Source organism: Mycobacterium sp. GA-1285, from assembly GCF_001499905.1.
Lineage (GTDB): Bacteria > Actinomycetota > Actinomycetes > Mycobacteriales > Mycobacteriaceae > Mycobacterium.
This window is the reverse complement of the sequence record NZ_LQIS01000005.1, coordinates 115344-155813: the sequence shown is the minus strand read 5'-3', so window position 1 is coordinate 155813 and position 40470 is coordinate 115344. Positions and strand designations below refer to the sequence as shown.

Here is a 40470-nt window from a genome sequence, read left to right as displayed (position 1 = left end):
GGGTGTGATGTGCCGGTGAGGGCGGCCTCGTATTCGGCGGGTGGGACGTAGCCGAGGGCTTCGTGCAGTCGTTTTCCACCCGCGCCCACGTCCCGACCGCATCCGCACCTCGGGCGCTGCTCGCCGCCGCCGCCAGCTCATCGAACATGTGATCGACCATATCGAACCGGGACGTCGACACACAGCCGTGACAACCCATCTGAGGATGAATCCCAACTTGGGGATAACCCGACGGGGCCAGACGCTTGTGAATAACGCGCCGGCCGAGGCGAAGGCTTGCCCGATCGGCGCCGGCACGTTGAAGTAGGGGTGCCGACGACGAAAGGACGTACAGTGACAGACCCGCGCCGAGACAACGTGCTGATCGTTCACTGGCACGACCTCGGCCGCTATCTCGGCGCGTACGATCACCGCGACGTGTCGAGTCCGCGTCTCGATGAATTCGCTGCCGAAAGCATTCTGTTCACCCGCGCGCACGCGACTGCGCCGCTCTGCTCCCCATCACGAGGGTCGTTGTTCACCGGTCGCTACCCCCATAGCAATGGTCTCGTCGGCCTCGCCCACCATGGCTGGGAGTATCGCGCGGGTGTTCGGACGCTGCCACAGATCATGTCCGAATCTGGTTGGTATACCGCCTTGTTCGGAATGCAACACGAAACCTCGTATCCGGCGAAGCTCGGTTTCGACGAGTTCGACGTCTCGAATTCATACTGTGAATACGTCGTCGAACAGGCGACGCGGTGGCTCAGCGATCCGCCCGAGAAGCCATTCCTGTTGACGGCGGGATTCTTCGAGACACATCGCCCGTATCCGCGCGACAGGTACGAACCGGCCGATGCCGCAGGTGTCGCCGTCCCCGAATTCCTGCCCGACACCGCGGAGGTCCGGCAGGACCTCGCCGAGTTCTACGGATCGATCGCGGTGGCCGATGCGGCGGTCGGCCGTCTGCTCGACACCCTTTCGGCGACCGGTCTCGACCGCACCACATGGGTAGTGTTCACGACCGACCACGGCCCCGCACTTCCCCGCGCCAAATCGACGTTGTACGACGCGGGCACGGGCATCGCGATGATCTTGCGGCCACCGCGCGGCGCGAACATCGCACCGAAGGTCTACGACGAGTTGTTCAGCGGTGTGGACCTGCTTCCCACGCTGCTCGAACTCCTCGGTGTCGAGGTACCAGCCGACGTGGAGGGGCTCTCCCACAAGGTCGGCCTGCTGGCCGCCCCGGACAAGCCGGTACGCACCGAGGTGTACACGACGAAGACCTACCACGACTCCTTCGACCCGATCCGCGCGGTCCGCACCAAGGCATACAGCTACATCGAGAACTACGCGTCGCGCCCTTTGTTGGAACTGCCGTGGGACATCGCCGACAGTGCGCCCGGCCGCCTCGTCGCGCCCCTCTCGCGGGCGCAGCGACCGCAGCGAGAGCTCTACGACCTGCGCGCCGATCCCAACGAGTCGAACAACCTTCTGGCCCAGGGTGGTTCGGAGGCAGAATCCATCGCCGACGATCTCGCGCTGCTCCTCAACGAATGGCGCGTCAAGACCAACGACGTGATCCCGTCGGAGTTCGCGGGGACCCGGATATCGGAGCGGTACACCGAAACGTATCTGCGTATTCGGGGCCCATTACCGAGCCGCTCCGCGATCGCGGCCGAACGCGGCGTCACAGACGACCACAGTTGACCGATGATTTCGCTCACCATGATCGAAATATCATGTGGTGCCGAACTATTACCGTGTGAGTAAGCTGCTCGCATGTCAGCCCCGACGGCCTATCTCGTCCTGGCCTCTCAGCGCAGCGGCAGCACGCTTCTCGTGGAGTCCTTGCGCGCGACGGGTGTCGCCGGGGAACCCGGCGAGTTCTTTCAATACCTGCCGAGCACCAGCCAGTCGCCACAACCCAGGCAGTGGTTCGAGGGTGTGACCGACGAGTCGATCCTGCGTCTGCTCGACCCGCTCGACGAGGGCAAGCCCGACCTCGCCCCGCCGGAGATTTGGCGCGATTACATCCGCACCGTCGGCCGTACCCCCAATGGGATCTGGGGCGGCAAGCTGATGTGGAATCAGACGCAGCTGCTGCTTGAGCGGGCCAGCGGGCTGCCCGGCCGCTCCGGCACCGGCCTGTTGTCGGCCATCCGCGACGTCATCGGTAGCGACCCGTTCCTCATCCATGTCTTCCGCCCTGACGTTGTGTCCCAGGCGGTCTCGTTCTGGAGGGCCGTGCAGACCCGGGTATGGCGTGGCCGGCCCGACCCAACCCGCGATGCCCGCGCCGAATACCACGCGGGCGCGATCGCCCACGTCGTGACGATGTTGCGGGCCCAGGAGGAAGCGTGGCGCAACTGGTTCGCCGAGGAAGGCGTCGCGCCGATGGAAGTGCCGTATCCAGTGTTGTGGCGCAACCTTTCTCATATCGTCGGTGACATCCTCGAGGCGCTCGGACAGGACCGACACCTTGCCCCGGAACCGGTCCTCGAACGGCAGGCCGATCAGCGCTCGGACGACTGGGTCGACCGGTACCGCGCGGACGCCGAAAAAGAAGGACTTCCCACATGACCCCCGGGCCTTCAGCGTTCAGTCCACCTGAGCCACCACGAAAATACGTCGGAACGGGAAGAGCGTCACACCGTCCTCCCGCTTCGGATACGCCGAGGCCAGCAGCGGGTGCAACTCTGTGCGGAACTCGTCCCACTCGGCCTCGGTGAGCCTACTGCGTACCGGCCTAAGTGCGGTTTCCGTGATCCAGTCCAGCACCGGCTTCTCACCGGTCAACACGTGCACATAAGTCGTCTCCCATGCGTCGACCGTGCAACCGGCATCGGCGAGCAGGTCTGCGTACTCGATCGGCTCCTTCACCGGTGACTCCCGAAGCGCGGAGTCCTGCAGCGGTTTCAACCATCGTTCTCGCCGTGTGAGGTCTCGTACCAGGCGATGTGACGGCGCCTCGAAGTTGCCCGGTACCTGCATCGCGATCCACGACCGCGCCGGCAACTGCGCGACCCACCTCACCAGTATCTGCGCATGGTCGGGTATCCAATGCAGAACGGCGTTGCTGATCGCCACGTCGGTGTCGGGTTTCGGCACCCAGTCCCGGACGTCACCGACCGTCGCGTCGATTCCCCGTTTCCGGGCGGCCTGCACCATTTCTGGAGAGCTGTCCAACGCCTCTATGAACGCCTGCGGCCAACGCTGCGCCAACGCGGCGGTCAGATTGCCCGGCCCGCAACCCAGATCGGCGACCCGTCGCGGCGCGTCGGCGCCGACCCGCGACAACAACTCGAGATAAGGGCGCCCACGCTCGTCGGCGAACTTCAAATAGGCGTCGGGGTTCCACATCCTGACAGTTTGACACCGCCGGATCGAGTTACGATGCCGACGTGAGCCCATCGGACGCCGACCCGGTCGATCCGCCTATTCCCGTTCCCGACATTCCCGGCGCAGACGCCAGCGGCGGACTGCCCCGGCGCGCCGACCTCACGCTGCGCCAGCGGTTCATCGTCGACTCCTCGGCCGTGGCCGATCTCGCGCTGCGCACCGCGATCGCGTCGCTTCTCGCGACGACGATGTTGCCGGCCCTGGCCGGCGGCTTACGCCGGTCACAGTCACGCGCTGAACGCGAACAGCTGCAGTTCTACGCCGAATTGGCCTCGGCGAAGGATCCCGTGCAGTCGTTTCCGGCGCCCACTTCGCCACCCCGGGTGGCGTCGCGAGCAGCGAACCCGCTGGCCGAGTGGATCGCGAAGGGGCAGGTCCAGAACATCCGTTTCGACAGCGGTTTCGAAGCGATCAACCCCGCCTTGCGCGAACAGTGCCGCGGATTCGAACGCAACAACGTCGTACACGCCCAGCACTGGCGACACGATGACGGGCCGCATCCGACGCTGTGCCTGATCCACGGGTTCATGGGTTCGCCGTATCTGTTCAACGGCCTGTTCTTCTCACTGCCGTGGTTCTTCCGGTCGGGTTACGACGTCCTCTTGTACACCATGCCCTTTCACGGTCCCCGTGCTGAAAAGGGTTCGCCTTTCAGCGGCTACGGGTTCTTCGCCAACGGATTCTCGGGCTTCGCCGAGGCGATGGCACAGGCGGTGCACGATTTCCGCTCGGTCGTCGACTATCTGGAGTTCACCGGCGTCGATCGCATCGCGCTGACCGGGATGTCGCTCGGGGGATACACCTCAGCGCTGATCGCAGCCATCGACAACCGGATCCAGGCCGTGATCCCCAACGTTCCTGTGGTGGCGCCCGACCGGACGGTGGACGAATGGTTTCCCGCGAACAAGGTGGTCGGGCTGCGGAACCTGCTGACGGGCACCGACGCCGAACTGATGGGCGCCGCCACCCTGTTCTCCTCGCCGCTGAACTACGCACCGCTGGTGCCGAAGAACCGGCGATTGATCATCACGGGTCTCGGTGACCGGTTGGCGCCCCCGGAACAGGCTGAGATGCTCTGGGAGCACTGGGACCGCTGCGCGTTCCACTGGTTCCCCGGCAACCACATCCTGCACGTCAGCCAGCCGGACTACCTGCGCAGGATGACCCGCTTCATGCGGGATTTCATGTTCGACTGAGCTCGGTCTGATGTCCCGCCGGCCAGTCGATCCGCGCCAGCAGATCGACGGCGACAGGCCTACCCACGACGTTCAGTCGACCAACCGCCTTGGGATCCAACGCCGTCAGCAACGGCCGCTGAACGCCACGATGCGGTCTCAGACCGGACACCGGCGCCGCGCGCACCGCCTCCGACGTCCGGAACGCGCACGCCGCCGCGACAGTCGGGTGCGCCACCCAACCACTGAACTCGATGGCGGTCCACGTCTCCGACGACTGCGACCACACCTCGTCGAGGCGCTCACCCAGCCGCTCGTCGACCGGAATCCCGTAGGCCGACACGAATCCGCCTTCGTCGTGGACACCGCGCCACTTCTCGCGGCCCTTTCCGATCAACGGCGCGTCGGTGTCATTGACGGGTACCGCGTCGAGGCCCGCCTCCCGCAGGTGATCGGCGAGTCGCCGGCCCGCGATCTCGGCGGTTTCGCGCAGCGGCAGTTCCGGCGAACGGGCCTGCAGGGCAGTGAGATTCGTCGTGGCATCGAGGGTCAAGCTGATCCACGTGGTACGAACACCGTCCAGATCACGGTTGGTCACGCGAACCTCGCTGCGGACGCCGAACCGCTCGACATAGCCGGTCACCAAGGGCAGCGGCACACCGCAACCCGACGGGTCGTCGACCCGCAACACCACGGTGGCCCGCTTCGGATCCTGCGCCGTCGGCTTCGAGTGGTTGCGCCGAAACACCGCCAACCGCCGGCCGAGCATGTTCGTCACGAACTGGCCCCGCCACCACGCGAACACCACGACCACCACGGCGACCGCGATCCCGAAGATCCACCAATCCGTGGTCGTCTCCCACGGGTACGCCATCGCCGCCAGGACGACGGCCAACGACGCCAACGCAATTCGAACGGTCACGATGCCTCCGCTTCGTTGTCTGGGTTCCTTCGCCGATGCACCGCAACCGCGGCCGTGACGGCGGCGATCAGCGCCAGCACACCCGTTCCCGCGAAGGCGACCACCTTCGGCGTATCGTCGGGCGCGGCGGGCCGCGGCGGTGCGGCGACGGTCTGGGGTTCGGGGTCCCCGTGAGGGGCGACGGCCGCCGTCATGTCCCATGTCAGGGCGGCGACGGGATCGACGAGTCCGGCGCCGGTCAGGTTCGACGGCGCTCGCGCCGCCCCCTGCGCGCCGGCCGTGAGCCGATCCCTGACCTGTTCGGCGGTCAGATCGGGAAACCGACTGCGCACCAAGGCCGCGACGCCGGACACGTAAGCCGCCGCGAAACTCGAGCCGTTGAGCGGATACAGTTGGCCCCGGTCGTCGAGCAGCCCGTTGGCGAGGCCGCCGTCGTCGCCGTTGCCCACCGAGACGATGTCCTGCCCGGGTGCGGCTATCCCCACCCATGGCCCCGCCATCGTGAAATCCGATGGCTGCCCGGCGATGTCGAGCGAACCGACCGAAAGCACGTAGGGCTGCCAGGACGACGGTATCGACACCGACGTCGCCCCGGCCCAGTTGCGAGGGTCCTCCGGGCGGCTGGGATCCGACAACGGGTTCGACGGGCATGCCGACCCCGGGTTCAACCCCGCCTTGTTGTTGCCTGCGGCAGCGACGATCACCGCGTCCTTGTCCACGGCGGCGTACCGCAGGGCCGCACCGAGTTCCCTCTGGTCGACGTCCTCAGTGGCGGGCAGACAGGTGACGGCGGAGATGTTGATGACCCTCGCGCCCAGGTCCGCCGCACGGACAACCGCACGGGCCAGGGTCGCCACGTCGAGCGCGACGCGTGCCGTCGCCGGATTCCCACCGGTCTCGCGCGGGGAGAACCGCGACGACGTCGACCGGATCGCGAGCACGCGCGCACCGGGCGCCACCCCGGAGAACCCATCGGCCCCCGGCTGGCCCGCGATCAGCCCGGCCACCAGCGTTCCGTGGCCGTCGCAATCGCTCAGTCCATCGGTCGACTCGACGAAATCTCCGCCGGCGTCCACGTTCGGCAGTCGGGGCCCGGGCCTGACGCCGGTGTCGATGACCGCCACGACCTGTCCGTCCCCGCGGCTGTACTCCCACGCGCCCTCGACGTTGAGCAGCTTCTGGTTGGCACTGGGCGCGCCCGGGTCGGTACCGGGCAACACACCCGCGCTGACACACGGTCCGCGTTGCGACTGGGCCTGGACGGGCCCGGCCGCACCCGACGGAGGTGGCACCGCCGGATCCAGCTGAGGTGGTGTCATCGCCTGTGCGAGCGGAGAACTCACACCTACGACGGTCACCGCCGCCGCGGCCGCGACCACAGCACGCAACCGGTCGCGGATCACCGACGCCTCATCGGTCAAGCACCCAGGCGAACAGCCCGACGAGATAGGCCAGCACCGGGATCAGCGACGCGTCGATGCCGGACGCCAGGAACCCGACCAGGCGACGCATGGGCAGCGAGTAGGTGTCCGGCGAGGCGACCCGCGGGAACGCCGCGACGATCACCCACACCACCGTCAAACCGGCGAGCGCCACGAGCGCCCACCACGCCGCGGTGATGCGGTCGTCGACGCTGAACACGACCAGCAAGCAGACCGCAAGCAGGAACGGCTGGCTCAGCAACCACGCCTTGCACGGAGCGGAATCCCACACGCGGGCCCGCAGCACCGACCCGAGCGCCACCGCGGCCACGACGTACCACACCCACGGCGAAACACCCTGTGGCGCAGCCAGTGTCAACGCTCCTGCGGTGGACAGCAGCACGCCGCCCGCGATGAAGCCGGTCTGGTGCGAATCGCTAATCCGAACCCGGCGCGGCAGATCGGCCAGCACCTTCATCGGGTGCGGCGCCGGGGTCGGGTCGCCGGGAGCCGGAATGACCGGCATCGGCAGCCGCGCCCACAATGCCGACAACTGCGCCGCCTGGACCGTGACCACCAGCGCGAGCACCACAAGCACGGATCCGACGACGATGTGGTTCAGATGCCAGATTGTCGCGGCACCCGCGGTGAGCAGTGCACCGCCGCCTACGGCGGTGGCGGCCGTGAACACCGCGATGGCCCGTTGGGCGACGACGATGCTGACGATCGACCAGGCGGTCACGCCCGCGGCGGCGAGCAGCACGTGTGACGGCCCGAAGTTGCCGGGCACTCCGAGCGCGAGAGCCACAGCGATGGGCACAAGAGCCACCACGGCCAATGCCGTGCCGAGCCGCGGCGAGCGGCCCCATGTGAGCAGCGCGGCCAGCACCGTGAGCGCCGCGGCGCCGCTGGCCACGGCGAGACCGGCGAAGCCGCCGATGATTTCGTTGTGCACGACGGCAAAAGCAGTGACAATCACAATGAGCGCGATCACCGCCGCCGCTGCGCCGCGCGCGATATGCGCCGCACCCCACGGCTTCTCGCGGGCAGCCGAGAAGATGACTGCTGCGTCACCGATGTCCTCGACTATCCGCGGCGCCGCCGGCCCCGCCGGAAGCGGTTGCAGCGCCAGAAGATCCCCGTCGACGACACCGACGGTGTTCAACGTGGCATCGAGACTGAACGGCGCACCTCCGACCGGGGCGAGCGACAACACAACTGGCGTTGCGTCGCCGTACTCCTCGTCGGCGGGCATCGCCATCCGCCGCACGGCGGGCAGGATCTCCCGCAGGGGGAGTTCGGTAGGCAACGCCATGTCGGTGACGCGACCGCCCGCCTCGCCAGCGGCGAGCACCGCCACGCGAGCGATCGGCATCGCCCGGGACGCGACCGGGTCCGCCAAAGACGCTGTCGCGCCGCTCAAACTGTCTGCCATTGGTGTTCCGTTCTCTGGTCGGAGTCGAAGTCTCGGGTCAGTTTCAGGTCGGGGAACCACGCCCCGTCGGGCAGCGTTGCGGTAAGCCGCTCGACCGCGGTGGCGATGGCCATCGGCGTGCCGGGCGTGAATGTCGAGACCCATTCGCCGTCGAACGCCCTCGTCGGGGAGACGAGCACCCTGCCCTCCCGGGTGTCGACGACGCTGACGCCGACATCGCTGCTGACGCGATGGCCGTCCCGGTGGTCGCCGGCCACGATCTCCACATAGCTGCGGTTCGTCCCGTAGGCCGCCTCGACGACTGCGCGTGCGCTCGGCGGGATGCCGAGGAACTCGGTGACGTCGTCCAGCGTCGCGCCGTTGCGCAGCTGTTCGTCCGCGCGCGCCCCGATGCGCGCGGGAATGGCGAACTCGTCGAACTCGGCCGGCCGGCGCCCCGACAGACCGGCGGTCAGGATGGGAACCAATGCCTGCGGGTGGTCGACCTCCAACGCGGTGAGCGTGACGAGGCCGCCGCCACGCAGCGCGACGACAGTGTGGTCGTCGCAGCGCGCGACGTGCCCGCGCAGCATGTTGCCAGCCCCCCGCACGAACCGGAGTTCGAGCCATCGCCTGGGTCGGCATGTCGTCGTGACCCATCGCCGGACACGGGGTTCGACGACACCGGCCACCGTCATCACGCCCATCTCGACCAGTTCGGCCGACACCCTGGCCTCGAAGGCCGCCCGCTCGGCGTGGTCGCCGTAGGGCGGGGTGATGGCCAGCACCCAGGGGTAATTTCCCGCCCCCGATGCATCGGCGACGAACCAGGCCTGCTCCGCTGTCAGCTCGACTGCATTAGCTGCCACCGTCGGTCAGCCACCCCATTTGGCGCCTTCGGCCTGGTCCCGGGCGCTCATCGTCATGGTGTTCTGCTCGTGGGTGGCGGCCATCGCGCGGTATGCGCGTACGAGTTCCTCGAGGGCCAGGTTCCACTGCGCCTGCCACGCCTGGTAGGTCGTTCCGGTGTCGCCCTGCCAAGCCCCGGCCAAAGCCGCTTGCTCACTGGCGATGTCGGCGCCAACGGCATGCAGTGCGCCCGCATAGCCGGCCATCTCGCCCGCGTGGGCCAGCATCGCCGGGTAGTTGTACATGATCTGAGACATCAGGTTCTCCCTCTGGGTCTAGGTCAGTTCGAAGTTCAGATACCGGTGTAGGTGCTGGCCGCCGCGGCATCCTGGGCGACGTAGGTGCCCGCCGCGTCGCCTAGGTTGACCTGTGCGATGTCGAGCAGCGCGTTGATTTTCGCGGAGACTTCGAGGAAGCGTGCGTGCGCGGCCTGGAAGGCGGCCGAGGATTCGCCCATGTGGAATGCCTGTGCCGACTGCGCGGCCTGCTCGGCCTGTGCCATGGTGCTGCGCATCAGCGCGGCCTTCGCCGAGAACGCAGCCTCGGATGACACGATTTGGGGGATGTGAGCGTCCAGGAGGCTCATGGATGTTCCTTTCGGATTGTGGTTCGGTGGAATGGATTTCGGTCAACTCGGTTCAGTCGTTTTCTCCCCCCTTGTGATCCCAGTCGCTGGGCAGCATGGGCTCGGTGGGTCCGCCGCCGAAGGAGTCACCGGCGAGTTCGGTCAACCCGCTGGCCTGTTCGGCTTCCGGCTTGCTCGCTGCACCGGTGAAACCTACTTCGCCTGCACCCTTTTCCGATGCGGCGACATGCGGACGCCGTACCGTTTCGCGGGGTGGAGCCACGTCTTCCGGCTCGTCGGGCTCGTAGTCCATATAGGCATCGGCGTACTGGCGTTGATGGACCGGTTGCGGCCGCCTGCGGCGGGCCTTTCGCTTGGCCAACGACGATGCGGCGGCAGCGGCAGCGGCCGACGCAGCGATGTCCGATGCGGGCGCCTTCACACCCGTGCCCTCGCGGAACGTCGGGGAGACACCGTCTTCGGGGTCCGGCCCGGCGACCGCGTACGGGACCACCGCAGCAGCAGCGGGTGCTGGGACAGCGCCAGCGGGCGCTGCGCCCGCAGCAACCGACGCCGCGGGAGCGGCCGGAGCCGCCGGCACCGTCGGCGCCACGGTCGCGATCGGCGGAAGCGATTCCGCGCGCGGCTCGGCGACAGGCCGCAGAGGGGCGGGCGCGGGGGCAGGCGTGGGCTCGGGTGCGGCGACCGGAACGGGCTGCGGCGTCTGCGACTGGACGATGAGCCCGATCAACAACGGCAGCCAAATCGGGGAGCTCAAAAGCAACGACCACGTCGTCCATCCGAGCGGCTGCGTGATCGCCTGGTAGAGAACGAACAACAGCACCAGTCCCGACGACGGGTTGAAGAGCCACCCGAGGAAGTTGTTCAGGAAGTTGCTGAGGGAATCCAGGATGCTGCCGAAGAACTGGCGCGCAAGGTTCAAGATCCCTTCGAAGAAGTCCTCGAAGAACCTCATGATGTCGCGCAACAGGTCCGCGATCGAGTCGGCGATGTTTCGTGCGCCACCTGAGTCGGCGGCGGTGGCCAGCGCCGCGGCCTGTTGCACATCGGCGGCGGCAGAGCCCGCCTCACCCACGCCAGGCTTCAACACGAAGGGGGCGGGCGGCGTGATCGGCGTCGCCGCCACGGCGGCACCCGACACCGCCTGATAGGTGCTCATCGTGGTCGCCGCCTGAATCCACATCCGCACGTAGTCGGCTTCGTTCAACGCGATAGGAATCGTGTTGATACCCAGGAAATTCGTGGCGATCAACACCGCGTGGGTGGATTTGTTGAGCGCCAACTCGGCCAGCGTCGGCATGGTCGCCAGAGCCGTGGTGTACGCGGCCGCGGCGGTACCGTGCTGCGCCGCGGCGGCCGCGCTGTTCGCGCTGGCCTGAGCCAGCCATGCAAGGTACGGCGTATGCGCAGCCGCATACTGGGCTGCGCTCGGCCCCTCCCAGGCGCCGCCCTGCACCGATCCCAGCACGGCGGTCAATTCGGCTGCAGCAGCGGAGTACTCGGCTGCCAGCGATTGCCACGCCCCCGCCGCCGCCAACAGTGAACCCGGACCGGGTCCGCTGCTCAGCATGGCCGAGTGCACCTCCGGCGGAAGCGCCATCCAGATGGGAGCCGTCACGGTCAGCTACCGGCAACCAGATAACTCGCCGCGGCGGCAGCGTCACCCGTGGCATAGCTCGTACCGGACTGACCGACGCCTACCCCGGCGCGACCCAACTCTTCGACGCCAAGAGCAGCGATTGAATTGTGTTGTGCGCCATGAGCACTCAAGCTGATAGCCGTCTGGATCGACACCGCATCGGCGGCCGGCGGTATCACGGCGGTTACTGCCGGTGCGACGGCGGCGTGCGCCGCCGCCAGCCGGGCCGTCAACGCTTCGACCGCGGAAGCCGCCGCGGCAAGTCCTTCGGGAACGACGCGAAGAGTCATCAGTTGAACTCCCTTCCACTGTTGCTGTTGTTGCCAGTGCGGCCTGCCACCGCGTCTGTGAACGGATTGACGAGTTGCAGGAACGTGGGGGCATCTCCATCGTCGAGCAGCATGGCCCGGCCCGCAGGCAGACGGCGGAACCGGTGCCCCCGAATCTTGCCGCTGTCCTGCGGGTTGCCCGAAAGCATGAGGATCACCGCTTGCAGTTCGTTGAGCCGGCGCAGCAGGGGCGCGGTCATCAGGGCGTGCGCCGAACCGGTCGCCCGTGCGGTCACCATGACGCGCAGGCCTAACTCGCTTGCCTGCGAGAGCAATCCGATGATGCCGGTCCACGGCCGCTGGCCGACGAACGGCCCACTGGCCGCGGGCGCGTCCGGGATCTGGTCGACGTCGTCGATGATCAGGTAGTGGCTGTGGCCGTCTTCGCCCGGCCGGTAGTTCCACCTGCTCAGCTCCTGCGGAGACAGGCCGGCAGGCGGGCGGCGCTTCTCGAGCAGGGCGGTCAGCCCGAGCATCGCCGGGGTGATCCGGTCGATGTTCGGGGTGTACTCGTTGTCCGGGAAAAGCGGCTCGTCGACCAGATGCAGACGCCGATCGATCACCGTGAACGCGACGCGGTCCGGGGTGGAGTTCTCCCGGATGGTGCGAATCACGTGACGCAGCAGCGTCGTCTTGCCCGACTTGGCGTCGCCGAACACCATCAACAACGGGTTCTGGTCGAACGCCATCGCCACGGACGCGAGGTCCTCCTCGCGCTGGCCGATGACCACCCGCTCCGGCGCCGGATACAGCGGGGCGACGGCGCCGGGCGCGAGATCGTTCGGCAACAACCGCACCGGCGGCGCGGTGACACCAAGATGGCGGGCGTTTATCACGCTGATGTCGCGTAGCGCCGGCTCGGCGAACAGGAAGTGCTCGGCGGCCATGGTCAGGCCGCGACCGGGCTGGTCGGCCGGCACCGCTTCGGCGGGCCGGCGCAGCGCACCGGTGACCCGCACATTGCTGTCGCGCGGATCCGACAGCTTCAGTTCGAGGCGCTGGCCCAGACCGTCGCGCATGGCCAACGGAACCTCGAGCCAGTTCGGTGTCGTGATGACGACATGGATGCCGTAGGACATACCGGTGTTCACCAGCTCGGTGACCTTCGACAGCAACGGGTTGCGGGTGTTGAAGGTGTCGGTGTTGTCCCGGCTGAACGCGTAGAGGTTGTCGATGACCAGGAAAGTCTCGCCGTACTCGTCCCGCTGGCCGTTACCCGAGTGCCCCCGCGCCTGGCGGGCACGAAGCAACTGCTCGAGCTCACCGAAGGTGCGCCGGATGCGTTCGGGTTCCAGCGGTGAGGCGACGCTGCCGACATGGGCCAGGTCTTCAAGCGGCCGCAGCTGACCACCGCCGTAATCCAGGCAGTAGAACGTCACATCGCGCGGCGAGTGCAGAGCCGCCGCGGACAGAATGAACGTCTGCAGCGCCGTGGTCTTGCCCGACTTAGGCCCACCGTGGATCAGCAGATTGGCCCCGGCGGACCTGGCGTCGAAAATCAACGGATCGCGCCGCATAGCGAACGGACGGTCGATCTCGCCGAGCGGCCAACGCCATTCGCGCTCGGCCACGTCGGCGCGGGCCAGCAGGTCGTCCAGCGGGATCGGGTCGTCCAGCGGGGGCAGCCACAGCGGCGGCGCCTTCGGACCGTAGTGGGCAAGCTGGTCGCCGATGGTCGCGACGAGCTTGCGCGGCGGGCGCTCCTCGTGAGCGGCGGGGTCGGCGACGACGACCGTATCGGCAGGCGGTTCGACGTAGCCCGCGGTGAACGGCTGTGGCACCGGGACGGACTGCACCACAACGGATCTCTCCGCACGCGGAGGATCGTAGATACCGTCGACGTAGGTGCTGCGGAACTTGACCGGCATCGCGCCCGGCGCGGGTACCAAAAATCCCTCGCCCTTGTGCTCGGGTCCGGCCTCGATGTGGAACGCGTCCTCCACGCCGATGATCTGGCGGCTGATGGCCGGGCTGGCCACCTTGAGCCCGATGCGGTAGGAGGTGTTCTTGTCGATGTCCTTGATCCGGCCGATATCCAGCGTCTGCGACGCGAACAAGATGTGGATGCGGAACGAACGGCCCTTGCGCGCAACGTAGTCGAAAAGGTCGGCGTACTCGGGATGATCGGCAAGCATCAGCGAGAACTCGTCGGCGACGACGAGCAGCGTCGGTAGCGGCGGAAGGTCGTAGGCCGCCGCGTTCGACGAGGAACGGTAAGCCTCGTACTCGAGCACCGAGTTAAACGCGCTGCCCTGCACCCGGCGGCCGGCCTCCATCAGCAGTTGCTCGCGTCGTGCCACCTCGCCGCGCAGCGTATCGGCGAACCGGTCGGCCAGCGAACGCTTTTCGGCCATGTTGGAGATGACCGCGACCACCTGCGGGAAGTCCCGGAAGATGTCGGCTCCGGCCTCACCCTTGAAGTCGGCGTAGATCACGATCAACCGGTCGGCGGAGTGAGTCGTCAACAGGGACAACAGGATCGACATCAATGTCTGCGACTTGCCCGAGCCGGTCATGCCGATCATCAGCCCGTGCGGACCCATGCCGCCTTCGGCTTCGTCCTTGAGGTCGAAGATCAGCGGCTCTCCGGTGGCGGTGACGCCGATCGGCACCCGCAGTTCGTCGGCGCGCGCCCGCGGCGCCCACAGGCTCGCCACGTCCAGAGCCGCGGCGTCCGGAATGCCGAGCAGCGTGGAGAAGGTGGCGACCCCGGTGCTCCCGGTACGCGCGTGGCTCGGGTTCGAATCCCACTTCGACAGCCGGCGGGCGATGTGCCGCGCCGTCGCGACGTCCAACCGGTCGGCGGCGTCGACGTAGGGCTGCCATCCTCCGGACTGCCAGCGCTGCAACTTTCCGCCGCTCAACTGCAGGATCGGTCGCTCCGGATCGGGATACTGCTCGCGGTGCGGGGGCTCGGCGACGCGCTGCACCAGCGTCACACCGGCCAACCCGCCGCGCGGGACCAGCGCGGTGGTGTCCACGTCAGGATCATCGACCACGATCAGCAGGTGCTTGACCTCGGCGTCGTCGTCTTCACCGAACGGTGACCGGTCGTCGAGCGCGGGGGCGAGCTGCGAGCGCAGTTCACCGACGTCGCCCGCCAGGTAGCGGGCGGGGCCGGCCCCGTCGACCGCCCCCGGAATGTCGTTGTGCGGCAGCCACTTGAGCCATGACCAGTCGTCGCTCTCGATGTCGGGGGCCAGCAGTGCGACACCGAGCACGGCGGGGTCGTGCCAGGTGACGGCCTGCGTGATCCAGGCGCGGAGCGCCGCCCTCACCTCGTCGGGTTCGCCGAGCACTGTGATCCGCGAAACCTTGCCGAGATCGATACCGGTCGGCACGGCCCGCACTGTCCGCTGCACGTCGAGTAGGGCGCGTAACGCGCTGTGCGACACCGGTTCCAGGTCTACCTCGTCGGCGCTGTCCTTCACCCGCAGCGAGGCGTTCAGCGGAGCGTCGTGCAGGCCCGTGCGCACCACCAGGAAGTCGGGATCGTGCGGATCGCGCTCCCACTGCCTGCGAGTGCCTGGCACGTCGATGAGCAGCCCCGGATCCGGATGCGACCACTCCAACGCCGCACGCTGCTCGGCGGCATGCGCGCGTACGTTGTCCCGGACCACCGACAGATAGCGCAGATAGTCGGCCCGCTCGGCGTCGACCTCCTCGGTGCGCATCTTGTTGTCGGTGCCGCGGTAAAGAGCGGTCGCGGCCAGCAGCAAGACGAACGGGAAGAACAACGTCGTCGGGGAGATCAGCCGCATTCCGGTGGCCACCAGCGCCACGATCATGCCGACGATCAGGATGACGATCAGGAACGGCAGCACCCGCCGCAGCAGTGACGGCGGAATCACGCGCGGCAGCTCCGGCGGCGGTTCGATCGTGATGGTGCCCTTGCGCGTCGACGGCACCGGGATGCGGCGACGCGCCTCGAAAATGAGCCGACTCATTACGGCGTCTCCCTCACGATGGCGGGGCGGGGGTCGGCGGGCAGGGCGTCATGGGCCAGCAACGCGTCACCGCGCGACAGCGTCGGACCGGGCGCGAATTGGCTCAACATCGACCATGGGATTGGCAGGGCGGGCGGGGTGAGACCCAATGCTGAGATGGCATTCTCGTCACCGTCGGTGTCGAGGCCGTAGCGGACCCCGACATCGCTCACCCAGAAGGATGCGCCGCCGACGGGTGAGGTCGACGCACCTCCACCGTCCTGCCCGACCGTCTGGACCAGGTAGCCGCGCCCAGGGCTCAGCACAACGTTGTTCGCGGTGGTTCCCGAGCCCGCTCCGACCAGCTGCACGGGGCGCAGGCGATCCGAAACCGGCAACGTGACACCGGAACGCAGGTGAAGAGTCGCGCTCGTGGCATCGGCCGGTCGCTTCCACTGGGCACACGTCAACGGCGCGTCCACGGCGTCGACGAGCGAAACCGGTTCGGCGGGATAGGATTCCGTGTCGATGATGTCCGCGACGGGCAGACGGGCGATGTCGTCGACGCCCAGCCGCGGCGGCTGGTCGAGTCCGTAGGAGTTCGCGTTACGCATGATCGCGGCGATGACCGGTGAAATCGGTTGCAGCCCTTCGCTGAGCACCGCATAGTGACGCAGTGTGTTGTCGGTGGCGAAGGCCGTGACCACCGCGCCGACCGGCGCAGGCGCCGGCAGCGGGTATCGCGGCGGTTCCCCGGCGCCCGGGATGACGGGCGGGAACAACGCGGGAGCTTCGGGCACCGCGTTGAACAAGCCCGGGGCGATGGGGCGAGCCTCGGCACCCGAGGTACCCAGACCGAGTGCACTGGTGACCGCGCGGTCGTTCATGTCGATCGCACTGCGGCGCCCGTTCCACAACAGCCAGGTGCCTGCGTTGGGACCGCTCGGGTTGGAAACCAGGATGGCCTTGTCACCGGGCAGCTGCGCCGCGCGCTCGCCCCCGTCGATCAGCGGACCGGCGATCATCGTGACACCGGCGGCCGGTCCCGAAACCCCGTCGCACACCGTCCACTCGGCGTCGCGGGTGGTGTTCTGCACCATGCGTTCGGGTGCGCCCGGGATGCCGATCAGATTGCCGCGGGGGAACTGGTCGATCTCGCTGGTCTTGACCTGCGACGGGTTGTCCGGCCGGCCCGCGATCAGGCGCGCGGACGTCAGGTTCAGCACCGGATGCAGCTGCTCACCGAGGCGGACGTAGAGCGCGGAGGTGGTGCGGTCGGCCAGTATCGCGTCGTTGCCCGCGACGCCACCGGGCCGTATCAGCGAGAACACGAAACACCCTGCCATGACGGTGATCAGCACCAGCGCCCCGACGAGCACCGAGCGGGTCTGGGTGCGGAGCGGATCGACGAGCATGCGGGTGTCGTGCAGCGCGACACCGGATGCGATGCGCCGCATGATGAATCGCCATCCGGTGACCTGATGCCGGGTGACGAATCCGCGACGGTACACGACCCGGTCGGGATTCTCGTTGGCCGGCGTGCGCGAGGCGAACGCCCGGCGATCCGAATTGTCCGGAGTGCTCATTGCGGCACCGTCAGCCCGAGGCCACGCAGCAGCGGAATGGCGGATTTGGTGACGTCTTCATCGGTAATGGTCATCAGTTCGTCATCGGTGAAGTCTTCACTATCGGAGTGATCGAGTCGGTACTCGCGCTCCTCCTCGGAACGCTCGACCAAGTTGCGCACGAAACGTCCGTTGCCGGCGATGTCGAGATTGCGCCTCTCCACACCGGTGACGTCCGGCGTCGTCGCCGCTGCCAACTGACCGAACAAGGATTCCATGTGGGCGAGCGCCGCCGGTTCGAAGACGCTGTCGCGCTTCTCGGCCATCCGGACTGCGATCTCGACCAGTTCGTGCGGTGTGTACGAAGGGAATTCGATGCTGCGGGTGAAGCGGGACCGCAACCCCTCGTTGGTGTCGAGGAACGCGTCGAGATCCTTGCGGTACCCGGCGACGATGACGACTAGTCGCTCGCGGTCGTTCTCCATGCGCGCCAGCAGCGTGTCGATCGCGACCAACCCGAAATCATTCTTCGCACCGGTCGACACCAGCGCGTAAGCCTCGTCGAGGAACAACACACCGTCGAGCGCGCTGTCGATGATCGCGTTGGTCTTGGCCTCGGTCTCGCCGATGTGCTGGCCGATCAGGTCGGCCCGGTGGACCTCGCGGACCGTCTCCTTCTTCAGAATGCCCAGACCGCAATAGATCTTGGCGACGACGCGCGCGATCGTCGTCTTACCGGTACCGGGCGGACCCGCGAACACCAGGTGGTTGGTGCGCTGCGCCACGGTCAGGCCGCGCTCCTGGCGGCGGATCGCCATCGCCACCGAACTCTTCAGCCGCGCGACCTGATACTTGACCTCTTCGAGCCCGATGAACTCGGCGAGTTCGGCCTCGGCCTCGATCAGCAGGTGCGCCTTGCGCTCCTTTGCGCCGGGGTCGACGAACTCGGACTCGCTCGGTTCGGTGGCGGGATCCCACGGATCGGAGCGGCCCTCGATGCGCGCCGCGGTGGTCGGCACGATGCCGTACGAGGTGTCCGTCAGCGCGATCTCGACCTGTTCGTTCTCCGGGTTGGCGGCGTAAAGCTCGGCGAGCACGTCGGCCGCGTCGAGCTCCTCACCCTGCGCGCGTAGGCACAGCGCCTTGACCAGCGTGCCGTCCACCGTCGCGACATCGACTGGCCCCGAAGCGTCTTCGAGGTACGACAGCGCGGGCGCGTACATGCCGAGGCGGGCGAGCGACGTGCCGAGCGCGACGCGCGCCGCATGTGCGTACGTCTCGTCCAGACGCGTGTCGTTGACGATCGGAGTGATCAGCCGGACCACGTCCGACCAGCGCTCGGCGCGGTAGTACATCGCGATCCGCACCCACCTGGCGTCCAGCCAGCTGGGGCGCCGCGTGACCAGCGGCTCGACGAGTTCGTCCGCGCCGGCGTAGTCGCCGGCATCGCAGAGCGTGACGGCGTAGGCCAGCTGGAAGTCGTCGGGTGTCGACGCCGAGAACTTGAGGTAGAGCCCGCTGTCGTAGCTGAAGGCCAGGTCGCCTTCGGTGAGTTGCACGTGGCGCTGCAGCACCCCCGCTGTGGCGACGGTCTGCCAGATGGCCTCGAGCACCCTGGCGCTGGTGTCCCCCGCCGCGGCCAAGCCCGTCCATGCATCGCACTGTTCGCGGGCGATTCGGGTGAGTTCGGCGAAACCGGAGCGGGCAGCGGCCGCGTCCGGCGGACGGCGACGGTCGTGCACCGACAACCCGAGGGCCCGGCAACACGTCGCGAACCGACTCACTACATCGTGGTCGACGCGCGAAGTCGCAGCAAAATCGGTCTGTAGCGGCACGCGCCGTGATCTCCCCGTAGTTATGGCAGGCTAACTTTACCGGCAGAAGTTAGCATTGACTAAGCTAACTTGTACAGACGTTCGGGGTCCGCTCAGCGGCTCGGCACCGCGAACTGACTACACCAGCGGGCGACCGGTGCGCACCCGCCAGTCGAGATCTTTGAGCAGCACGTTGAACGGGAACTGCCGGACGAACCGCGGCATCGCGTTGTTGATGCGGCCCACCACGCCCATAACCCGGTTGAACCGTCGTTGTTTGACCGCGTCCCACGGCAACCCCATCTCGTCACGGAACCGCTGGGGCAGAAAGCCGGTCGTGATGAAGAGGTTGATCGCGTCGGTGCGCTTCTGCAGCCAACCGGGAGCCTTGAGGTTGCCGATACGGCCCGCCGCGATGGGCCACAGGTATTCACGGACCGCGGCGTCGATGTGGACCTTGTCGAGCGACTGCTGCCAGTACTCGTCGAAGGCCTTGCGGTCGGCGGGCCACATCTCCGCGGGAACCTGCAGCGTGGTGCCCAGCGCCGCGCCGTCGCGGTAGTGGCGGTCGGCGGATTCGTCGTCCATCTCACCGACGAAGATCCGGTACACGTCGACAAAGCCCTTGTACAGGCAGGCCGCCACCCACAACTGCAGGTTCTTGTCGAACGCGTTGTACTCGACCGGACTATCCGGCAACGAGTACACCTCGGCGTGCGACCGGTTGACCGCACGCCGGTACGTGGCCTTCTGCTCGTCGGTGCCGGCGAGCGCGACGGCGAGGTAGGTGAACGTCGTCCGCGCCCGCTTGATGGGGTGGCGGTCCGCGCGGCCGCTCTCGACGCGGCTGTCCTTGACGCCGTATCCGACTCCCGGCCGCGAGAGTTCCATGATCACGTTGGCCGCTCCCGACAGCAGGCCGATCCCGAGCATCGCGTCCTCGGGTGCGACGTTGCGACGCAGCTTGTGCCCGGGTAATGGCGCGTCGTTGACCGGTCTTCCGACGTGGTCGATCGGCTGGGAAACCATCGGCGGACCCCTATCGCAAATGTGAGAACACGTGTTTCCTGATATTGCCCGCGCCCGGTGCCGGGTGTCAAGATGACGGTCATGGCACAGGTCCGCCCCTACCGCGGCGTCGACGCGGCTCAACGCCTCGCGCAGCGCCGGCTGCGGCTGCTCGACGCCGGACTCCAGTTGCTCGGCGCCGATGCGGACGATCTCGCCGAGTTGACCGTGCGGGCGATCTGCGCAACGGCCGGCCTGGGTGTCCGCTACTTCTACGAGACGTTCCACGACAAGGACGACTTCGCCGCCCAGGTCTACGACTGGGTGATCGCCGATATCGCGGCGACGACCCAGGCCGCGGTCGCCGCCGCGCCGCCCCGCGAGCAGCCCCGTGCGGCCATGGCGAACATCGTGCACACCATCGCCGTAGATCCTCGCGTTGGTCGCCTGGTGTTCAGCGTTCAGGTGTCGAATACGGTGATACTGCGCAAACGCGCGGAGTCCACGGCCCTGTTCGCACAGTTGTTGTTGCAGCACGCCGGCGCGGCCGTCGCACGCGACAACCAACTCGACGAAGCGACGGCACATTTCGCGGTCGGAGGAGTGGGCCAGACGATCAGCGCCTGGCTGGCGGGCCACCTCGATCTCGACGCCGACCAACTCGTCGATCGGCTCGCGGCGAACATCAACGCGGTCTCCGGACTGCCGACGAACGAAGCCTGACCCCGCTCAGGCGGTCACCCTCGGACGGCGGTCCGCGGCCGTCCTCGGTGTTGCCTTCGCGTCGCTCTCGCCGAATTCCTTCGTCCAGCACGCGAATTCAAGAGTGATGCCGTCCGGGTCGAGGAAATAGAACGACCTGACGTAAACACCGGGGTGCACCGTCGGCGAAACCTGGGCCTCGCTGTCGTCGTGATTGAGCACCGGGCCGACGCGCACGCCCTTGGCCTTGAGGCGCTGTCGATACTCGTCGAACTTCTCGGCCGGCACGTGAAACGCCAGATGGTTCATCGTGCTGACGGCGCTGACGATGTCCCCGATTCCCGGAATGGCCTCGGGCGAGGAGACGCCGGGAACCCGGTCCGGCGCGTCGGCGAACCAGAAGAACGCGACGCAGTCGCCATTACCGGCGTCGAAAAAGAAGTGCTGCCCCATGCCTCCCGGCAGATCGAGCGACTTGATCAACGGCATACCGAGGACGTTGGTGTAGAAGTCGACGGTTTTCGCCATATCCGAGCACACCAGCGCAACGTGGTTGATGCCGCCGAGCTCGAACTCGGTGTTGGGATTGTCGGGCCTGATCACCGGGCGCCTCCTAGCGCGAATCTCTGGCCAGAAACGCAAATCGAATTTAGCATCAGGGACGATCACGAGCAATGACGAACGGACCGGCACCGCTATGACGATCGTCCCGCTGCAGACCAGGCCGATCATCAAGATCGTCGAACAGCCTGTAGCCCTTGATTTTTGGCCCGACAGGGCACGGCTCGAATGACCAGAACACCGTCGACCACCGCAACACCGGGAGTCTCCCGCGAGTTCGTCGGCCTCGATTCCCCCACGGCCCGGCGGGCCGGCGCGGGCGGACATCCGTGCCAGGGGATCTATCACCGCGGGGTCGGTCGCAAACCGAAGGTTGCGATGATCGCCACCCATTACCAGATCGACTTCTCCGAGCACTATCTCGCCGACTACATGGCCACCCGCGGTATCGGCTTCCTGGGCTGGAACACCCGCTATCGCGGGTTCGAGAGCAGCTTCCTGCTCGACCATGCGCTCGTCGACATCGGCGTCGGAGTACGGTGGCTTCGCGAGGTACAGGGTGTGGAAACCATTGTCCTACTGGGTAATTCCGGCGGCGGTTCGCTGATGGCCGCGTACCAGGCGCAAGCCGTCGACCCGCATGTGACTCCGCTTCCGGGGATGCGTCCAGCTGCGGGGCTGATCGACCTGCCGGCCGCCGACGGCTACGTCTCGACCGCAGCGCATCCCGGCCGCCCCGATGTGCTCACCGCCTGGATGGACGCGGCGGTTGTCGACGAGTTAGACGCGGTGACAAGCGATCCGGAGCTCGATTTGTTCGACGAGCGCAACGGTCCGCCGTTCTCGGTTGAGTTCGTCGAGCGGTACCGGGCCGCGCAGGTCGCACGAAACCACGCGATCACGGACTGGGCCGAGGCCGAACTCGAGCATGTGCGGGCGGCCGGTTTCTCCGACCGCCCCTTCACGGTGCTGCGGACATGGGCGGACCCGCGCATGGTCGATCCCGCCCTGGAACCGACGAAGCGCCCCGCAAACATGTGCTATGCCGGAGTACCGGTGCAGGCCAACAGATCTGCCCGCGGTATCGCTGCGGCCTGCACTTTGCGTAATTGGATCGGCATGTGGAGCCTGCGATATGCCCAAACCCGCGCCGAGCCGCACCTCAAGCGGATCACCTGCCCGGCGCTGGTGATCAACGCCGAAGCGGACACCGGCGTGTTCCCGTCCGACGCCCGGCACATCTTCGACGCGCTGGCCAGCACGGACAAAACACGGTGCTCGATCGACACCGACCACTACTTCACCACCCCCGGCGCGCGAAGCGAACAGGCCGATACCATCGCCAAGTGGATCGCGAAGCGGTGGCGTTAGCCGCCGACCCGTCTCGCGGGGGCTCACCGCTGAGGGTCCTCGCGCATTTCGCTCCCGGTTCGAAGGCCATCGATTTCGTTGCACCGCAGTCTGATTGGCTCGATATTCGCTACTGCGCGGAAGACGACGACACCACCTTCTACCGCGAGCTCCCCGAGGCCGACGTGATCTGGCATGTGCTGCGGCCGCTATCCGGTGACGACCTCGCCGAAGCACGTCGTTGCCTGCTGGTGCACAAGATGGGCGCCGGGGTCAACACCATCGACGTGACGACCGCGACCGCCCGTGGTATCGCGGTCGCCAACATGCCGGGAGCCAATGCCCCGTCGGTCGCCGAAGGCACAGTGCTGCTGATGCTGGCCGCCCTGCGCCGGCTGACCGAACTCGACGAGGCCACCCGCCAGGGCCGGGGCTGGCCATCCGACCCGAGCCTGGGCGAGACGGTGCGAGACATCGGTGGCTGCACGGTGGGTTTGGTCGGCTTCGGCAACGTCGCCACGAGGGTCGAGCGCATTGTGCGGGCGATGGATGCCGAGGTTTTGCACACCAGTACGCGCGACGACGGCCATCCCGGCTGGCGTGCGCTGCCCGACCTGCTGGCCGCCAGCGACATCGTCTCGCTACATCTTCCGCTGACCGACGCGACGGCGGGCATGATCGATGCCACGGCGCTGAGCCGAATGCGGCCCGGCGCGGTGCTGGTCAACACCAGCCGCGGCCCCATCGTCGACGAGCCCGCCCTCGTGGCCGCACTGCGCTCTGGGAGGTTGGCGGCTGCGGGACTCGACGTCTTCGCGACCGAGCCCGTCGCAGCCGACAACCCGCTGCTCCGGCTCGACAACGTGGTGCTCACCCCACACGTCACGTGGTACACCGCCGACACGATGCGGAGGTATCTGGAGCACGGGCTGGACAACTGCCGCCGGCTGTGGGACGGCCGTGAACTGGTCAACGTCGTGAACGGTATCGTGTCTCCCAACCGACCGGTTAATAGGGACAGTCCGTCACAGTGAGGTGCAGGTATGCCCATCGCAATCAGTCCTGAGCACAACGACCTGGCCGACTCGGTGCGGTCTTTCGTCGCTCGGGTGGCGCCCTCCGAGGTGCTGCACGACGCGCTGGAGACACCGGTCCCGAATCCGCCGCCCTACTGGAAGGGCGCGGCCGAGCAAGGTCTGCAGGGTGTTCACCTTTCCGAAGACGTTGGCGGACAAGGGTTCGGCGTGCTCGAGCTGGCCATCGTCATCGCCGAGTTCGGCTACGGTGCGGTGCCGGGGCCCTTCGTGCCGTCGGCCATCGCCAGCGCGCTGATCGCCGCACACGACCCCAACGCCCCGCAGCTGGCCGACCTGGCCTCCGGCACGACGATCGCGGCCTACGCCATCGACTCGAGCCTGACCGCCACCCGACACGGCGAAGACGATGCCGCGGGACTGGTCATCCGCGGAGAGGTGCGCGCGGTGCCCGCCGCCGCGCAGGCGTCGCTGCTCGTGCTACCGGTCGCCATCGAGAGCGGCGAAGAGTGGGTGATCCTGGACGCCGATCAGTTGGAGATCGAACCGGTCAAGAGCCTCGATCCGCTGCGGCCGGTGGCGCATGTGCGCGCGAACGCCGTCGAGGTGGGCGACGACCGGGTGCTGAGCAACCTGAGCCGGCCGCTGGCTCGCGCGCTGATCTCGACCCTGCTGTCCGCAGAGTGCATCGGCGTGGCGCGGTGGGCCACAGACACTGCCGCGGCGTACGCCAAAATCCGCGAGCAGTTCGGCAGGCCCATCGGCCAGTTCCAGGCCATCAAGCACAAGTGCGCTTCGATGATCGCCGACACCGAGAGGGCTACCGCCGCGGTGTGGGATGCGGCCCGCGCCATCGACGAGTTCACCGCGCACGTGACGAGCGGACAAGATCACGAAACCGGCTCTGCCGACGCCGCTTTCGAGTTCGCCGCGGCCGTGGCCGCCACACTGGCACCCGAGGCCGCCCAGCACTGCGCTCAGGACTGCATTCAGGTGCACGGCGGCATCGGCTTCACCTGGGAGCACGACACCAACGTCTATTACCGGCGTGCGCTGGTGCTGGCGGCCGGTTTCGGCAGACACGCCGACTACCCGCAGCAGGTCGTCGACGTCGCGACCAGCACGGGGATGCGCAAGCTCAACATCGACCTCGATCCGGAGACCGAGAAGCTGCGTGACGAGATCCGCGCGGAAGTGGCTGCGCTGAAAGCCATTCCACGCGAAGAGCGCAAAGTCGCGATCGCGGAGGGCGGCTGGGTTCAACCGCATCTGCCCAAACCGTGGGGACGCGCGGCCGGCCCCGTCGAGCAGATCATCATCGCCCAGGAATTCGACACCGGCCGGGTCAAACGCCCGCAGATGGGCATCGCGGCGTGGATCATCCCCTCCATCGTCGCGTTCGGCACGGACGAACAGCAACAGCGTTTCCTGCCGCCGACGTTCCGCGGCGAAATGATCTGGTGTCAGCTGTTTTCCGAGCCCGGTGCGGGCTCGGACCTGGCCAGCCTGACGACCAAGGCCACCAAGGTCGACGGCGGTTGGCGGATCACCGGCCAGAAGATCTGGACCACCGGCGCGCAGTACTCACAATGGGGCGCGCTGCTGGCGCGCACCGATCCGAACGCACCGAAACACAACGGCATCACATACTTTCTGCTCGACATGGCCAGCGAGGGCGTCGAGGTCAAGCCGCTGCGCGAGCTGACCGGCAACGCGATGTTCAACACCGTGTTCATCGACGACGTGTTCGTGCCCGACGACCTCGTGCTCGGCGAGGTGAACCGCGGCTGGGAGGTCAGCCGGAACACGCTCACGAACGAACGGGTTTCGATCGGCAGCAGCGAGCCGCCGTTCTTGGCCAGTTTGGCCGACTTCATCACGTTCCTCCAGGAGGGGCAGTTCGATCAGATCGAGCAGAACCATGCGGGCAGGCTGATCGCGGAAGGACATGCCGCCAAGGTGCTCAACATGCGCTCGACGTTGCTCACGCTCGCCGGCGCCGACCCGATGCCGGCCGCGGCGATCTCCAAACTGCTGTCGATGAAGACCGGCCAGGGCTACGCGGAGTTCGCGGTGTCGTCGTTCGGCACCGACGGCGCCATCGGGGATTCGGAGCAGGAGCCTGGCCGCTGGGGGGAATACCTGCTGGGCAGCAGGGCCACCACGATCTATGGCGGCACGACCGAGGTGCAGCTCAACATCATCGCCGAACGTCTGCTGGGACTGCCGCGCGATCCGTAAAGGCGCGTGCCGAAGCGGCGTAGCCTGAGATCTGCGGATGCCTGTCCGTGTTCGTCAACAATCCCGATGACCGTTTCAATGACCGCACCGGCGGCAACATTTCTGTTATGACCAACGACGTCGAGAAACGCTGGGACCGACCAAAAGAGTTCCGGGCCGCTGCCACCTACACGGCGGTGGTGGTCGCGGTCGCCGCCCTCGCCTTCATCATCTACGCAGTCGTTTCGAAGACGTCGGTCGTCGCCGCCTCGACGGTGCCCGCAATCCTGTTCCTCGGAGGGGTGGGCGCGTTCGTCAGGACCTATCGCTTGTGGAAGGCGCAGGGCACCTGGGTGCAGTGGCAGGGTGCCGGCTGGTTCCTGCTGCTGCTGATGCTGCTCTGCCTGTCGATCCCCGGCGCGGCGGCAATGGGCGATTAGGACACGATCGCAAACACGTCACGACCCACCGATTCTGCGCGAGCGCCATCGACTCTGCTGGAGAGCCGGGCACTATTCCGACTTGTTGGCTTCCGCCTTCTCTTCTGACTTCTTCTCGCCGCCCGCGCCGTTCCCGCCGCCTCCGTCTCCGTCGACGTCCATCTCCCGCAGCTCCCGCTTCAAAATCTTGCCCGTCGGATTGCGCGGCAATTCGTCGAGGAAGATCACCTCGCGCGGCACCTTGTAGCGCGCCAGGTGCTCGCGGACATATTTCTTGATGTCGTCCTCACCGATCGAGGCGCCGTCGGCCTTGACGACGAAGGCCCGCAACCGGTGACCCCATTCCTTGTCCTCGACGCCCACCGCGGTGGCCTCCACGACCTCCGGATGTCCGCTGATGAGGTCCTCCACCTCGGCCGGGAACACGTTCTCACCGCCGGACACGATCATCTCGTCGTCCCGGCCGCTGACGTAGAGCAGGCCGTTCTCGTCGAAATAGCCGACGTCGCCCGAGGACATCAGCCCGTCGACGATCTGCTTGTGGCCGCCGCCGGTGTAGCCCTCGAACGGGAAGAAGTTGCCGACGAAGATTCGCCCGACCTCCCCCTGGGGCAGTTCGTTGCCGTCGTCGTCGAGGATCTTGACCTTCACGCCCTTCACCACCGGTCCGACGGTGGCCGGGTTCTTCTCCAGATCCTGTGGCCGCGCAATGGTGGCGAACGCGATCTCGGTCGATCCGTACAGGTTGTAGATGACGGGACCGAGCATCTTGAGCGCCCGTTGGGCCATTTCCGCGCCCAGCTGCGAGCCCGATACGAACACGATCCGCAACGACGAGAGATCGGGCTTGCGATCCATGTCGTCGAGCGCATCGAGCATGCGCGACAACATCACCGGCACGACCACGACCGCGGTCACCTTGTGCTTCTCGATGTCCTCGAGCACCTTCGCGGCCTTGAACCGCCTGCGCAGCAGCAGCGTCGTGCCCAACATCATCGCGATCGTCGCGTGCAGGAAGCCCAAAGCGTGGAACATCGGCGCCGGAAGCGCCGTGACCTCGCCACCCTTGAACGGCACATGCGACAGCACACCACCGATGGGAGCCAGGGTGGGCGGCGTACTTCTGTTGGCGCCCTTGGGTGTTCCCGTCGTTCCACTGGTCAGGATGATCACCGACGAGTGCTTGGTCGCCTTGGGCGCGGGCTTACCCGAGTGACGGGAGACGAAGTCCTCGAGCGTCTCGTCGGTGCTGTTCGACGGCTCGTCCTTATCGGGGTTCACGCCGAGCGCGCGCAGCCTGCCGAGCGGCGGATCGGCCTTGGACACGGCCTGGCAGTACTCGTCGTCGTAGATGATCAACTTGGCGCCCTCGCGTTCGGACACCTCCTTGACCTGGGGCCCCGAGAACTCACTGTTGAGCAGGATGATCCGCGCGCCGGTGCGGGCCGCGCCGTACAACGCGACGAGGAACCATCGGTGATTGCGGGCCAGGATCGCGACCCCGTCACCGCCCTTGACGCCCCTCTCCAGCAGGCCGTTGGCCACCGAGTGCGCGGCGTCGTCGAGCTCGGCGAAGGTCATCTCGCCGAAGTCGTCGATGATCGCGGTGCGATTAGGTGTGCGGCGGGCGTTCAGGGCCGGGATCATCCCGAACTCACCCCATCGCCGGATGTCGGCGAGCATCCCGGCGACATTCTGCGGTGGTTCGATCTTGAACGCGCCCGCTCCGAACATCTTGGCGGCGTAGTGGAGCTCGGCCGACCCGCGTTCGACCAGTTGTTGAGCCTTGGCGAACGCTTGCAACGGGAGCTCGGAGAGTCTGGCCATGACCCCACCATATGTGACCCGCGTCGCAGCGCGGCCGGGAAACTAGCATGACGCTATGGCCGCACCTCGGTATCTGGAGGTCGAGGGCCACCGGGTGCCCATCAGCCACCCCGACAAGGTCGTCTTCCCCGATATCGGTATCACCAAGTCGGACCTGATGCACTACTACCTCAGCGTCGCCGACGGCGCCCTGCGCGGTGTGCGCGACCGGCCGATGATCCTCAAGCGGTTCGTCAAGGGCATCACCGAGGAGGCGGTGTTCCAGAAGCGCGCGCCGAAGAATCGGCCGGACTTCGTCGACGTCGCCGAGCTGAAGTACGCATCCGGGACGTCGGCGGCCGAGGCGGTGCTGCGCGATGCGGCCGGCCTGGTCTGGGCGGTCAACCTCGGGTGTGTCGATCTCAACCCCCATCCAATTCGGGCGGATGACCTGGCGCACCCCGACGAGCTGCGCGTGGACCTCGACCCGATGCCGGGTGTCGAGTGGGCGCAGATCATCGACGTCGCGATGGTCGCACGCGAGGTGCTCGAAGACCACGGGTTGACGGCATGGCCGAAGACCTCGGGATCGCGGGGCTTCCACATCTATGCCCGGATCCGGCGGCGGTGGCCGTTCAAATTCGTCCGGCTCGCCGCACAGGCGGTGGCCCGCGAAGTCGAACGCCGCGCACCCGAGATCGCCACTGCGCGCTGGTGGAAGGAAGAACGCGAGGGCGTGTTCGTCGATTTCAACCAGAACGCGTTCGACCGCACCGTCGCCTCCGCCTACTCGGTCCGCGCGACGCCTGACGCCAGGGTGTCGATGCCGCTGCTGTGGAATGAGGTGCCCGGATGCCGGCCGGACGCGTTCACGATCACGACGGTGCCGCAACGATTCGCCGAACTCGGCGACCCCTGGGAGGGCATCGACGATTCGGCGGGATCGCTGGACGCGGTGCTGGACCTCGCCGACCGGCTCGGCCCTGCAGAGAAGGCGCCGCGCGGGGCGAAACGTTCGAACGCAGGAACCGGCCGTCGAGTCTCATCGAAGCCGCTCATCGAGATCGCCCGCACGAAGACCAAGGATGAGGCGATGACAGCGTTGGAGGAATGGCGCCGACGGCACCCGTCCGCGGCCGAAAAGCTTGAGCCGGCAGATATTTTGGTCGACGGTATGCGCGGCCCCAGTTCGATCTGGTATCGCATCCGGATCAACCTGCAACACGTGCCCGAAGACGAGCGGCCCGCACAGGAGCAGCTGCTCGCCGACTACAGCCCGTGGGAGAACTATTCGGGACCCCAGTGGATGCGGCGCGGCTGAATTTGCTGGCGAACGCAAAATCTGCTTCTTACCAAAGTATTAGCCGTCGTTGGCGCTTGCCTTAATCTCGCGGCTTAAGTTGGGCTTTGTCGACGAAGCTGACTGATCGAGGAGGCGGTGATGTACGGGAATCCGACATTCGACTGCGCCGGGGCCCAGCTTCATGCGGTGTGTCGCCAATTGGCGACGGTGGTGACCGTCGAGGGCATCATCGACGATCACAACATCGAACGGATCACCGCGTTCTCGCGCCGATTCGTCTTGGCCGAGAAGCCGTTCATCCTTGATTTGAGCGGAGTGAGTTCGTGCGCAGAGCAACTCATTTCGTTGATGTACGACATCGATGAGTGCTGCTACCACGCCGAAGTGGATTGGGCCGTCATCGCCAGTGACGAGGTGCAACGCGTACTGCACGGTTCCGGTGTGAGCGTCCCGGTAGCCGGATCGGTGCCCGGTGCGCTTCATCAGTTCGCGGAGAGCATCGAGAAACGACGCCGGCTGCTGCCGCTGTTGACCCAGAAGACCGCATAGCGGAAGGCGACCAGGTGCTACTCGATATTCGTTGGCTCGGTTACCTGCTTGGCCGTCGGCATCCGGCGGCCAAGCAGACCGGCCACGCCTACTGAACCGGCCGTACCCTCGACCGGCGTCGGTCCTCGACACGCGATGCGGTGGATCGTCGACGGGATGAATGTGATCGGTTCGCGTCCCGATGGCTGGTGGCGTGACCGTCATCGCGCCATGGTGACCCTCGTCGAGCGACTGGAAGCCTGGCGCCCCGGCGATGACGACGTCACGGTCGTGTTCGAACGCCCACCCCAACCACCGATCGAATCCTCGACCGTCACCGTCGCATACGCCCAGCGCCCGGCGCCCAACTCCGCCGACGACGAGATCGTTCGTCTGGTTCGCGCCGACGACCGGCCGGACGACATTCGTGTGGCCACATCCGATCGCACGCTCGCCGAGCGGGTCCGTGCCGCCGGCGCGTCCGTCGTGCCTGCGGAACGAATGCGCGACCTCATCGATCCGCGGTGACGCCTTCGGCCCGCCAGTCGGGTGATCGGCCCAGGTGAGTCAGCACCCGATCGAGGTCGCTCGCGCCCTCGTGCGCCGCGACCGCGTGCGCGAACGGTGAGTTGTCCATGTCCCGGATCTCGCCGTCGGGCACCGCCAACGCCAATGGCAGCACCGCGGCAGTCACATCAGCCGGCAGCACGAACGGCGCGTCGATGCTGCGGGCGACGTCCCACCCGTGCACGACATAGTCGACGAAATGGAAACCGATCGCCATCGCACCCGGAACGGCGGCGTCCTGGCCGAACTCCGGCAACGTGAACGTCGCCTCCAGCACACCGTCGGCGGCGAAGGCCTCCAGTACCTCTGCGGCCGCCGCGGCGTATGCGCCGCCGGGGTCGACTCGGACCGCGCCGGCGACGGTGGCGGGCGCCCACACCGCGAGATCGGCGCCGGCGCCCCTGGCGGCAGCGGCAAAACCCTTGTGCTGCACGGTCATATGGGTCAGCAGCTCGGCGAGGTCCCACCCCGCACACGGAGTCGGACGATCGAGGTCGTCAACGGTCACCCGGGGAGACGGTTTCGACGCTTGCCGTGACCGCGATGCGGTGGAACGGCCGTGGATCGTTAATAGTATGCATACGCATACGATACATGTCTGCTTATTATTGGTCAACGCTTAATATCGCTCCATGCCCCCGAAGCCGCGACGACGGGACCTCGCGGCGATGCTCGCCCCGCTGCTGCGAAGGTTGATCGCCCTGGAAACCCCGGTGCTCGCTGAGCACGGCATTTCGATGTGGGGTTACAGCGTGCTGTCAGCGCTCGACGCATCTCCGGTACGCACCCAGGCCGCGCTCGCCGAGGCCATCGGCGCCGACAAGACCCGGATCATCCCCACGCTCGACGAACTACAGGACAGGGGCTACATCGAGCGGAAGCCCGATCCGGCCGATCGACGCGTGCGACTGCTCGCGATCACAGAAGCCGGCCGCGCATTGAAAGACTCGGTGCAGGCGGAGATCCAGCGCGGCGAGGAGCGGTGGCTTTCGGCGCTGTCGCCCGCCGACCGGCGGGCGTTCCTGCGGGCCCTGCACGAGATGACGCGTGTCGAGGAGACCCCATAGGGTCTGAGAGGTGAACCGCCTCGACCGCTTCTTCGAGATCTCGGCGCGCGGAACAACGGTCGGCGCAGAGGCCCGCGGTGGACTGGTCACATTCATCGCGATGGCCTACATCATCGTGCTGAACCCGATCATCCTGTCCAGTTCCGAGGACATCACCGGCGAGAGGCTGCGATTCGCCGAGGTTTCGGCGGTCACCGCGCTGGCCGCGGGCGTGATGACCATCCTGTTCGGCCTCGTCGCGCGGATGCCGTTCGCGTTCGCCGCCGGCCTGGGCATCAACTCGTTCGTCGCGACGACGCTCGTGGGCGACCTCACCTGGGCCGAAGCCATGGGACTGGTGGTGATCAACGGGCTCATCATCGTCGTGCTGGCGGCGACCGGACTGCGGCGGCTGGTCTTCGATGCCGTGCCCATGCAGCTGAAGCTCGCCATCACGGCCGGCATCGGGCTGTTCATCCTGTTCATCGGGCTGGTCGATGCGGGGTTCATCGGTTCGACGGGTGTGCGGTCACCGCCGGTCGGCCTCGGAGGTGACGGCAGCGGCTCCATCAGCACCGTGCCGACCGTCGTCTTCGCCCTCACGCTGCTGCTGACGGGAATCCTGGTGGCCCGGAAGGTGCGGGGCGGCATCCTGATCGGGCTCATCGCCGGCACCGTCGTCGCGGTCGTGATCGAGTCGATCTGGCACCTCGGGTCCGCCGTCGACGAGCCCGGTGGCTGGGGCCTGTCGGTGCCGAGCCTGTCGGGGTCACCGTTCGCGCTGCCCGACCTCTCCCTCGTCGGCGCCTTCAGCATGGACAGCTTCGGCCGCGTCGGTGTGATCGCCGCGACCATGTTCGTGTTCACACTCGTGTTCGCGAATTTCTTCGACGCCATGGGCACCTTCACGGGCCTGTCCCGCGAGGCCGGGCTCGCCGACGAGCAGGGCACCTTCCCGCGACTGCGGGCGGCCCTGATCGTCGAGGGGGCGGGCGCCGTGGTCGGCGGCGCATCGTCGGCGTCGTCGAACACGGTCTTCGTCGAATCGGGCGCGGGCATCGGCGAAGGCGCCAGGACGGGCCTGGCGAACATCGTGACCGGCGTGCTGTTCCTCGCCGCGATGTTCGTCTCGCCGCTGGCGTCGGTGGTGCCGACGGAGGTGGCCGCGGCGGCGTTGGTGATCGTCGGGGCGATGATGGTGTCGCACCTGCGGCACATCGACATCTCCGAGTTCTCGGTCGCCCTGCCCGTTGTGCTGACGGTGGCCACGATGCCGTTCTCGTACTCGATCGCCAACGGCATCGGTGTCGGCTTCATCGCATGGGCGGTGCTGCGCTCGGCAGCAGGAAAAGCCCGCGAGATCAGCCCCCTGTTGTGGGTGGTCGCCGCGGGCTTCCTGCTGTACTTCGCGCGAGGCTGGATCGAGTCGCTGCTCGGGATCTAATCGGCCTGACGCTTGTCCTTCTCGGCGTCGGCGAGGTCTTCGATCTTGTCCGCCTGCGCCCGTGTCACCGTTGCGTCGACGCGCTTGTCCTGCGCGTCGGCCATCTTGACGCTGGCCACCTTCGCCGCAGTGCGCTCGGCCGCCTCGATCTGTTCCTCTTCGCGGCGCTTCGCGGTCTCCACGTTCTTCTTGCGCTGCTCGGCGATCTGGTCGGCCGTCTTCTTGCTCTCGACGATCTTCTTCTCGGCATCTTCGACCGCGGCGCGTTTACGCTGCTGCGCCTCGGTGCGCGCCTGACGGGCCTCGGCCTCGGTTTCCTCGAACGTCTTCTGCTTGTCCTGCAGCGCCTTCTCGCGGGTCACCTTCAGCTCCCTGCCCGCCTGCTTGACGTTCTCGTCGGCGGCGGCGTCGAGTTCGGCCGCGCGGCGCAGCGTCTCGCTGCGCTCGACGAGGGTGGCGCCGCGCTTCTGGAGCTCCGGATCGCCGAGCGCGGCGCCGACGGCGGTGTCCAGCATTCCCAGGGAACGCTCGTAGAACAGCCGGGCCGGCGCTTCGTCGTTCATCCGCGCGACGAAGCGATCGTCGATCAACTGCAGCGGCACCCGGGCCACCTGGTACTGAAACTTCAGCACCGCCTTGGGGATAGCGGTGAGACTCATGGTGTCAAGCTCCTTCTACGCCCTGATCAGGCGTCGTCGTTGAGATTGTCGGCCTGCCGCCTGATGCGGGCGGCTTCGGCTTTCGCGCTTGCCGACTCCTCGACGGCTTCGCGGTGTTCTTCGAGCGCGTCGGCGAGCTGGGTGTCGGCGTCGTGAATCTCCGCGCGCTGCTCGGCCCTGGCCTCGCGCGCTTTGCGCTCCGCGTCGAGCTCAGCCTGGGTGCGCTCCCGCTCCAGTTGCTGGTGTGCGGCCTGTTCTGCGGCGCGCTTCTGGGCGGCCTTCTGGTTCTCCACCATGCTCTTCTCGGCGGCCGCCTCGGCGTTGGCCTCGGCGCGCTCCTTGGCGCCTTCGCGCTTGGCCTCCGCGACCTCGGTGCGCGCCTCCCGCGCCTCGGCATCGGCGACCGCTTCTATCGTGTTGGCTTCTTTGCGGCGTTCGGCCTCGGCCTGCTGCAGTTGGCCTTCGGCGGTCAGCGAGTCGTTTCCGGTGATCGCGCCGAACATCTCTTTGGCCTTGCCCTTCACCGAGTCGATCAGGCCTTCTCGTGCCTGGCCGGCCTTGTCGTGGTCCGTCATTCGAACCTCCTCTCAAGCGTCAAGGTTCCACGTCCGCGGGGGTCCGAAACACCCTGTGCGCGGACGCACAGCAAGTTTCCTAGCCGCGCCGCAGATCCGGTGCGTCCCCGGTGCGGCCCAGCAGCAGGCACCAAGGCGAGCATCCCCACGGCGAGCCCAAGATGCAGCCAGTTGTCGGCCGTGTTGACCGGAACGAAGTTGGCGCCCGAATCGTGGTCGATGACCAGGCCATACAGCCACAACGCCGCGTAGACCAGGCCGCTGCCGATCAGGAAGCCGCGTGCCGCGGTGAACGTTCCCGACAACGCGATGCCGAGGACTCCGAAGATCAGGTGAACGATGTTGTGCAGCACCGACACGTTGAACACGCCGAGCAGTTGGGCCTGCGAGTGGTGACCGGCGAACGCGAGTGCGTCGTAGTTGGTGGTCACACCGGGTATGAAGCCGAGCACTCCGACGAGCAGGAAGACCCCGCCGCGGGATATCCGTTCAGGGCCGATCGAAGCGCTGCCGATCGAAACGCTGCCATCATGTGTCGCGTGACGACGACGACGACGATTCCGGCCATCGCGCTGACCGGTTACCTCGGCGCGGGTAAGACCACGTTGCTCAACCACGTGTTGCGTCAGCCGGGTGCGCGCGTCGGCGTCATCATCAACGACTTCGGCGAACTCAACGTCGACGCGGCGCTGGTCACCGGGCAGGTCGACGAACCGGCCTCGATCGCGGGCGGTTGCATCTGCTGCCTTCCCGACGAGGGCGGCCTCGACGACGCGCTGGCCAAGCTCGCCGATCCCAAGCTCGGTCTGGACGCCATCATCATCGAGGCCAGCGGTCTGGCCGACCCGATAGCGATCTCGCGGATCATCCGGTTCAGCGGGGTGGAGCGGGTGCGCCCTGGTGGCGTCGTCGACGTCATCGACGCCGCCGCCCATTTCGACACGGTCGATGATCACGCCACCCCGCCGGCCCGTTACGGCGCGGCCTCGCTGGTGGTGGTCAACAAGCTCGACCAGATCCCCGATGACGCCCGAGAAGAAGTCTTCGGGCGGATCGAAAAGCGTGTGCGCGAACGGAATCCGGATGTTCACGTCGTCGGTGCCACGTCGGGGCGGGTCGACCCGGCGCTGCTGTACGACGTGTCCGCGTCCGCCGAGGTCGGTGAGCAACTGTCGTTGCGCGAACTGCTGGTCGACGTCGACGATGAACACCCCCACGTGCACGCCGATTCGGTCACGGTGACCAGCGATGGGTGCGTCGATCCCGCGGCGCTGATCGATCTGCTCGAGAAGCCGCCCGCAGGTGTGTACCGGCTCAAGGGCACCGTCGCGATCCGGTACCGCGAGCGCACGCGCCGCTACGTGGTCAACGTGGTGGGCACCTCTGTCCACATCGCGAACGCGCCGGCGGCGGCCCGGTCTGACGGTCCGGCCAACGTGATCGTCGCGATCGGTACCCCCCTCGATGTCGACGACGTTTCGCAAGTGCGTCGCGGACGCGCTGGCACTCCACGACGGGCCCGCATCGGCCGCCGCCGTCCGACGCCTGCAGCGGTACCGTCGCCTCAGTGTCTGACTCACGAGTGTCTGACTCACGAGTGTCTGACTCACGAGTGTCTGACTCACGAGTGTCTGACTCGCGCTTATGGTGAGGAGATGAGCGCCGAGGAGCAGCGCGCCGGGGTGGACTTGACCAATCTCGACCAACCGCTGACCCCGGATGCCAATGCGACCAAGCGTGATCTGATCGACTACCTCGACGCCGTATCCGAGCGGATTCTGCCCGGCCTGGCGGGGCGCCCGCTGACGGTGCTGCGCGTGCTGCGCGGGCGGGCGCCGTTCATGCAGAAGAACGTGCCCAAGTACACCCCGGACTGGGTGAAAACCGTTTCGATGTGGGCGGAGTCCTCGCAGCGCGAGGTGCGCTATGCCCTGTGCGACGATCGGCGCACGTTGTTGTGGATGGCCAACCAGCGCGCCGTCGAATACCACCCCACACTCGGTCTCGCCGAGAACATCTATCGCCCAACGCATCTGGTGCTCGACCTCGACCCGCCACCGGAAAGCGACTTCGCCGCCGTCGTCGCCGCGGCTCACCTTGTGCGGCAGGCGCTTTCGGACAGCGGGCTGACCGGAGCGGTGAAGACGAGCGGCGCCAAAGGCGTACACATCTTCGTCCCGGTCGACGACAGCGCTTCGGTCGACGACGTCGCCGCGGCCACCCGCGCCCTGGCCGCCCGCGCGGAAGCACTCGACCCAGCCGTTGCGACAACGGCTTTCATCGTCGACGACCGCGAAGGCAAGGTGTTCGTCGACTCGACCCGCGCCGGCGGTGCGACGGTTGTGGCCGCCTACAGTCCCCGGTTACGTCCCGGCACCCCGGTGTCGTTCCCGATCGCGTGGTCGGACCTGGACCGCATCACCCCCGCGGACTTCACGGTGCACACCGCGATCGACGCGTTGGGCGGTGACGACCCGTGGGCGGATGCGATGCCTGCGCCGCAGCGGCTTCCGCAGGGCCTCGTCGAGCACGGCCGCACCATCCCCGTCGCGCGGGTGGCCGCGATGCACGAGGGAAAGCGGCGGGCCAGGGCGCGGCGCGCCGACAGCGGCTGACGCCAGGCTGCCGCATCGCCGTGGTTGTTCGTAGTCTCGAACGATGACCCCGCCGCCCAAGGCTCGACGGCCCGATCGTCGTACCGCGTTGACGACGTCGAACATTCTCGACACGGCCGAGCGGCTGTTCACCGAACGGGGGTTTCACGCGGTCACCATGGATGCGATCGCCGAAGCGGCCGGCCTCGCGGTCGGCTCGATCTACCACCACTTCAAGAACAAGGAGCGGCTGTATCTCGCGTTGGTCGAACGCGCACTGGAAGTCAACGAGCAGGCAATGGCGGCGGCCTACGGCCACGGACGCTCACCCATCGAGGAGTTGCGCGCCGCCAGCGACGCCTACTGCGCATTCCACCTCAGCAATCCGGGTTACTTCCGGATGATCGCGCTGCGCACTCTCGACGTTCCGCCCGGTGACATGGCCAGTGAGATAGAGCGCCGAATCGCCGACAAGGTCGAGCGGCTGGTGGGCGACATCGCCGACACCCTGCGCCGCGCCGATGCGGCCGGGCAGCTGCGCTGTGCCGATCCGCACCGCACCTCGATGTTCCTGTGGGGCGCCTGGAATGGCGTGCTGTCCCTTCGTCTGCGGCCCGACCGGCTGCGGCTCGACGAGTCCGAACTGCAGACGGTGCTGAACCTGGGGCGCGACATCGTCGAACGCGGGCTCCGGTCGACTGTTTCTTGAAGTACGGTTCAATTTTGTAGTAGCGTTCAATTATGACTTTGGGTGCGGCGATCCAACTCGAGGCGGTTCTCGGTGACGTGTCTGCGAACCTGGCCGCTTGTGAACGTCTGGCCGACCAGGCCGGCCGTGCGGGCGCGCGGATCATCGCGCTACCCGAGTTCTTCTCGACCGGAATCGGATTCGACGACTCGCTCAAGGACGCCGCACTGCCTCCGGACGGCCAGGCCACCGCATTGCTCAGGGAGCTCGCGCGGCGGCACGGCGCGTTGGTCGGCGGCTCATTCCTGTGCCGAGACCCCGACGGTCACGTGCGGAACGCCTACATCGCCGTAGACGCCGACGGCGTCGTCGGTCGGCATGACAAGGACCTGCCCACGATGTGGGAGAACGCCTTCTATGTCGGCGGAACCGACGACGGCGTGTTCCACCGAGACGAGTACGACGTCGGTGCCGCGGTGTGCTGGGAGCTGATGCGCACCCAGACCGTCGAGCGCCTACGGTCGCGCGTCGATGTCGTGATGACCGGGTCCGGGTGGTGGTCCATTCCTCCCTGGCCGCCGCGGGCCGTATCCGATCGCTGGGAACGCAGCAATTCGGCGACGGCCCGCCAGGCCGCGGCGTCGTTCGCGAAGTACGTCGGGGCGCCGGTGCTGCACGCTGCACATGCCGGCGAGTTGACGTGCGCGATGCCGTGGCTGCCGATGCGGTACCGAGGTCGCTTCGAGGGGTCGACACTCACCACCGACGCCCGCGGAGAAGTCCTCGCAGAACGCCGGCCAGAGGAGGGGCAGGGAGTTGTTCTCGCCGACATCGAGATCGGCCGCCGTACGCCCACATTGGAGCCACCGCGACGATTCTGGTTGCACCCGCGCGGGCCGGTGCCGACGGCAGCGTGGCACTACCAACGGTGGCACGGCCGCCGCTGGTACCGACGTCATGTGATGAGCACATGAGCACGATCGTGCGGGTCGGGCTGCTCGAGTTGGCCTTCGGCGCGCTGCTCGGATGGGCGGTGGCCGGCAATTTCGTTGCGCCACAGATTCTTCGGCGCGCCGGTGTCAATCATGCCCGCCGGATCCTGCAAGCACACCTCGACTACGTGATCATGGGCATCATATTGATCGCCGTCGGTTTGGCCGTGCCACAGCTACCCACCTGGATCGCAGCCGTGGTCATCTACGGCACCCTGATGAACCCAACGCTGTTCCTTCCGTTGGCATTCAACGAAGGGTTCAAGACCAATGCGGTCTACCGCGTGGTGACGGTCAGTTCGTTCCTTGCGACCAGCGTCGGGCTGACGCTGGTGGCTTTCCAGTGACGACGACCAATCACGCCCCGAGCCGACAGCGCACGCGGTTCGCCAGCCTTGCCAAGGGGTAACCCGCAGGTGCTTGATCCATCGGATTGACGCGCTGCCGAAACGGGTATCGCCGAGCCCATCAGCGTGCCGAGGGGGTCCCAACATGGTGGGCTGGCTGGACCGGCTGCAGCGACGCAACCGCCGCGTGGGGTTCGTCATCGCGGTGATCTACAAGTACGTCGACGACCAGGGCGGCTATCTGGCCGCGCTGATCACCTATTACGCGTTCGTCTCCCTGTTCCCGCTGCTGTTGCTGCTGACCACCGCGCTCGGGGTGATACTCGTCGGCCGCCCCGAAATACAGCAACAGATTCTGCAGTCCACCCTCGGCCAGTTCCCCGTCATCGGTAGCCAACTCGAACGGCCGGAACAGCTCAGCGGTGGCGCCACGGCCGTCGTGGTCGGGATCGCCGGTGCGCTGTACGGCGGCCTCGGCGTCGGGCAGGCGCTGCAAAATGCGATGGACTCGGTATGGGCGGTGCCCCGCAACAACCGCCCGGACCCGATCCGGTCGCGGTTGCGCAGCCTCCTGCTGTTGTTCGTGCTCGGTTCGGCCGCGATCGCCGCGACGGTGCTCTCGGCGGTCGGCCACGCGACAGCCAGCCTGGGTTGGTTCGGCAAGGTCGGCGTCACCGTCGCCACCGTCGCCATCAACGCGCTAATCTGCCTGGTGGCGTTCCGAGTCACCACAGCCCGGTCCGTGTCGTACCGCGACGTGTTGCCCGGCGCCCTCACGGCGGCGGTGATATGGCAGCTGCTGCAGTGGTTCGGTGCGAACTACGTCTCCCACGTCGTCAGGTCAACCAGCGCGACCAACAGTGTGTTCGCGTTGGTTCTGGGCTTGCTCGCGTTCCTGTTTCTGGTTTCGGTGACGTTGGTGATGTGCGCCGAAGTCAACGTCGTTCTCGTCGACCAGCTCTACCCCCGTTCGCTGCTGACACCGTTCACCGACGACGTCGACCTCACCCCGGCCGACCGGCGCACTTACACCCGCAGGGCGAAAGCCGAACGGGCGAAAGGTTTTCAGAAGGTCAACGTGCGATTCGACGTGGACCGCGACGCGTCACCAGATCACCACGGATCTCGCGGTGGCCAGGGTTGACCCCAGTTGTCCACCACCGCCACCTCCGACAACGGCTTGCGACGAACGCTGTGGTGTCGGCCCGCGGGCCAACCGACGGTCACCAACGCCGCCAGCATCCAGTCGTCCGGGATGCCGACCAGCGAGCGCAGTTGCTCTTCACAGCTGGTGTGCCACAACGTGATCGCCGCGCCGAGCCCCTGTGCGCGAGCCGCCAACAGGAAATTCTGCACCGCAGGGAATATCGAACCGCCCTGCTGCAGCTCCGACGCGCCGGCTTGCGGCCGGACACAGAACAAGACGAGCCCGGGAGCCGAGCCGCCGACTCGCGCGTGCTCAGCCATCGCCCTCAGCACCCGCGACTTCGGGTCGTCCGCATCGTCTTCGGGCAGCGAAATT

General features: G+C 67.1%; 36 protein-coding genes and 3 pseudogenes (1 of these 39 cut by a window edge). 19 read left to right on the top strand and 20 right to left on the bottom strand.

Annotated elements, in window-relative coordinates:
• Positions 1-333 precede the first annotated feature (333 nt).
• Positions 334-1692 (top strand): sulfatase, encoded by a 1359-nt coding sequence (locus tag AU193_RS04890; RefSeq protein WP_064421220.1) that lies wholly within the window; start codon positions 334-336, stop codon positions 1690-1692.
• 72 nt (positions 1693-1764) lie between these two features.
• Positions 1765-2565, top strand: coding sequence for a Stf0 family sulfotransferase (locus AU193_RS04885; protein ID WP_064421219.1), 801 nt, complete (start codon positions 1765-1767; stop codon positions 2563-2565).
• A gap of 18 nt (positions 2566-2583) precedes the next feature.
• Here the strand turns inward: AU193_RS04885 and AU193_RS04880 are convergent, their stop codons facing one another.
• The gene (locus AU193_RS04880; protein WP_064421218.1) at positions 2584-3345 is read right to left on the bottom strand and encodes a trans-aconitate 2-methyltransferase; all 762 of its coding nucleotides are present in this window, start codon (positions 3343-3345) and stop codon (positions 2584-2586) included.
• Positions 3346-3386: 41 nt separating this feature from the next.
• On the opposite strand from AU193_RS04880, the gene AU193_RS04875 reads away from it, so the two are divergent.
• Positions 3387-4580, top strand: coding sequence for a S9 family peptidase (locus tag AU193_RS04875; protein ID WP_064421217.1), 1194 nt, complete (start codon positions 3387-3389; stop codon positions 4578-4580).
• Here AU193_RS04875 and eccE read toward each other — a convergent pair.
• From eccE to AU193_RS04815, 12 genes are all read right to left on the bottom strand, one after another.
• Positions 4567-5481 (bottom strand): type VII secretion protein EccE, encoded by a 915-nt coding sequence (eccE, locus tag AU193_RS04870; RefSeq protein ID WP_064421216.1) that lies wholly within the window; start codon positions 5479-5481, stop codon positions 4567-4569. The genes AU193_RS04875 and eccE overlap by 14 nt on opposite strands.
• On the bottom strand, positions 5478-6881 hold the full coding sequence (gene mycP / locus AU193_RS04865; RefSeq protein WP_064421242.1) for a type VII secretion-associated serine protease mycosin: 1404 nt from the start codon (positions 6879-6881) through the stop codon (positions 5478-5480). Before mycP ends, eccE begins: the two co-directional genes overlap by 4 nt.
• 10 nt (positions 6882-6891) lie before the next feature.
• A complete protein-coding gene (gene eccD, locus AU193_RS04860) occupies positions 6892-8337 on the bottom strand; it encodes a type VII secretion integral membrane protein EccD (protein ID WP_253867622.1) in 1446 nt (481 codons plus the stop codon).
• The gene (locus AU193_RS04855) at positions 8322-9185 is read right to left on the bottom strand and encodes an ESX secretion-associated protein EspG (protein WP_064421214.1); all 864 of its coding nucleotides are present in this window, start codon (positions 9183-9185) and stop codon (positions 8322-8324) included. Before AU193_RS04855 ends, eccD begins: the two co-directional genes overlap by 16 nt.
• A gap of 6 nt (positions 9186-9191) precedes the next feature.
• The gene (locus AU193_RS04850; RefSeq protein WP_064421213.1) at positions 9192-9482 is read right to left on the bottom strand and encodes a WXG100 family type VII secretion target; all 291 of its coding nucleotides are present in this window, start codon (positions 9480-9482) and stop codon (positions 9192-9194) included.
• 35 nt (positions 9483-9517) lie between these two features.
• Positions 9518-9811 carry a hypothetical protein gene (locus tag AU193_RS04845; protein WP_064421212.1) on the bottom strand — a complete coding sequence of 98 codons (294 nt, stop codon included), beginning with the start codon at positions 9809-9811 and terminating at the stop codon, positions 9518-9520.
• Positions 9812-9863: 52 nt separating this feature from the next.
• Positions 9864-11429: a PPE family protein gene (locus AU193_RS04840; RefSeq protein WP_156425121.1), complete on the bottom strand. Its 1566-nt coding sequence runs from the start codon at positions 11427-11429 to the stop codon at positions 9864-9866.
• A gap of 2 nt (positions 11430-11431) precedes the next feature.
• Positions 11432-11740, bottom strand: coding sequence for a PE family protein (locus AU193_RS04835; RefSeq protein ID WP_064421211.1), 309 nt, complete (start codon positions 11738-11740; stop codon positions 11432-11434).
• Complete coding sequence (gene eccCa / locus AU193_RS04830; protein WP_064421210.1) at positions 11740-15726, bottom strand: type VII secretion protein EccCa; 3987 nt, start codon at positions 15724-15726, stop codon at positions 11740-11742. The genes AU193_RS04835 and eccCa overlap by 1 nt, the downstream gene beginning before the upstream one ends.
• On the bottom strand, positions 15726-17291 hold the full coding sequence (eccB, locus tag AU193_RS04825) for a type VII secretion protein EccB (protein ID WP_064421209.1): 1566 nt from the start codon (positions 17289-17291) through the stop codon (positions 15726-15728). Before eccB ends, eccCa begins: the two co-directional genes overlap by 1 nt.
• A complete protein-coding gene (eccA, locus tag AU193_RS04820; RefSeq protein ID WP_064421208.1) occupies positions 17288-19105 on the bottom strand; it encodes a type VII secretion AAA-ATPase EccA in 1818 nt (605 codons plus the stop codon). Before eccA ends, eccB begins: the two co-directional genes overlap by 4 nt.
• 117 nt (positions 19106-19222) lie before the next feature.
• Positions 19223-20113, bottom strand: coding sequence for an oxygenase MpaB family protein (locus AU193_RS04815; protein ID WP_064421207.1), 891 nt, complete (start codon positions 20111-20113; stop codon positions 19223-19225).
• Positions 20114-20194: 81 nt separating this feature from the next.
• On the opposite strand from AU193_RS04815, the gene AU193_RS04810 reads away from it, so the two are divergent.
• Complete coding sequence (locus AU193_RS04810) at positions 20195-20815, top strand: TetR/AcrR family transcriptional regulator (protein ID WP_064421240.1); 621 nt, start codon at positions 20195-20197, stop codon at positions 20813-20815.
• A gap of 6 nt (positions 20816-20821) precedes the next feature.
• Here AU193_RS04810 and AU193_RS04805 read toward each other — a convergent pair whose 3' ends face one another.
• Entirely contained in the window at positions 20822-21397 is a 576-nt protein-coding gene (locus tag AU193_RS04805; protein WP_064421239.1) for a VOC family protein, read from the bottom strand.
• A gap of 186 nt (positions 21398-21583) precedes the next feature.
• Here AU193_RS04805 and AU193_RS04800 point away from each other — a divergent pair, with 186 nt between their 5' ends.
• The 4 genes from AU193_RS04800 to AU193_RS04785 all read left to right on the top strand — a co-directional run bounded on the left by AU193_RS04800 (position 21584) and on the right by AU193_RS04785 (position 26399).
• Entirely contained in the window at positions 21584-22726 is a 1143-nt protein-coding gene (locus AU193_RS04800; RefSeq protein WP_064421206.1) for a hypothetical protein, read from the top strand.
• Positions 22702-23739 (top strand): 2-hydroxyacid dehydrogenase, encoded by a 1038-nt coding sequence (locus AU193_RS04795; RefSeq protein WP_253867620.1) that lies wholly within the window; start codon positions 22702-22704, stop codon positions 23737-23739. The genes AU193_RS04800 and AU193_RS04795 overlap by 25 nt, the downstream gene beginning before the upstream one ends.
• 9 nt (positions 23740-23748) lie before the next feature.
• Entirely contained in the window at positions 23749-25980 is a 2232-nt protein-coding gene (locus tag AU193_RS04790) for an acyl-CoA dehydrogenase (RefSeq protein WP_064421205.1), read from the top strand.
• Between the two features lie 107 nt (positions 25981-26087).
• Entirely contained in the window at positions 26088-26399 is a 312-nt protein-coding gene (locus AU193_RS04785; protein WP_064421237.1) for a hypothetical protein, read from the top strand.
• A gap of 72 nt (positions 26400-26471) precedes the next feature.
• Here the strand turns inward: AU193_RS04785 and fadD2 are convergent, their stop codons facing one another.
• The gene (gene fadD2, locus AU193_RS04780; RefSeq protein WP_064421204.1) at positions 26472-28226 is read right to left on the bottom strand and encodes a long-chain-fatty-acid--CoA ligase FadD2; all 1755 of its coding nucleotides are present in this window, start codon (positions 28224-28226) and stop codon (positions 26472-26474) included.
• 55 nt (positions 28227-28281) lie between these two features.
• Here fadD2 and AU193_RS04775 point away from each other — a divergent pair, with 55 nt between their 5' ends.
• The 3 genes from AU193_RS04775 to AU193_RS04765 all read left to right on the top strand — a co-directional run bounded on the left by AU193_RS04775 (position 28282) and on the right by AU193_RS04765 (position 30564).
• The gene (locus AU193_RS04775; protein ID WP_064421203.1) at positions 28282-29526 is read left to right on the top strand and encodes a DNA polymerase domain-containing protein; all 1245 of its coding nucleotides are present in this window, start codon (positions 28282-28284) and stop codon (positions 29524-29526) included.
• A gap of 120 nt (positions 29527-29646) precedes the next feature.
• Positions 29647-30057, top strand: coding sequence for a hypothetical protein (locus AU193_RS04770; RefSeq protein ID WP_064421202.1), 411 nt, complete (start codon positions 29647-29649; stop codon positions 30055-30057).
• A gap of 135 nt (positions 30058-30192) precedes the next feature.
• Complete coding sequence (locus tag AU193_RS04765) at positions 30193-30564, top strand: NYN domain-containing protein (RefSeq protein ID WP_064421201.1); 372 nt, start codon at positions 30193-30195, stop codon at positions 30562-30564.
• Here AU193_RS04765 and AU193_RS04760 read toward each other — a convergent pair.
• A pseudogene (locus tag AU193_RS04760) lies at positions 30548-31184 on the bottom strand (TIGR03086 family metal-binding protein). The gene AU193_RS04765 and the pseudogene AU193_RS04760 sit on opposite strands and share 17 nt — an antisense overlap.
• A gap of 51 nt (positions 31185-31235) precedes the next feature.
• Here AU193_RS04760 and AU193_RS04755 point away from each other — a divergent pair.
• Together AU193_RS04755 and AU193_RS04750 are read left to right on the top strand one after the other, a co-directional pair.
• On the top strand, positions 31236-31670 hold the full coding sequence (locus AU193_RS04755) for a MarR family winged helix-turn-helix transcriptional regulator (protein WP_064421200.1): 435 nt from the start codon (positions 31236-31238) through the stop codon (positions 31668-31670).
• A gap of 10 nt (positions 31671-31680) precedes the next feature.
• Positions 31681-33093 carry an NCS2 family permease gene (locus AU193_RS04750; protein ID WP_064421199.1) on the top strand — a complete coding sequence of 471 codons (1413 nt, stop codon included), beginning with the start codon at positions 31681-31683 and terminating at the stop codon, positions 33091-33093.
• Here AU193_RS04750 and AU193_RS04745 read toward each other — a convergent pair.
• From AU193_RS04745 to AU193_RS04735, 3 genes and pseudogenes are all read right to left on the bottom strand, one after another.
• Positions 33090-33752: a hypothetical protein gene (locus tag AU193_RS04745; protein ID WP_064421198.1), complete on the bottom strand. Its 663-nt coding sequence runs from the start codon at positions 33750-33752 to the stop codon at positions 33090-33092. The genes AU193_RS04750 and AU193_RS04745 overlap by 4 nt on opposite strands.
• Before the next feature lie 26 nt (positions 33753-33778).
• On the bottom strand, positions 33779-34327 hold the full coding sequence (locus AU193_RS04740; protein ID WP_064421197.1) for a CsbD family protein: 549 nt from the start codon (positions 34325-34327) through the stop codon (positions 33779-33781).
• Between the two features lie 131 nt (positions 34328-34458).
• Positions 34459-34842 (bottom strand): annotated as a pseudogene (locus AU193_RS04735) (DUF4383 domain-containing protein); the annotation flags it as partial.
• Positions 34843-34857: 15 nt separating this feature from the next.
• Here AU193_RS04735 and AU193_RS22730 point away from each other — a divergent pair.
• The 6 genes and pseudogenes from AU193_RS22730 to AU193_RS04710 all read left to right on the top strand — a co-directional run bounded on the left by AU193_RS22730 (position 34858) and on the right by AU193_RS04710 (position 40092).
• Positions 34858-35902, top strand: a pseudogene (locus tag AU193_RS22730) (GTP-binding protein).
• 80 nt (positions 35903-35982) lie between these two features.
• Positions 35983-36942: a non-homologous end-joining DNA ligase gene (gene ligD, locus AU193_RS04730; protein ID WP_064421236.1), complete on the top strand. Its 960-nt coding sequence runs from the start codon at positions 35983-35985 to the stop codon at positions 36940-36942.
• A 43-nt stretch (positions 36943-36985) separates the two neighbouring features.
• Positions 36986-37630 (top strand): TetR/AcrR family transcriptional regulator, encoded by a 645-nt coding sequence (locus tag AU193_RS04725; protein WP_064421196.1) that lies wholly within the window; start codon positions 36986-36988, stop codon positions 37628-37630.
• A gap of 32 nt (positions 37631-37662) precedes the next feature.
• A complete protein-coding gene (locus tag AU193_RS04720) occupies positions 37663-38583 on the top strand; it encodes a carbon-nitrogen hydrolase family protein (protein WP_064421195.1) in 921 nt (306 codons plus the stop codon).
• A complete protein-coding gene (locus AU193_RS04715) occupies positions 38580-38948 on the top strand; it encodes a hypothetical protein (RefSeq protein ID WP_064421194.1) in 369 nt (122 codons plus the stop codon). The genes AU193_RS04720 and AU193_RS04715 overlap by 4 nt, the downstream gene beginning before the upstream one ends.
• A gap of 145 nt (positions 38949-39093) precedes the next feature.
• Complete coding sequence (locus AU193_RS04710) at positions 39094-40092, top strand: YihY/virulence factor BrkB family protein (RefSeq protein WP_064421193.1); 999 nt, start codon at positions 39094-39096, stop codon at positions 40090-40092.
• Here AU193_RS04710 and AU193_RS04705 read toward each other — a convergent pair.
• Positions 40062-40470 carry the 3' portion of a nitroreductase family protein gene (locus tag AU193_RS04705; RefSeq protein WP_064421192.1) on the bottom strand. 206 nt of this gene lie beyond the right edge of the window, so only the last 409 of its 615 coding nucleotides appear in the window; the start codon falls outside the window, past its right edge; its stop codon occupies positions 40062-40064. The genes AU193_RS04710 and AU193_RS04705 overlap by 31 nt on opposite strands.

What these genes read in the sequence shown, in the direction of transcription:
- AU193_RS04845 (WP_064421212.1), bottom strand. Translation starts at nt 9,811, where the DNA reads ATGAGCCTCCTGGACGCTCACATCCCCCAAATCGTGTCATCCGAGGCT.
- AU193_RS04815 (WP_064421207.1), bottom strand. Translation starts at nt 20,113, where the DNA reads ATGGTTTCCCAGCCGATCGACCACGTCGGAAGACCGGTCAACGACGCG.
- eccCa (WP_064421210.1), bottom strand. Translation starts at nt 15,726, where the DNA reads ATGAGTCGGCTCATTTTCGAGGCGCGTCGCCGCATCCCGGTGCCGTCG.
- AU193_RS04880 (WP_064421218.1), bottom strand. Translation starts at nt 3,345, where the DNA reads ATGTGGAACCCCGACGCCTATTTGAAGTTCGCCGACGAGCGTGGGCGC.
- AU193_RS04715 (WP_064421194.1), top strand. Translation starts at nt 38,580, where the DNA reads ATGAGCACGATCGTGCGGGTCGGGCTGCTCGAGTTGGCCTTCGGCGCG.
- AU193_RS04765 (WP_064421201.1), top strand. Translation starts at nt 30,193, where the DNA reads ATGCGGTGGATCGTCGACGGGATGAATGTGATCGGTTCGCGTCCCGAT.
- AU193_RS04775 (WP_064421203.1), top strand. Translation starts at nt 28,282, where the DNA reads ATGGCCGCACCTCGGTATCTGGAGGTCGAGGGCCACCGGGTGCCCATC.
- AU193_RS04725 (WP_064421196.1), top strand. Translation starts at nt 36,986, where the DNA reads ATGACCCCGCCGCCCAAGGCTCGACGGCCCGATCGTCGTACCGCGTTG.
- AU193_RS04885 (WP_064421219.1), top strand. Translation starts at nt 1,765, where the DNA reads ATGTCAGCCCCGACGGCCTATCTCGTCCTGGCCTCTCAGCGCAGCGGC.
- fadD2 (WP_064421204.1), bottom strand. Translation starts at nt 28,226, where the DNA reads ATGGCCAGACTCTCCGAGCTCCCGTTGCAAGCGTTCGCCAAGGCTCAA.
- AU193_RS04790 (WP_064421205.1), top strand. Translation starts at nt 23,749, where the DNA reads ATGCCCATCGCAATCAGTCCTGAGCACAACGACCTGGCCGACTCGGTG.
- AU193_RS04835 (WP_064421211.1), bottom strand. Translation starts at nt 11,740, where the DNA reads ATGACTCTTCGCGTCGTTCCCGAAGGACTTGCCGCGGCGGCTTCCGCG.
- eccD (WP_253867622.1), bottom strand. Translation starts at nt 8,337, where the DNA reads ATGGCAGACAGTTTGAGCGGCGCGACAGCGTCTTTGGCGGACCCGGTC.
- ligD (WP_064421236.1), top strand. Translation starts at nt 35,983, where the DNA reads ATGAGCGCCGAGGAGCAGCGCGCCGGGGTGGACTTGACCAATCTCGAC.
- AU193_RS04720 (WP_064421195.1), top strand. Translation starts at nt 37,663, where the DNA reads ATGACTTTGGGTGCGGCGATCCAACTCGAGGCGGTTCTCGGTGACGTG.
- AU193_RS04745 (WP_064421198.1), bottom strand. Translation starts at nt 33,752, where the DNA reads ATGAGTCTCACCGCTATCCCCAAGGCGGTGCTGAAGTTTCAGTACCAG.
- AU193_RS04850 (WP_064421213.1), bottom strand. Translation starts at nt 9,482, where the DNA reads ATGTCTCAGATCATGTACAACTACCCGGCGATGCTGGCCCACGCGGGC.
- AU193_RS04800 (WP_064421206.1), top strand. Translation starts at nt 21,584, where the DNA reads ATGACCAGAACACCGTCGACCACCGCAACACCGGGAGTCTCCCGCGAG.
- AU193_RS04755 (WP_064421200.1), top strand. Translation starts at nt 31,236, where the DNA reads ATGCCCCCGAAGCCGCGACGACGGGACCTCGCGGCGATGCTCGCCCCG.
- AU193_RS04710 (WP_064421193.1), top strand. Translation starts at nt 39,094, where the DNA reads ATGGTGGGCTGGCTGGACCGGCTGCAGCGACGCAACCGCCGCGTGGGG.
- AU193_RS04785 (WP_064421237.1), top strand. Translation starts at nt 26,088, where the DNA reads ATGACCAACGACGTCGAGAAACGCTGGGACCGACCAAAAGAGTTCCGG.
- eccB (WP_064421209.1), bottom strand. Translation starts at nt 17,291, where the DNA reads ATGAGCACTCCGGACAATTCGGATCGCCGGGCGTTCGCCTCGCGCACG.
- AU193_RS04770 (WP_064421202.1), top strand. Translation starts at nt 29,647, where the DNA reads ATGTACGGGAATCCGACATTCGACTGCGCCGGGGCCCAGCTTCATGCG.
- AU193_RS04740 (WP_064421197.1), bottom strand. Translation starts at nt 34,327, where the DNA reads ATGACGGACCACGACAAGGCCGGCCAGGCACGAGAAGGCCTGATCGAC.
- AU193_RS04810 (WP_064421240.1), top strand. Translation starts at nt 20,195, where the DNA reads ATGGCACAGGTCCGCCCCTACCGCGGCGTCGACGCGGCTCAACGCCTC.